Raw genomic sequence first — 56314 nt, forward strand, 5'->3', positions numbered from 1 at the left:
GCCGTCCCGGCCGGATCGGTCTCGGCCTCGTAGCGCTCGAAGGCGGGGAGCGTCCAGTGGTCGGACTCAGGGGTACGGCGACGCAGGGCGCCCGGGGAGAGGAGGACGTGCACGGTCAGGTCGAAGGGGAACCAGTGCCGCAGCAGGAGGGGGCCATGAAGCAGCAGACAGCCGCCGGCCGGTAGCGAGACGTAGGGACTGCGGGTGGCCCGGTCGGTGACGGGGTCCCAGAGGTCGGGCAGGACGCGGCCGCTGCCGCCGGGGTCGAGGGGCGTGAAGACCTCGCGCCACAGGGCGCTCGTGTCGAACCAGCCGCTGTAGTAGGACTCGATATCCCGTCGCCCGTACTCCAGCCGGACGGAGGCGGGGCGCAGGAAGCCTTCCGCGCCGACGACCAGAGAAGGCCGTCCGCGTACCCGCAGCGCTTCGGCCACGCGCTCGGCGAGGTCTCCGGGCCGGGCGGCTGGTACACCGTCGAAGCAGACACGCGGCCAGGCACCCCCGTCGGCCGGCTCCAGGTCCAGCAGCCGGTCGGCGAGCAGCTCGGCGAGCCGGTCCCAGGTGATCGCTTCGAGTCGCACAGGCCCATGATGCCGGGTGGGCCGGGGGGACGGCGCTGGGAGGAGGGGTGGGAGGGGAGGGAGGGGGAGGGGGAGGGGCCCCTCCCCCTTGTCGGTCGGCAGTCGGTGCGGGAGGAACGTCGCCGGGCGGGGAAAGTACCGCGTATGGCGCGTACCGCAACTGCGTTGCTTCCCGACGGACTTGTCGCTGTTCAGCCCCTGCGGCAGAAGCGCTGTGCCCGGTGCCGGCGTGGGCCGCTTTCGCTGGTGGTGCTGGAGGACGGGGCGCCGTACTGCTTGCACTGCGTGGATCTCGGGCATCTGGTGTTCCTGCCGCGCGGTGACACCGCGCTGACCCGCAGGGCGCGGGAGGAGAGCACCCTGTGGGCGGTGGTGGTGCGGTTCAACCGGCGCAGGAGCCGGTACGAGCGGCAGGGGCTGCTCGTGGAGGAGGCGGCGCTGGTCCGGGCCGAGGCGCGGTGTCTGGCGGACGCGGAGGCGCGGCGCCGGCGGCGGGCACGGGACGCGCGGCGCAGGGGGGTGGAGGACGAGCGGTTCGCGGCGGCGTTCGCGGCGGAGATCATGCGGCTGTTCCCCGGGTGCCCAGCGGAGCGGGCCCGGGCGATCGCGGCGCATGCGTCGGCGCGAGGCAGCGGGCGGGTGGGGCGCAGTCCGGCCGGGCGGGCGCTGTCGGAGCGGGCGGTGATCTCGGCGGTCGTGGCGGCGGTGCGGCACGTGGACACGCCGTACGACGAGCTGCTGATGCGTGGTGTGCCGAGGTTCGAGGCGCGGCGGTGGATCGCGGCGACGGTGGAGGGTGTGCTGCGGGGATGGGCGGGGGCTGCTGAAGCGGGCTGAGGTCGGGCGGCCGGAGCGGTCGGGGGTGGACGGACCTGATGCGCAGGGCCCGCCGGGCCCTACCTGCCGTAGAGCCCTGACGCCCCCTTCCCGTCGGCCGGCCCCCTCCCCCTATTGCCCCTCCCCTGTCCCCTCTCTCCCGCCCCCGTCCCGCGCCCCGGTCCCCCGCCTTCCCGTCTCGGTTCTCCGGTCCTCGTTCCGGCTGGCGTAGAGGGTCACGTATGTGTTCGCGGCGCTCGGCCATGGCTCGGGGGTGGTCGTGGGGCATTCACTGGAGGTGAGGCCGAGGCCGAGGGCCGGGGCGGGTGACGGCTGGGGGTGGCTGGGCGGCTCGTGGTGGGTGGGTGAGTGGTGAGTGGGGTGTCATGGTGATCGACGGACCGTTCTTCGTGCTGGTGGTGCTGGGTGCGCTGGGGGCCGGGCTGGTGGCCGGGGTGTTCTGTGGTTTCTCGACCTTTGTGATGCGGGGGCTGGCGGCCCTGCCGCCCGCGCAGGGGGTCGCCGCGATGAACGCGATCAACAGGGCGGCTCTGCGGCCGGCGTTCATGCTGTTGTTCTCCGGTTCGGCGGTGCTGTGTGTGATCGTCGCGGTGGTGACGTTCGTGGTGTGGCCGGTGGCGGGGAAGGTGGAGCTGCTGCTGGGCAGTGCTCTGTTCCTGTGCGGGGCCTTCGGGCCGACCGCGGTCGCGAACGTGCCTCGTAACGAGCGGCTGGCCGGGCTGGTGCCGGGCGGCTCGGAGGCGGCCGTGTACTGGCCGGTGTACGTGCGGGAGTGGACGTTCTGGAACCACGTCCGGACGGTGGCCTCCGCCGGGTCGGCGCTGCTGTACGTGCTGGCGCTGGCCTGAGTCCGGGCCGGTGAGGCAAGCAGGTCCGGGCCCGTGAGGCATGCGGGTCCGGGCCGGGGAGGCAAGCGCTGTCGGCCACTCTGCGCGGGCCACGGCTGGGACGTATCGTGGCCGGAAGGGTGCCGCCCGATGACGCACGGCCCGTCGTACACCGGGTGCCTCCCGGTACGCGTACGCGAGGAAGACGACCATGGCCGATCCCAAGGGGTTCATGAACACGCCGCGCCAGGAGTGGCCGCGGCGTCCCGTCGAGGAGCGGGTCCGGGACTGGGACGAGGTCTATGTTCCCGGGGCGCTGCTGCCGATCATCAGCAAGCAGGCGGATCGCTGCATGGACTGCGGTATCCCGTTCTGCCACCAGGCCTGTCCGCTGGGCAATCTGATCCCGGAGTGGAACGACCTGGTGTCCCGGGAGGACTGGCGGGCGGCGAGCGACCGGCTGCACGCGACGAACAACTTTCCGGAGTTCACCGGGCGGCTGTGTCCGGCGCCGTGTGAGGCGGGGTGTGTGCTGGCGATCAACCAGCCGGCCGTGACCATCAAGAACGTGGAGTGTGCGATCGCCGACCGGGCGTGGGAGGACGGTCTGACGCCGCCGCGGCCTCCGGACCGGCTGTCGGGGAAGACCGTGGCGGTGGTGGGGTCGGGGCCGACCGGGCTCGCGGCGGCGCAGCAGCTGACGCGGGCGGGGCACACCGTGGCGGTGTACGAGCGGGATGACCGGATCGGGGGGCTGATGCGGTACGGGATTCCGGGTTTCAAGATGGAGAAGCACCATCTGGAGCGGCGGATCGAGCAGATGCGGGCGGAGGGCACGAGGTTCCGTACGTCGACGGCGGTGGGGCGGGATGTGCCGGCGGACGAGTTGCGGGCGCGGTACGACGCGGTGGTGCTGGCGACGGGGGCCACGGCGTGGCGGGAGCTCGCGGTGCCGGGGCGGGAGCTGGCCGGGATCCATCAGGCGATGGAGTATCTGCCGCTGGCGAATCGGGTGTGCGAGGGGGATCTGGAGGTGTCGCCGCTGTCGGCGGCGGGGAAGCACGTGGTGATCGTGGGGGGTGGGGACACGGGGGCGGACTGTCTGGGGACGGCGGTGCGGGAGGGGGCCGCGTCGGTGACGCAGCTGGACATCTACGCGCAGCCGGGTGGTGAGCGTGACGAGGACAGCGAGCCGTGGCCGACGTATCCGAAGATCTACCGGTTGTCGGCGGCGCACGAGGAGGCGCGGGATCTGCGGACGGCTCCGGCGGCGGACGCGGACGCGCGGTTGTTCGCGGCGTCCACGCTCCGTTTCGTCGGTGACGAGGGCGGGCGGGTGCGGTCGCTGCATCTGGTGGAGGTGGACGGGTCGCGGCAGCCGGTGGCGGGGACCGACCGTACGTTGCCGGCCGATCTGGTGCTGCTCGCGCTCGGTTTCTCGGGGCCCGACCGGGAGGACGGGCTGGTCGACCAGTTGGGGCTGGAGATGGTGCCGCGCGGCACGATCGCCCGGGACGGCGAGTTCGCGACGAACGTGCGTGGTGTGTTCGCGGCCGGGGACGCGGCGCGCGGGCAGTCGCTGATCGTGTGGGCCATCGCGGAGGGGCGGGCGGTGGCGGCGGCGGTGGACCGCTATCTGACGGGCGGTTCGCAGCTGCCGTCGCCGATCTCGCCGCACGACCGTCCGATGGTCGTGTAGCGGCGGGACGACCACGGATCCTCGAACCGGTCCTCACCTCGGGCGTCCGGGGGCGGGGTCCCGAGGTGAGCGTCCGGGGCGGGGTCCGGGGGCCGTTGCGAAGGATCGGAGCGAGCGGCCCGGGCCCCGCCGGTGGTGCTACGGCTTGCGGGCCACCGCGGCGTAGCCGGGGATCACGCCGTCGTCCTGTCCGGGGACGGGTTCGCCGAGTTCGGGGTGCCAGGGGTGGACGATCTGGACGCCGGGGTCGGCCAGTTCCGGTCCGTCGAAGCCCTGGTGGGCGAGCCGGCGGGTGGCGCGGTGCGTGAAGGCGCGGTTGACCCGTGCCATGACGGGGACGCGGGGGTCGAGGGCCGGCATCTGCCGGCCCATCTCCTCGTCGTCGGGGTAGTTGTCCTTGCCGCCGAGGTACCAGTCGTACGTGCGGGCGGGGTGCGGTCTGCTGGTGTCGATCCCGACGGTTGCCGGGTCCCGCCCTGTCATGTGGCACTCCCTGGGCGTCTGACGCATCCGATGATCAAGTGTTCAGCAGGATGAGGAAGTTGTGCGCGTAGCAATCATCATGGGTGGTTCAGGAGAGGAGGAAGTCGGCCTCCCCCGCTTTGGCGCCCTCGATGAAGGCGGTCATCTCGTCGGTGGTGTAGATCAGCGCCGGTCCGTCCGGGTCGGTCGACTGGCGTACGGCGATGCGGCCGTCGGCGAGTTTCATCGCTTCCAGGCAGTTTCCGCCGTTGCCGCCGCTCCAGGGCTTGTGCCAGCCCTCGTTGCCCAACTCCCGCGCGGGCATGCCGTTGTAGACGTGACTGCGCGGCTTGATGCGGTCCATTCACAGCTCCTTGCGGAGATCCTGGAGGATCTCCTTCGTGCGTTGCGCCGTGGCGGCCTGCGCCGCCATGCGGTCCATGACCTCCAGGTGGGTCGCCACCTCGGAGCGCGCGTCCAGGTAGACGGCGCCGGTGAGGTACTCGCTGTAGACCATGTCCGGGAGTTCCGACATGGCGAATCGGAACAGTACGAAGGGCCCGTAGGTGCCGGGGTGCGGTCCGTTGGCGAACGGGGCGACCTGGAGTGTCACGTTGGGCAGGGTCGTGGCCTCGAGCAACTTGTCGATCTGCGCGCGCATCACGTCCGGTCCGCCGACCTGGCGGCGCAGGGCGGTCTCGTCCATGACGGCCCAGAAGCGGGGGGCGTCCGGGCGGGTGAGCAGGGCCTGCCGCTGCATGCGCAGGGCGACGTGCCGTTCGATCTCGTCGGGGCTGGTCTGGCCGATGGCGCCGGACGTGAGTACACCGCGGGCGTAGTCCTCGGTCTGGAGCAGGCCGGGGGCGAAGTGCGGTTCGTAGGAGCGGATGAGGGCGGCCGCGCCTTCCAGGCTGACGTACATGGAGAACCAGCCGGGCAGGATGTCGTGGAAGCGCTGCCACCAGCCGGGCCGGTTGGCCTCCTCGGCCAGTTGGACGAAGACCTCGGCCTCGCCGTCGGTGACTCCGTAGGCCTTGAGCAGGAGTTGGAGGTACGGGATCTTGAGGGCGACCTCGGCCGTCTCCATGCGGCGGATGGTGGCGGGGGCGACGCGGAGGACCTGGGCGGCTTCCTCGCGTTTGAGCCCGGCGCGTTCCCGCAGGTCCAGCAGGCGCCGGCCGAGGACGACCTGGCCCACGGTCGGCGCGGACCGCGGTTCGCTCACGTTCTCACCTCCGACACAGCAGTCCGCTCCGGCAAAAAGAATCCGCACAGCCCTGCGGCGCCGTTCGAAGACTCTTTCGACTGTCCGGTGGGATCGTCGGGGGTCTCAATTGGCGCCGCGCGAGGTGCTGTTGCGAGCAGTGTGCCACGGTCCCTGACCGAGTCACACCGCACTCTGCATTTTTCAGAGTGACACTTGCCAAGTGTTCACGCCGGGGAGATAGTGGCAAGCGTGATTCCGTCCGCGCCCTTAGGAACAGACGCTGCCGCAGGCCGTCCCGGTCTCGGTACCGCAACGGGAGCAGCCCCAGGTGGGGGCGCTGCCGAGCGCCGGTTCCGCTTCGAGCTGGCCGCACATCCGGGTTCCCCCGCGCAGGCGAGACGCCTGACGCGTGCCCGGCTGACCGGCTGGTCGGTATGTGCGGACACCTGTGACACCGCGGCGCTGGTCATATCGGAACTGGTCACCAACGCGATCGTGCACACCGCGAGCAGTCGGGTGGTGTGCGAGCTGCACGACCACGACGACACGGTGCGCATAGCCGTTCGTGACGAGGGCTGTGCGCCCGGTGAGCCCCACCCGTCCCCGCAGCGGCCCGACGAGGAGCACGGGAGGGGGTTGCTTCTCGTCGACGCGCTGTGCCGGGCCTGGGGGGCCCAGGAACACGGGCCGGGGCTGTTGGTCTGGGCCGAGCTGGCCCGCCGGAGCGACGCGACCCGTGACGCTGCGGAGCCACGTAACGACCTGGGCTGGGGCGCCCGCCCCAAGCCGGACGGCCCGCCGCCCGGCCCGGGCGAGGAGGAGCCGGCCGAGGCCCGGCACGTGGCACCGCAGCGGCGGCACCCCGCCTGGGGGCAGCCGTGAACGGCGTCGCCGATTCCGGCCGGCCGCTCGGCCTGGACACCTTGGTGCGCCTGGGCCGTCGGCAGCACGCGCCGGCCCCGGCGCGCCGCCTGCCGGTGCCCGAGGGCATGACCTCGCCGCTCGGCTGCGACGCCGTGGCGGTACCCGACCGTCTGGGGCCCCTGGTCGTGCCCCGGCTGCCGCGGGTCGGCTGTGTGTACACGGACGGCGCGCGCTGGTGGTGGATCGTTCCGTCGGACTCCGACTACGCCCTGCCCTGGCCCGCACCCGCCCAGTACGCCCCGGGGGCTACGCTGCCCGCCGCGGCGCGTCTGATCCACCGCCCCGAGGGCACCGTGCCCTACACGCCGCCGATCCCCCTGTACCTGGCGCTGTGCCGGGTGACCGGGACGACTCCGGACTGGTCCCGGGGCATCTCGGCCTGACGCCGGCGGGAGGGCTGGGCGAAGGCGGGCGGGGGCCGGCGGCCTCGGCGTCCGCACCCGAATCCGTCGCCGCTCACGCCGTCCGTCGTCGCCGGGGCCGCATGCGTCGCCGCCGCACGTGCCATCCATAGCCGCTCACGCCTATCGTCGCCGCCCGTGCCGTCCATCATCGCCGGGGCCGCACACGTCGCCGCCGCACGTGCCATGCGTCGCCGCTCACGCCTACCGTCGCCGCCCGTGCCGTCCGTCGCCCGTCGGGCCGTCCGTCGCTGTTCGGGCCGCCGCGACCTCGCGGCCGACCGGTGGCGCCCTGTCGCTGCGGCCCGGTCCGGCCGGGTCTCACTCGATGCCGTCGCCGCCGCGCACGATGACGAGGAACGTGTCCGTCGCGAGGTCCATGACGACCTCGGCCGCCATGCCTTCGAGACGTCGAGCGTGCGCGAACTCCTCCGCGGGCCACGAGCCGCGCGGGCCCCCTGCGGAAAAGCGCTCGAGCACTGTTCGCCCGTTCACCATCTCGCACCTCCAGAAGCGTTGTACTTGAAGGAGTTAACGCTCTGGAGAGGGGAAACGCCTCGCTCGGTGACCCTACTGAGACCTTGTTGACACCCTTTCAGCGCGGACGGTGAGAATCCGTTCACCTTGGGACACGAACGATACGTTCAGCGACTGTTTCGCGACCGTACGTCTCAGTCGTCCCACGCGTCTCACGGTCCACGCCGCCGCTACGGGCGTCTCAGTCGTCGTACTCGTCGTGGTACCGGACCGGCTCGCCACCGCGCGAGTCGCGGCCGAGCGCGGTGAGGTCGAGCAGCCCGGCGATGGCGCCGAGACCGTCGAGGCCGTCGTCGTGGACCGAGTAGGTGTGGAAGACCTGGTCGCGGTCGCGCAGGAAGCAGCTGAGACCCGGCCGATCGACCAGCTCCCCCGCGCGCTCCACCGTGGCCTCGAAGTCGCGGTTGAAGTCGCTGTGGCAGGAGGAGTACCAGGGCACCGCCCAGCCCATCCGCGCCTTGAACGGCAGGAGCCGGGTGAAGGGGGCACGGGAGACGGCCGCGAACGACGTGTCACGGGCGCGCAGATGGGCCAGGTGGCCGACCTGGTCGAGGAAGGCCGCGCAGCACGGGCAGCCCGTCTCCCACTCGGGGGCGAACATGAAGTGGTGGACGACGAGCTGGGTGCGGCCCTCGAAGAGGTCGAGGAGGGTGGCCTTGCCGTCGCCGCCCTCGAAGACGTACTCCGGGTCCACCTCGACCATGGGCAGCCGCCGCCGCTCGGCGCTCAGCACGTCGCGCGCCCGCCTGACCGTCTCCTCCTTGCGCAGCAACTCCTCGCGCGCCACGCGCCACTGCTCGCGCGTGACGATCTCCGGAAGTGACATGGGTCCTCCTGTCCGACGGCCGGTGCGCAGTGGTGACCGGCGGCGCGGACGGAACTCATCGGCGTGCGGGGCCTCTTCCGGATTTTTTCTCTCCGCCGCTGCCGGGACGGCACCCGTACCCACTCCCCCCAGGTCTCGTCCGGCGCCGCCGCCGAGCCCGCAGTCGCCGCCGAGCCCGCAGTCGCCGCCTCGGGAGGCCTACGCGGCAGCCGTGCGCCGGTTCCCGAGCGACCGGGCGGTGGCGGACAGGCCGACCCGCTCGCCGCGCCGCTCCCATTCGTCGAGCAGTTGTTCCAGTTGCCGGGCGTGGTGCGGGGTGAGAAGGCCGGTGTCGTCGAGGTGCACGGCGCAAGCGGTGGTGGTGTCGACGAGGCGTTCGAGGACGGCGGCGACGTCGTCCGTGCCCTCGGTGTGCCGGGCGAGGGCGGGCAGTTCCGCGGCGGCGAGCGCGATCGCGGTGCGGGCCTCGGAGAGGGTGCGGTAGGCCTCGCGGCGCAGCACCCAGCGTTCGGCGCGGTCGTCGGACCCGCCCAGGACGTGCGCCAGATAGGCGTGCGCGGCGTCCCCGGCAGCGCCCAGTCTGGCGCGTACCCCGCCGCCGCGCCTGCCCGGCATCGGCAGGTGTCCCACGATCAGGACGATCGCGCAGGCCAGCAGCGTCTCCCCGATCCGGCTGACGGAGGCCTGGGCCTCGCCGCCGACCATGACCAGGGCGAGCACCAGGACGGTGCACACGGTGGTGAGGGCGGCGAAGTTCCGGGTGGAGACCGGGACGAGCGCCCCGCACACCGCCACGAGCACGACGAGCCCCTCCGGCCGCGGCAGCAGCGCGGCGAAGACCGCGAACACCAGGGCGCCGAGGACGGTTCCGGCCGCCCGGGCCAGCACGCGGGAGGCGAGCGGCCCGAGGTCGGGCTTGACGAGGAAGACGGCGGTGGCGGGCAGCCAGTACCAGTGCTGGTGCTGGCCGTACCAGCGGCTGTGGTGCAGGGCCTGGGCGACGGCTGCGCCCGCCCCGAAGCACAGCGCGACGCGCAGCCCGTACTCCCGCCCGCCGGTGCCCAACGCGGCCCGGACGGCCGCCCCGGCGTCGCGCCGCCGGGCGAACAGCCGGTGCCCGTCGCCTTCGGCGTGCCGTGTGCCGCGTACGCCCTGGGCCCGGTCGAAGGCGTCCGCGGCACGCAGCAGGGCGTCGTCGAGGGCGCGCAGGGCGGGCGCGGCGGGGGTCCCCTCGCGCGAGCGATGCCGAGCGTGGGGGAGGCCGGGTGCGGGCAGCGGACCGGTGCCCGTGTTGCCCCGGACGGCCGCTGCCAGTCGCCGGGGGCCCTGCGCGGCGCGCGCGGAGAGGGGCTCGCCCGCCCAGGCGAGGGCGGTGGCGGCTTCGGCGAGCGGCAGCGCGGCGGCGTACTGGGCGTGCAGCCGGCGCTCGGCCGCCGAGCTCGCCTGCCGGCGCAGCCGTGGCCCGGCGAGTGCGTCCTGGGCGTGGTCGAGTGCGGCGGTGAGGTCGGCCCGGCGGGCGGTGGCAGCCTCGCCGCCCACGGCGTCGAGCAGGGCGGCGACGGCGTCGTAGACGTCGGCGACCGCCTCGCGCTCACCGTCGAACCGGAAATCCCCGGTGAGCGACCCGGGGGTGGGCAGCGCGAGCCGCAGCAGGAGCAGCCAGCCCGCTCCGGCGAGGAAGGCGAGGGCCCGCTGCCAGCCGCTCTCGGCCGCCGGCATCCCGGCGCCCACGGCTGCCGTCACCAGCAGCTGGGTGCCCGCGGCGGAGGCGACGGGCCCGACCGCGCTGACGGCGCCGGCGACGAGCCCGAGCGCGGTCAGCAGCAGGGTCAGCGGCACGGCGGGCAGCCACTGCCCGGCGTACGTCCCCACGAGCAGCCCGAGGGCCCCGGCCAGTGCGGGCACCCCGAGCCGCCTGACGGAGGCCCGCCGGCTGCCGGGCCGGTCGTTGATGCCGACGAGCATCGCGGCGATGGCGGCCAGGACACCCATCGCGGTACGGCCGTTGAGGACACCGGTGAGCAGGAGCGGCCCGGCGGCGAGCGCGCCCCGCGCCACCGCGCTCCACGGGACGGGACCGCGCTGGGTGCGCAGGGCGTGGGCGAGCCAGGGCGGCGGGGACAGTGCGGCGCGGCGCGACACGGGGCTCCTGTTCGTACGAGGGCGGGAGATGTGCCTTCGGACGACGGTGGCCGGGCTGTGGTGTGCGACTTCCACGGTAGATCACGTCCCACACGCGAACGGGGCGGGCGTGTTTCGGTGAGGTGAAAGGTGGCGGGGAGGGGCGGGTTCTTCGTGAACGCAACGGGGCGCGGCGTGGGGCGATGACGCTCCCTCGTCATGGCCGGGCGTCCGCTCCCTCGCCACATGGCCGGGCGTCCGCTCCCTCGTCACATGGCCGGGTGTTCGCTCCCTCGTCACATGGCCGGGCGTTCGTTCCCTCGTCGTGGCCGGGCGTTCGCTGCCACGGCAGGGCCGCTCGGCGCTGCGGCCACAAGGCTCGGTGGCACCTTCGGGGCCGATCGGTGTCACGGACGCCGGGTCGCCCGGTCGATGATCCGCTCCGCCGTCCCGATCGCGTCGGTCAGCGCCTCCGGGGCCGGTCGTAGTGCGGCCATCACCTCGTCGATCCGGCGCAGACCGGCCCGCTCCAGCAGCCGTTTCTCGTTCGTCACCCATTCTCCGCGCGCCGCCAGCACCGCGTGGCCGGCTTGTACGGCAGCGGTGGCCAGTGCGCCGGCCACCTCGGTGAGGCGGCCCTGCGGGGCGTGGCTGGCCCTGGCGTAGGCCAGGGTTGCCCGGGCGGTGCCCGCCCAGCGCTCAGGGGCGGTCCGGCGCAGCTCGGGCGGGTACGCCTCCGGGCGGGGCAGCTTGCCGCGCAGCACCTGGTTGAGGGCCAGCTCGGCGACGACCAGGTAGCTGGGAATCCCCGCGAGATGGAACAGCAGCGGCTCCACCCGGAACCGTCCCGCCCCCGCCTCCGCCAGTTCGTGCTCGACCACGTCCAGATCCCGGTAGTGCACGTCGACCCGGCGTCCGTCGATGGTCAGCCAGGCCCCGCCGTTGAACACACCGCCGCCCCAGCCGCCGATCTCCGACACCTCGCCCTCCCAGCCGACGGAGCGCAGGTCGGCGGGGTCGAAGGCGCGCCGGTAGTAGACGGCCAGGTCCCAGTCACTGTCCGGGGTGTGGGTTCCCTGGGCCCGGGAGCCGCCCAGGGCCACCGCCTCGACAGCGGGGAGCGTGGCCAGGCGGTCGGCGGTGGCGGAGAGGAAGTCGGCGTCGGAGTCACGGTCGACGTTGTGAGCGGAGTCGTCATCGAAGTCGTCGACGGAGTTCGGGAGGCTGGGCACGGGTGGACTCCGGGGTCGGGGGGGGGTCGTGCGGTGGGGGCCGGGGCGACGAGCGTGGGGTGGGTGGGACGCGGTGGGGCGGGCTGGTGGAGGCGCGACAGCTAAGCGCGTGCGTGCGTGCGTGCGCGTGCGTCCGAGGGCCGTGAGCCTAGGGCGGTCGACGGGTGCGGGGCGAGCCGATTGTCAGTGGGGCGCGTTATCAAGGAAGTCGTCACTCGATGTCACGACGGGGGAGGTCATGGTGACGGACAGGGAGGATGCGGCACGCCGAGCGGAGCTCGGACCGCACGACGGAGCCAGGGGGCGCCGCGCCCATGTGTCCTTGACGGGGTTGCGCGCCCGCGGCTGGAGCGCCGGACTGGTCCGGCGACTGCTGGGCGAGCCCGATCTGCTGCGCGTCAACCGGTACTCGGTGTCGGCCCCGCCGACCCGGCTCTACCGTCTGGAGCGGGTCGAAGCGGCCGAAGAGAGCCCCGGCTTCAGAGTCGTCGCGGCGGCCACGGTCCGGCGCTCCGGCACGGCGAGTGCCGGTCTACGGCGCGGACGGCGGGAGGTGTCGGCGAGGGCGGCCGCTGCGGCGCGCGGCGAGGCGGCACGGTCGGGAGCGGAGCGACAGGACCCCGACGAGGCGGGGCCGTAGAGGCCGCCGGTGCCCCTTCGGCAGCCTGGAAGGGTGCGACGTGGCAGGGCGGGAAATTCGGGTGCGAGCCGGGGGCGGGGCGCAGATGATCGGGAGGTTGTGCACCGGCCAGCCCAGGAGCCGCCATGATCCGTCGCGTGACCACTCCCGCCCTGTTCCCGCCGCCCACCTACTCCCACGCCTCCGTCGTCGAGGCCGGCACGAAGCTCGCCTTCCTCGCGGGAGCCGTGCCGCTCGACGAGAAGGGGGACATCGTCGGAGCCGGGGATCCGGTGCGGCAGGCCGAGCGGGTCATAGCCAACCTCCGTGAGCAACTGCGTTCGGTGGGGAGTGACTTGGAGCATGTGCTGACGACGGACGTGTACGTCGTCAGCAGCGAACCAGCGGTGCTGTCCTCGGTGTGGGAGGTCGTGGAGGCGTCGGGGCTGAGCCGGGGTCCCCACTCGTCCACCCTGCTCGGTGTCGCCTGCCTCGGGTACACCGGGCAACTGGTGGAGATCACGGCGACGGCCGTGGTGCCGGAGGAACGGCACGACCCGGCGTCGGCCGCGGTCGTCCTGCGCCGGGCGGTGCCGGCGGACGCCCGAGCCGCCGCCGACGTCTGGCTGCGCTCCTTCGCCGCCGCGCTGCCCACGGTCGTCCGGCCCCGCACCGACGACGACGTACGGGACTACTTCCGGGAGGTCGTGGTGCCGCTGCGGGAGACCTGGGTCGCGGAGGCGCCCGGGGAGGACGGCGGGATAGTCGGAGTGATGGTCCTGAACGGTGACGAGCTCTCCCAGCTCTACCTCGCCCCCGACTGGCGGGGGCACGGCATCGGCGACCGGTTCGTCACCCTCGCCAAGGAACGCAGCCCGCGGGGCCTCAGCCTGTGGACCTTCCAGGTCAACAAACCCGCCCACCGCTTCTACGAGCGGCACGGATTCGTCGCCGTCGAGCACACGGACGGCAGCGCCAACGAGGAGCGGGAGCCGGACGTGCGGTACGTGTGGCGGCCTTGAGAGGGAGGTCCTGAGGTGGCCCTTCGGTCAGGGCAGCCCGGCCGCGTCGGCCGCCGTACGCAGCACCTCGCGGAGCATGGCGGGAGTGAGCCGGCCCGTGAAGGTGTTGCGCTGACTCACGTGGAAGCAGCCGAAGACGTCCAGCCTGCCCGGGCCGTCCGGATCGTCTGGGCCGGGGCCGTCTGAGCCGCCTGGCTCTGCCGGGCCGCCAGGCATGGCCAGGCCGTCGGGGCCTGCCGGGCCTTCGGGAGCGTCAGCCCCTCCGGGGCCGTCAGAATCTTCGAGGCCGTCGGAGCCTGCGGAGGTGGCCGAGCCGTTCAACGTGACCCGGGCGCCGTGGGCGAAGGCGGGTCGGGGTCGGGGCACGGGCCAGCCCGCCTCGTTGAAGGCCGGCAGCGCCGCCTGCCAGCCGAAGGCGCCGAGCACCACCGCCGCCCTGACCGTGGGACGCAGCAGCTTCAGCTCCTGCACCAGCCAGGGGCGGCAGGTGTCCCGCTCGCCCGGGGTGGGCTTGTTGGCGGGCGGGGCGCAGTGGACGGGCGAGGTGATGCGGACGCCGTACAGTTCGAGCCCGTCGTCGATGCGCTCGGAAGTGGGCTGCGAGGCCAGGCCGACGTCGTACAGCGCCTGGTAGAGCACGTCTCCGGAACGGTCGCCGGTGAACATGCGGCCCGTGCGGTTGCCGCCGTGCGCCGCGGGTGCCAGTCCGACGATCACGAGGCGCGCGTCGGCCGGGCCGAACCCGGGGACCGGCCGCCCCCAGTACGTCCAGTCGGCGAACGCCGCCCGCTTGGTGCGCGCCACTTCTTCCCGCCACTCCACCAGCCGGGGACAGGCCCGGCATCCCGCGACGCGCCGGTCGAGCCGAGCGAGCCCGCTGCTGTCGTCCATATCGCCACCGTATGCCCGGCCCCGCCGAAGATCAGGCCAGGGTGGGACCCGGCCGGCTGTCGGGGCCGACCGGTCGTCAGGGCGGGGCGGTGAGGTCGTCCCTGAAGCGCAAGCCGCACCCGGGCCGCTCGACGGGCCCCGGCCCGGAAAATCGTCTCCGGGTCCCCCGGTCCGGCGGGTTAAGGTCGGGACATGGCTTCCGAGGATGCGGACGAGAACGTGCACGGTCACACCGGCGGCCCGGATGAAGCGGCCCCCGCCGATGCGGCCGAGCGCGCCGAGGGCGGGCCGCTCGACCCGAAGACCGCCGCCGCGGTGGCCGCCGCCGAGGCCGCGGGGCCCGGCACGGGCGAGACCGTACGGATCGACAGCTGGATCTGGGCCGTGCGCCTCATCAAGACCCGCTCCCTGGGGGCCACCGCCTGCCGTGGCGGCCACGTCCACGTCAACGGAGAGCGGGTGAAGCCCGCCTACTCCGTACGCGTCGGCGACGAGGTACGGCTCCGGCACGAGGGCCGCGAGCGGGTCGTGATCGTCAAGCGTCTGATCCGCAAGCGCGTCGGTGCCCCGGTGGCAGCCCAGTGCTACACCGACAACTCGCCTCCGCCCCCGCCGCGTGATGCCGTGGCCCCGGCCGGTATCCGCGACCGAGGCGCCGGCCGCCCCACCAAGCGAGACCGCCGCGAACTGGAACGACTCCGCGGACTGGGCGGACTCGGCGGACCGGCCACCGGCGGCCCCCAGGGACCCACCGGACTCGCCGGCCCCGGCAGGTCCGGAAGCACCGGCGGGACGGGGAGAGCCGGTGGGGCCGGCCGGTAGGGCCGACGGCTCCCCACCCCGCTCAAGCCGTTCGCCCCGCGCCGCGGAGCAGTCGGAGCAGGTCGGTGTTGTGGGACCGGCGGGTCCAGGCGATGAGTGCGAGCGGCACGATCAGAATGAGCGGGGTCGCCGCGTACTGACCGTCGAAGACGGTGAGCTGGACGATGAACGCGCCCACCATGAGCGCGCTCAGCGCCATGGCGGCCACCGACTGCAGGACGGGCACCAACAGCGCGATCGCGCCGGCGAGTTCGAGCGCGCCGATGGTGTACATCCCCGCGCTTCCCCAGCCCATCTTGTCGAACGACTCCACGGCCGACGGATGCGCTATCAGCTTGGGCAGTGCGCTCGCGATCCCGTAGAAGAGGGCGAGCAGCACCTGCACCGTGCGCAGGGCGATACGGGCCGCGCGGCTGCGGGTGGTGGCGGAAGTGCGCGGGGTGGCGGTCGCGGTGGGGGCGGTGGGCTGGGACATATGAGTCTCCTGAGTGAAGCGGTCCTGCCTGCTGTCGTCGAGGTAGACCGGTCCGGGGCCGGGAACTCATCGCTCATCGGCGCGCTCTCTCACCACTCGATGGGGTGTCCGGCCTCGTCTCCCGCTCCCAGGCCCTCCCGCCCCCCGTCCTCCCGTCCTCAGGTCCCCCCGTCCTCAGGTCCCCCCGTCCTCAGGTGCTCCCGTCCTACCGGCGCGTTCCGGTCGGGGAGGACGTCGGGCAGGACGGGGAGTACGTTGCAAGGAGGAGTGGTGATCGGATGCGTACGGGCAGTGAACCGGTGACCGCGCGCAGTGCTCTGCGGGCGCGGTTGTGGCTGAGTGTGTGGGGATTCGTCTGGGCGGTGTTCGGGACGGCGGTGTTCGCGCTGGTCGGGCGTCCGGGGTGGGCCGTGGCGTGCGGGGTGTTGTGGCTGGTGGTCACGGTGGACATGGCCATGATCCTGCGGCACCTGCGGCAGGGTCCGCACTACCAGCCGGGTCCGGACGTGCCGCCGTACCGTCCGCCGGAGGGTGGTCCGCCTCGGCCGGGCCCTCGCCGGCCTCGGCATCCGTGAGCGCGTCCCCGTGACGTCCGGGGGGTGGCGGCCGGTGACCGTCAGTCGTCGAAGCGGGCGGCCTTGAGGTAGTCCGGGTTCGGGTCGAGTGCGGCGGCGAGCCGGAAGTGGCGCTTGGCCTGGTCGGGGCGGCCCTGGCGTTCGTAGGTGCGGGCGAGCGCGAAGTGGGCGAAGGCGTTGTCCGGTTCCCGTTCGAGCACGATGGTGAACTCGAGTTCCGCAGGACGGAGTTGGGCGGCGGCGAAGAAGGCGCGTGCGCGCAGGAGGCGGGCCGCGGTGTTCTCCGGGTGGGCGGCGATGACTCCGTCGAGCAGTTTCACCGCGCCCCTGGGGTCCCGTGCGTTGAGCAGTTGCTCGGCGGCGCGGAAGTCGATGACGTGCGTCTCCGGGGTACGTCCGGTGGAACCGCTGGTCTCGGGCACGGCTGAGATCCTTCCCTCGCTGAAGCGGTTCAACGCCCCGGGAAGTACGGCTATTCCGCGCCTGGGCGGGGCCGGTTCAGCCGGTGGAGGGCCGGGGTTCCTGAGCGCGGCGCGTGAGCTCGTCCCAGACTTCGGCGACGCGCTTGCGCAGGGTGTCGAGGGGGACGTCGTTGTCGATCACGATGTCGGCGATCTCGCGGCGTTGTTCGCGGGTGGCCTGGGCGGCCATGCGTGCGCGGGCGTCGTGTTCGGTCATGCCGCGCTGTCGTACGAGGCGGTCGAGCTGGGTCTCGGGGCTGGTGTCGACGACGATCACGAGGTCGTACAGGGGGGCGAGGCCGTTCTCGGTGAGGAGGGGTACGTCGTGGATCACGACGGCGTCGTCGGCGGCGGCGTCCTCGAGTGCGCGTGAGCGGGTGCCGACCAGGGGGTGGACGATCGCGTTGAGGGTGGCGAGTTTCCCGGGGTCGGCGAAGACGATGGAGCCGAGTCCGGGCCGGTCGAGGCTTCCGTCCGGGGTGAGGACGTCGGGGCCGAAGGCTTCCACGACGGCCGTGAGCCCGGGGGTTCCGGGCGCCACGACTTCGCGTGCGATGCGGTCGGCGTCGATGAGTACGGCTCCGTGCTCGACGAGCAGCCGTGACACCTCGCTCTTGCCGGCGCCGATGCCGCCGGTCAGGCCCACTTTCAGCATGTGCGGAAGCTTAGGCCCTGCCGGTGACGGAGAGCCCGCGGGTAGCGCACCCTGCTAGTTGTCGCCCTCCCGTTCGGCCAGGAAGCGTTCGAATTCGCGGCCGATCTCGTCGGCGGAGGGGATGTCGACCGGTTCGGCGAGCATGTTGCCGCGGCTCTCGGCGCCCGCGGCCGCGTCGTACTGGTGCTCGAGGCCCTGGACGAGTGCGGTCAGTTCCTCGTCGCCCTCCTGGATCTGCCGGTCGATCTCGGTCTGGGTGCGGTGCGCGTCGGTGCGCAGGGCGTGGGCGACCCCGGGCAGGACCAGGCCGGTGGCGGCGGTGACGGCCTCGAGGACGGTCAGGGCCGCGTCGGGGTAGGCGGAGCGGGCGATGTAGTGCGGGACGTGGGCGGCGACGCCGAGGACGTCGTGTCCGGCTTCCAGGAGCCGGTACTCCAGCAGCGACGCGGCGCTGCCGGGCACCTGGGCCTCCTCGAAGGGGCTGCGGTGGCCGGGGACCAGGTCGGTGCGGTTGCCGTGCGGGGTGAGACCGACGGGCCGGGTGTGCGGGACGCCCATGGGGATGCCGTGGAAGTTCACGGAGAGGCGGACGCCGAGTCGCTCGACGATCTGCTGGACGGCGCCGGCGAACCGCTCCCACTCGACGTCCGGTTCGGGTCCGGAGAGCAGGAGGAAGGGGGCGCCGGTGGCGTCCTGGACGAGGCGGACCTCGATGGCCGGGACCTCGTACTCGGTCCAGCGGTCCCGCTTGAAGGTCAGCAGCGGGCGGCGGGCGCGGTAGTCGACGAGCCGGTCGTGGTCGAAGCGTGCGACGACCTGGTGGGGCAGTGAGTCGAGGAGGCGTTCGACGATCTGGTCGCCGGTCTCCCCCGCGTCGATGTATCCGTCGAAGTGGTAGAGCATGACCAGGCCGGCCGACTCCTGGGCGAGCGCCATGTCGACGACGGCCAGGCCCTTCGGCTCCCATGCGTACAAACCCTGCGGATCAAGCACTGTGACCGCTCCTCCTCGTGTCCTTCATCGACAACGCGCCCCGGGGCGGGGGCATTCCCGGTCCGGGGCGCTGATCAGGCATGTCGTGCCGGGTGCCTTGACGCTCCGTCAACTGGTCCGTACCTTCGCCAGGACCGGTGTTCACAATTGCACCCGTCGTTCATGTATGAGATAAGCGAGATCGGTACCGGTCGACAGGTCCGTACGACAGGAAGGCACCCCCATGCGCACGCGTCCGCTGCTCACCTCCCTGCTCGCCACGCTCGCCCTCACCGGCGGCCCGCTGCTCTGCGCGGGTCCGGCCGCCGCCGCCCAGACCGTGGAGGTGGGCACCGCCGCCCAGCTCCGGACCGCGCTCGCCGGCGCGCGGCCCGGCGACACGATCCGTCTGGCGGACGGCACGTACACCGGCAACTTCAAGGCGGTCACGCCGGCCACCGCCGCGGCCCGCATCACCCTCACGGGCTCCCCGGGGGCCGTGCTCCGGGCGGGTGGCGGCTACGGGCTGCACCTGGACGGCGCGTCCTACTGGACGGTCAGTGGGCTGACCGTGACCGGCGGCCAGAAGGGCATCATGATCGACTCGGCCACGGGTGTGGTGGTGGACGGCGTGACCGTGCACGGGCTCACGATGGAGGGCGTCCACTTCCGCGATTCCAGCACGGACGGCGTGATCAGGAACTCGACGATCTACGACACCGGGAACGACGGCCGCGGCATGGGCGAGGGCGTGTACGTGGGGACCGCGAACACGCTGTCCGACCGGAGCGACCGCATCCAGATCCTGGACAACACGATCGGGCCGGACGTGGGGGGCGAGAACGTCGACATCAAGGAGGGGACGACCGGCGCGCGGATCGTCGGGAACACGTTCGACGGCAGCGGGCTGACCGGCGCGAACTACGACGACTCCTGGGTGGACGTGAAGGGCGATGACGTCCTGGTGCAAAACAACACCGGCAGGAACACCACGAACGACGGCTACCAGACGCACACCCAGCAGTCCGGCTGGGGCTGCGGCACGGTCTTCAAAGGAAACAAGTCGACATTGACGGGTGCCGGCGGTTCCACCCGATGGGCGATCGACGTCACCAACGCCGGCGCGGGCTGCCGGACGACGGTCTACAGCAGCAACACGGTGACCGGCGGCAAGGGCCTCACCAACATCCCGGTCACTCCCTGACCGTCGGACCCTCGAACCCCCGGCCCCTCGAACCCCCGGCCCCCGGCCCCCGGCCCCCCGGAAGTGTGGCGGGGCCCGGGCCCGGAAAGCCCTGAGGGGCCGTGCCCCGGAAGGTACGGCCCCTCAGCAGCTACTACCTGCTAAGCCTCAGCGGCAGCGATCAGCTCTGGCCGCCGGCCAGCTTCTCGCGCAGCGCGGCCAGCGCCTCGTCCGAGGCGAGGGCACCGGAGGTGTCCGCACCCTCGGAGGAGTACGAGCCGCCACCCGAAGCGGCCGGAGCGGCAGCCTCGCCACCCTCGGCGGCAGCGGCAGCGTCGGCCTCGCGGGACTTGATGACCTGCTGCTGGTGCTGCTCGAAGCGGGTCTGCGCCTCGGCGTACTGGCGCTCCCACTCCTCGCGCTGCTTCTCGTAGCCCTCGAGCCAGTCGTTGGTCTCGGGGTCGAAGCCCTCGGGGTAGATGTAGTTGCCCTGGTCGTCGTAGGACGCGGCCATGCCGTACAGGGTCGGGTCGAACTCGACCGAGGCCGGGTCGGCACCGAAGGACTCGTTGGCCTGCTTCAGCGAGAGGCTGATGCGACGACGCTCGAGGTCGATGTCGATGACCTTGACGAAGATCTCGTCGTTGACCTGGACGACCTGCTCCGGGATCTCCACGTGGCGCTCGGCCAGCTCGGAGATGTGGACCAGACCCTCGATGCCCTCGTCCACGCGGACGAACGCACCGAACGGAACCAGCTTCGTGACCTTGCCGGGCACGACCTGGCCGATCTGGTGGGTGCGGGCGAACTGCTGCCACGGGTCTTCCTGGGTCGCCTTCAGCGACAGGGAGACACGCTCGCGGTCCATGTCGACGTCGAGGACCTCGACGGTGACTTCCTGGCCGACCTCGACAACCTCGGACGGGTGGTCGATGTGCTTCCAGGACAGCTCGGAGACGTGGACCAGACCGTCGACGCCACCCAGGTCCACGAAGGCACCGAAGTTGACGATCGAGGAGACCACACCGGAGCGGACCTGACCCTTCTGGAGGGTCGTGAGGAACGTCTGGCGGACCTCGGACTGGGTCTGCTCCAGCCAGGCACGGCGGGACAGGACCACGTTGTTGCGGTTCTTGTCCAGCTCGATGATCTTCGCCTCGAGCTCCTTGCCGACGTACGGCTGGAGGTCGCGGACGCGGCGCATCTCCACGAGGGAGGCGGGGAGGAAGCCCCGGAGGCCGATGTCGAGGATGAGACCACCCTTGACGACCTCGATGACGGTACCGGTGACGATGCCGTCCTCTTCCTTGATCTTCTCGATGGTGCCCCAGGCGCGCTCGTACTGGGCGCGCTTCTTCGAGAGGATCAGGCGGCCTTCCTTGTCCTCCTTCTGGAGGACCAGGGCCTCGATCTCGTCGCCGACCTTGACGACCTCGTTCGGGTCGACGTCGTGCTTGATCGAGAGTTCGCGGCTCGGGATGACACCTTCGGTCTTGTAACCGATGTCGAGCAGGACCTCGTCCCGGTCGACCTTCACGATGACGCCGTCGACGATGTCGCCGTCGTTGAAGTACTTGATCGTCTCGTCGATCGCGGCGAGGAAGGCTTCCTCGTTACCGATGTCGTTGACCGCAACCTGCGGGGTGGTGGCGGTGGTCTCGGTGCTGCTCGTCATGTGGGAAAGGGCTCCGGTACGGACATTGAAGTCGTAGGCACTGCTTACGCCGGGAGCCCGTTTCGCTCTGCAGAAGCCGGACAGCCAAGGAAGCGCCACCAATAAGGACACCGGGTGCCCGGTGGCGCCTCGACAACCGAGGGGACATACATACAGATGCGAGCGCAGCCTGCTACGTCTGAGGTGCGCAGGCCCGCAGCGCAACTTGTAGCATACGGGGGCAGCCGGACAGGGTCAATGCGCGAAGGCGCACACCCGGGGCGGATCGCCGCATTCCCGGCACAAGAATCGTCCCAGGAGGCCGTACAGGCCTGCGGGACCCCTTCCGTGACACGCCTTCGCCCGGCGGGTTGGACGGAAGAGTACGACGAGGGAGCCGATCATCCAAGAGCCGGAACCGCACGAGCCCGAGGGGTTCGAGCCGGAAGCGACACGCCGTGACGCCGGGATCGCGGAGAGCGCCCGTGCCAACCGTGGCTGGTGGGACAGGAACGCCGACGAGTACCAGGTCGAGCACGGGACGTTCCTCGGTGACGACCGTTTCGTGTGGGGCCCCGAGGGCCTGGACGAGGTGGAGGCCGAGCTGCTCGGCCCGCCGGAGGACCTGAAGGCCAGGGACGTCCTGGAGATCGGCGCGGGCGCGGCGCAGTGCGCGCGCTGGCTGGCCGCCCAGGGGGCGCGTCCGGTGGCGCTGGACCTCTCGCACCGCCAGCTCCAGCACGCGCTGCGCATCGGCGGATCGTTTCCGCTGGTCTGTGCCGACGCCGGGGCGCTGCCGTTCGCGGACGGTTCCTTCGACCTGGCGTGCTCCGCGTACGGGGCGCTGCCGTTCGTGGCCGATCCGCGGCTGGTGCTGCGGGAGGTGCGGCGGGTGCTGCGCCCGGGTGGCCGGTTCGTGTTCTCGGTGACGCATCCGATCCGCTGGGCGTTCCCGGACGAGCCGGGTCCCGAGGGTCTGTCCGTGTCGTCGTCCTATTTCGACCGCACGCCCTATGTGGAGCAGGACGACGAGGGCCGCGCGGTGTACGTGGAGCACCACAGGACGCTCGGGGACCGGGTGCGGGACGTCGTGGCGTCGGGTTTCCGGCTGGTGGACCTGGTGGAGCCGGAGTGGCCGGCCTGGAACACCGCGGAGTGGGGCGGCTGGTCGCCGCTGCGCGGTGGCCTGCTGCCGGGGACGGCGATCTTCGTCTGCGAGCGCGACTGAGCGCTCCCGGTCCGGGCCCTTGTCGTGAACGGTCCCGGGAACGGCCTTCCGAACGCCCCGCACGCGCGCGTGCGGGGCGTTCGTGTCGTCCGTACGACACTGGGGGCGTGATCCGTGACGACGCCCTGGACGCGCTGCCCGTCCGTTCCGCCCTGCCCGCGCTGAGCGACGCCCTGGAGGGGCACGGCACGGCCGTGCTCGTGGCGCCGCCGGGCACGGGCAAGACGACGCTGGTGCCGCTGGTGCTGGCCGGGCTGGTCGGCGGCGGTCCTGCGCGGCGGGTCGTGGTGGCCGAGCCGCGGCGGATCGCGGCGCGGGCCGCGGCGCGGCGGATGGCCTGGCTGCTGGGTGAGCGGCCCGGGGAGAGCGTGGGCTTCACGGTGCGCGGCGAGCGGGTGGTGGGGCGGCACACGCGCGTGGAGGTCGTGACGACCGGTGTGCTGCTGCAGCGGCTGCAGCGCGACCAGGAGCTGGCCGGTGTGGACGTGGTGGTCCTGGACGAGTGTCACGAGCGGCATCTGGACGCGGACACGGTGGCCGCGTTCCTGTGGGACGTGCGGCAGACGCTGCGGCCGGAGCTGCGGCTGGTGGCGGCGTCGGCGACGACGGACGCGGAGGGCTGGGCGCGGCTGCTCGGGGGTGCGCCGGTGGTGGCCGCCGAGGGTGTCTCGCATCCGGTGGAGGTGGTGTGGGCGCCGCCCGCGCGTCCGGTGCGGCCGCCGCACGGCATGTGGGTCGATCCGGCGCTGCTGGGGCACGTGGCGTCGCTGGTGCGGCGGGCGCTGGCCGAGCGGGAGGGTGACGTGCTGTGTTTCCTTCCCGGTGTCGGGGAGATCGGGCGGGTGGCGGCGCAGCTGGGTGATCTGGGGGCGGTGGAGGTGCTCCAGGTGCACGGGCGGGCGCCGGCCGCCGTGCAGGACGCGGTGCTGGCGGCCGGGGAGCGGCGGCGGGTGGTGCTGGCGACGTCGGTGGCGGAGTCGTCGCTGACGGTGCCGGGGGTGCGGGTGGTGGTCGACTCGGGTCTGGCGCGGGAGCCGCGGGTGGATCACGCGCGCGGGTTGAGCGGTCTGGCGACGGTGCGGGCGTCGCGGGCGGCGGGGCGGCAGCGGGCGGGGCGGGCCGGGCGGCTGGCGCCGGGGGTGGTGTACCGGTGCTGGGCGGAGGCGGAGGACGTGCGTCTGCCGGCGTTTCCGGCCCCGGAGATCAAGGTGGCCGACCTGACGGCGTTCGCGCTTCAGGCGGCCTGCTGGGGTGATCCGGATGCCTCGGGGCTGGCGTTGCTGGATCCGCCGCCGGGCGGGGCGATGGCGGCGGCGCGGTCGGTGCTGGCGGCGGTGGGTGCGGTGGACCGCGCCGGGCGGGCCACGGGGGTGGGGGCACGGCTGGCGCGGCTGGGTGTGCATCCGCGGCTGGGGCGGGCGCTGCTGGACACGGGGGGTGCGGGGGCGCCGGTCGTCGCGCTGCTGTCGGAGGAGGTGCCGCGGGAGTACGGGGACGATCTGGCCGGTGCGCTGCGGCGGGCCCGGCAGGGTGGTGACGGTTATGCGGGGCGGTGGGCGGCGGAGGTGCGGCGGCTGCGGGGTGTGTCGGCGCAGTCAGCGCCCGCGTCCGGCCGGGGTGACCGGCCGGGAGGGGCCGCGGGGGCGGAGGTGGCCGGTGCCGGGCTCGCCGGTCCGTCGGCGGGTGCCGTCGGTGCGGAGGGGCTGGTCGGGCTGGTGTCCGCGCTGGCGTTTCCCGAGCGGGTGGCGAGGCTGGACGGCGGGTCGTATCTGATGGTGTCCGGGACGCGGGCCGAGGTGTCCGAGGGGTCGGGGTTGCGCGGGGCGGAGTGGATCGTCGTCGCGGTGGCGGACCGGCCGGGCGGCAGGGGGCACGCGCGGGTGCGGCTCGGGGCCGCGGTGCCGGAGGGAGTGGCGCGGGCGGCCGCCGGGGGCGTTCCTCGAGGAGCGCGAGGAGGTGCGCTGGGCGGACGGGGACGTGGTGGCGCGGCGGGTGGAGCGGCTGGGGGCGATCGAGCTGTCCGCGCGGCCGCTGCGGGACGCCGGCGGGGCGCTGGTGCGTGCGGCTCTGGTCGAGGGGCTGCGGCTGGAGGGGCCGGGGCTGTTGCGGTGGTCGCCGGAGGCAAGGGCGCTGCGGCAGCGGCTGGCGTTCCTGCGGGCGCGTCTCGGGGAGCCGTGGCCGGACGTGTCGGACGCGGCGCTGCACGCGCGCGTGGACGAGTGGCTGGAGCCGGAGCTGGGCCGGGCCCGGCGGCGGGCGGATCTCGCCCGGATCGACGCCGGTCGGGCGCTGGAGCGGCTGCTGCCCTGGGCGGGTGGGGAGGCGGCGCGGCTGGACGAGCTGGCGCCGGAGCGGATCACCGTGCCGAGCGGGTCGCGGATCCGGGTGGACTACGGGGATCCGGAGCGGCCGGTGCTCGCGGTGAAGCTGCAGGAGATGTTCGGGCTGAGCCGGACGCCGGTGGTGGCGGGTGTGCCGTTGCTCGTGCATCTGCTGTCGCCCGCCGGCCGGCCCGCGGCGGTCACGGCCGATCTGGCGTCCTTCTGGGCGGACGGCTACAAGGGGGTGCGGGCGGAGTTGCGCGGGCGTTATCCGAAGCATCCGTGGCCGGAGGATCCGGCGGGCGCCGAGCCCACGCGGTTCACGAACGCGCGGCTCGGACGCTGACCGGTTCAGGCGCCGACCGGCTCGGGTGCGGGCGTCTCGGTGGCCTCCGGGTCCTGGGGACGGCGGGAGCGTGCCTCCAGGCTGAGGGAGAGGGCGAGGAGCAGCAGGCCGAGGGTGAGGGATCCCCAGGGCAGGTAGGAGGTGAGGGTGAGGACGAGGGTGCGGTTGTGCCGGACGAGGGCGACGGTGTGCTCGATGTAGTCCTCGCGCATCCTGACGTGGCCGGCGAAGGCGGTGACCTTGGCGCGGTCGCCGAGGAGGGTGCCGCCGCGCAGTTCCTCCCGGTGGAGTTCCTCGCCGTAGACGGGCGCTCCGGTGGCGGGTTCGACCCAGAACCTGCGGACGGTGGTGTACCAGCGGGTGGTGCCGGTTCTGGCGACGGACGCGGCGGTGATGCCTTTGACCGGCATGGTCTTGGGCAAGGGGACCTTGGTCCAGGGGATGGTCTGTTCGAAGGAGTAGACGTGCAGGCCGCGGAAGGTGCGGGTGCCCCGGTAGTGGATGGGGCTGGTGGTGCGGGTCTGTGCGTCGAAGTACTCGTAGTCCCTCTTCTGGGTGAGGAAGGGCCACTTGAACTCGATGCCGTGGCGGGTGACGGGGTCGCCGTCGACGCTTTCGCCGGTGGCGTGGACGGGGTCCTGGGTGTGGGCGTCGAAGATGTAGCGTTCGGGGATCCTGGAGACCATCTTGCCGTCGGGTCCCTGGACGTAGGAGAGGCTGTCCCAGACGACGACGGGCCGTCCGGCGGTCCGCTCTATGTTCGCGGCGGCTTCGACGTTGCCTTTGAGGGTCTGCACGATGGTGACCTTCGGGACCTTCTTGGCGCGCATGGTGCCGTAGTCGAGGAGGGTGGCGTTCCGGGCTTCGAGGACCATGTCCTGGTACTGGCCGGCCGGGATGCGGGCCAGGCGCGGGAAGGCGTACCAGCGCAGCAGGGGGGCGAGCGCCGCGCAGAACACGGCGCAGGCGAGCAGGACGAGGCTTGCCTTGCGGCGCATTGCGGCTCCCTCCTGGCGGGTCGCTGCTAGGGGTGTGCGGGCACGGTGGTCAGCAGTGGCTCGGGGGATGTGCGGGCCGTCGGTGTGCCGAGGGCGGTCAGGGCGAGGACGGCGGCGACGGCGAGGGCGAGGCCGGTCGCGGCGGCGAGCAGGGCGCGCATGCGGGACCTCCCGGCGGGCCGGTGCTGATGGGGCGTCAGGTCGGGCACGGTAGCAACGTGGGCGTGAGAAGAGAACACGTCGTCCGCGCGCGCGTGGACGACGGTGAAGAAGTCGAGGAAGACGCACACCGTCGCGCACCGGCAGGGCGCCCGGTCCGCGGGTGCGGAGCGGGCGCCCTGTAGGTGTGCGGGTGTGTGCGGGCCGCTGGTGCGGTGCGGTGGTGTCAGGAGGTGGCGGACGGGCTCGGCGAGGGGCCGGCCGGTGCGTCGGCCGCGGCGACCTCGAGTTCGACGGTGAGGGTGGCGCCGCCGGTGGTGGTGATGCGGAGCAGGAAGGTGCCGGTGGTGTCGTCCGCGTACAGCTTGGGCAGCGTGAGCAGGCCCTTGTCGTCGGTCTTGAGGCCGGTGAGGGTGCGCACCGGCTTGCCGTCGGCGTCCTTGAAGGAGGGGCCCTTGTCGTTCTCGGTGGGGTCGTCCTCCGACTTGACGAGGACGGCGGTGGCGGCGACCTGGTCGGCGACGGCGCCCTTGTAGGTGGCCTTCACCTGGACCTGGTCGGCGAACTCGCCGCCGGGGGTGCAGGTCAGCGGGGTGTCGCTGGTGCGGGCGAGGGTGTCGGCGGTGCGGGCGGTGACGGTGGCGGTGTAGTCGACGCCCTTGGCCCGGTGGCCGACGACGGCGGTGGTGACGGTGAAGTCGCCCGTCTTCTCGCCGGCCTGGAGGGCGGGTGCGTGTGCCACGCCCTTGGCGTCGGTGGCGACGGTGGCGACCTTCTCGCCGCCGGCGAAGGTGGTGTCGGTGTCGCCGGTGATGGTGAAGCGGATGCGGACCTTGCCGACGGCCGTCCCGGTCCTGGTCTCGGCGCGGGTGCTGATCCGCCGGGCGAAGTCGTCCCCGGCCCGTGCGGTGAGCTTGCCGGTGCCGGCGTCGCTCAGGTGGTCGACGGTGTCGGAGGGCGTGGGCGGCTTCGGCGGGACGGGCGGGGTGGGCGGCGTGGGGTCGGGGCTCGCCGGGCCGCCGGGCTTGTCGGGCTTGTGCGGCTTGTCGGGCTTGTGGTGCGGCTTGGTCCGCGGCGGCTCGGTGGGCGTCGGGGTGCCGGTGGGCCGCCCGGTGTGGTCGTCGCTGCGGTGCGAGGGCACGCCGCCGGTGCCGTCGGGGACGGAGTGGCTGCCCTTGCGGTAGTAGTCCATCCAGTTCAGGACCAGGTTCAGGTAGTCCTGGGAGTTGTTGTAGCTGAGGATGGCGCTGTGCAGGCCGCCCTCGGTGGACATGTCCCAGTCGTTGCGGCACAGGTAGTGGCCCGCGGCGAGCACGGCGTCGTAGACGTTGTTGGGGTCCGCCTTGCCGTCGCCGTTGCCGTCGCGGCCGGCCCAGGCCCAGGTGGACGGGATGAACTGCATCGGGCCGACGGCCTGGTCGTAGTGGCTGTTGCCGTCGTACGCGCCGTGGTCGGTGTCCTTGATGAGCGCGAAGCCGTTGCCGTCGAGCTGCGGGCCGAGGATCCGGCCGATGGTGGTGCCGTCGGCGTCGACGCGGCCGCCGCGGGCCTGGCCCGACTCCACCTTGCCGATGGCGGCGAGGAGTTGCCAGGGCAGGTTGCAGCCGGGCTTGGTGGCGCGCAGTTCGGCTTCGGCCTTGCGGTAGGCGTCGAGGACCGTGGCGGGGATGCCGGCTTCGGTCCCGCCCCGGGCCACGGGGGTGCCGATGGTGGGCGACGGGCTGGGGTCGGGGCTCTTGAGGGGCGGCAGGTCCGTGTAGTACGGCGAGTTGCCGGTGGCGTCGCCGTCGGTGCTCGGGTCGGGTGCGGGGGTGCTGGAGCCGGCGGCGGTGGGTCTGTCCTGGTTCGCGCCGGTGGCTCCCGGAGCCTGGGACGCGGACAGTGCCGCGACCGCTGCCGCCGCCACCGCGGTGGTCGCCGCTCCCTTGCGCAGCCGCCTGCCGAAATGCGCCGCCATAGAGTGAACCCTCCCGTGAACGCCTGCGCGTCCGTCTCCGTCCGACTGCCTCGCTCTGGTGTGACGGTTGACCCGGTGCTGTGGTTGCCCCTGAGCCGCCTTTCCATCCGTGCGATGTGTGTTCGACCCCGTGTCCGTGCAGGGCGACCCAGGTGACCCTACGACAACTTGCTTGGCACAGGCACCCGTTCGTGCCCGGTTTTCACCGGTTGGCCAACTCCCGTTGGCCTGGGGGGCGGCGGCGGGGGTTCACGCATACTGGACCGCAGACGATCACCGGTGCCGGCGCCGTACGCCGGCGGCCGTCCCAGGGGGTCCCGTTGCCGTTCACGCTCAGCCACGCGGCCGCCGTGCTGCCCGCCGTCCGCCGGGACGGCGGTGGCCGGGGCCGGCTGGTGCCCTCGGTGCTCGTCGCGGGGTCCTTCGCGCCCGACATGCCCTTCTACGCCGCGAGTGCCGTGCCGGGCGCCATGGAGTTCGGGACGGTCACCCATTCCTTCGCCGGCGTGGCCGGTGTGGACGTGGTCATCGCCTGGACGCTGGTCGCGCCGTGGCTGTTCGTGCGGGAGCCGCTGGTGGCCCTGCTGCCCCGGCACCGGCAGGGGCCGCCGGCCGCCCTGCTGCGCTGCGGTGCGCCCCGCGCGCGGGTGCGGCTCGACGTCCTGCCGCGGTGGTACGTCTCCGCGGTGCTCGGCGCACTGACCCATGTCGTGTGGGACGCGTTCACGCACCACGACCGGTGGGGCTCGCGGCTGGTGCCGGGCCTCGCGCGGAGCATGGCGGGGATGCCGCTGTTCACCTGGCTGCAGTACGGCACGTCCGCGCTGGCCGCCGTGGTGATCGCCGTGTTCCTGGTACGGGCGCTGCGGCGGGCTCCGGCCGGTGGGCCGCCGGCGCTGCCCATGCTGTCCGGGCGGGACCGCTGGTGGGCCGCGGCCGTCATCGGGGGTGGCGCGCTCGTGGGGGCGGTGCAGCGGGCGGCGCGCTGGTGGGCCTACTGGGGCTCGTCCGCGAACGTCCGGGACCTGGTGCCCACCCTGTGCTTCGGCGCGGGCACCGGGCTGCTGCTCGGGGTGCTCGGGTACGCCGCCGGGGTCAGGTGGTGGCGTCCGGTCCGGCGCCCGGACGGTCCCGGTGTGCCGGCCTGCGGCCGCCGGGACCGGTCGGCGGCTCGTTGAGGGTGGCGACGAAGACGGTGAGGGTGCGCCGCGGGCGGGGTCTGGGGACCAGGGTGAGCAGCAGCGCGAAGTAGGCGCGGGCCAGGTCGGCCCGCGCGTGCCAGGCGCGCGTCAGGCGGGTGCCGGCCGCCGGTCGGCGCCGGAGGTCCGCCACGGCTCTGCGCAGGGTCGCGGCCGGGTCGGCGGGGATGCGGGCGGTGCTTGCGCCGGCCGCGAGGGCCGGGACCGGCGAGACGGGCGCGGCCGGGGCCGAGGTGCTGTGCACCCGGGCCGGGGGGCCTTCGGCCGTCAGACGGTGAAGCGTGCGTATACCCATGCCCGCAGTGTTGCGGCTGAGAGCCGGGGGATGCGTTCTGACGGGGGCCACGTGAGTGAAACGCCCCTTCGGGGGGTTCGGCGGGGGCGGGCCCTGCGGGAGTCGTCCGCCGGGGCACGGTCCGGGCGGGAGGGGGCGTAAGGGTGCGGCGACCGTGGGGGCTGGTCAGCCGTGGCACGGTGCCGGGAAGGCTTCGGTGGAGCGCTGCGTCCCAGGGCTGGGCACGGGCCGGGCCTCGGGGTGCGGCGGGGCCCGGAGGGGCGGCCTCGGCGGGGCGCGGTGGGGTGCGGTGGGCCGAGTGGGCGGGGGTGAGCCCCGGGGCGTGCCGGTGCGGGGAGGCCGTTTCCTGCGGCTCCGCCCCGGCGGAGCGGGAGCTCACCGGTGTCTCCGGCGGCGCGCCCCCCCGCCCGCCGCGAGCGCAAAGGGGTGCCACCCGGCGTCCGCCGGGTGGCACCCCTTTGCGCTGGACCGCCGGAGGTTAGTGCGCGGCCGATTCCCAGTCGCGGCCGACGCCCACCGAGACGTCGAGCGGGGCCCTGAGGGAGACCGCGTTCGCCATTTCGCGGCGGACGATCTCCTCCGTGGCCTCGCGCTCGCCGGGGGCGATCTCCAGGACGATTTCGTCGTGCACCTGCAGGAGCATGCGGGACTTGAGGTCCGCCTCGCGCAGGGCCCGGTCGACGTGGAGCATGGCGATCTTGACGATGTCGGCCGCGGTGCCCTGGATCGGCGCGTTGAGGGCCATCCGCTCGGCCGCCTCACGGCGCTGCCGGTTGTCGCTGTTGAGGTCGGGGAGGTAGCGGCGGCGGCCGAACAGCGTCGCCGTGTAGCCGGTCGCCCGTGCCTCGTCGACCGCCCGGCGCAGGTAGTCCCGCACGCCGCCGAAGCGCTCGAAGTAGGTGTCCATCAGGGCGCGCGCCTCGCCCGCCTCGATGTTCAGCTGCTGGGAGAGGCCGAAGGCGGACAGGCCGTACGCCAGGCCGTAGGACATCGCCTTGATCTTGCGGCGCATCTCCGCGTCGACGGCGTCCCGCTCGACGGAGAAGACCTGGGAGGCGACCGTGGTGTGCAGGTCCTCGCCGGAGGTGAACGCCTCGATCAGGCCCTCGTCCTCGGAGAGGTGGGCCATCACGCGCAGTTCGATCTGGCTGTAGTCGGCGGTCATCAGGGACTCGAAGCCCTCACCGACCACGAAGCCGCGGCGGATGGCCCGGCCCTCGTCGGTGCGGACGGGGATGTTCTGCAGGTTCGGGTCCGTGGACGACAGCCGGCCGGTCGCGGCCACCGTCTGGTTGAACGTGGTGTGGATACGGCCGTCGCCGGCGATCGTCTTGATCAGGCCCTCGACCGTGACCCGCAGCTTCGCCTGCTCACGGTGGCGGAGCATGATCACCGGCAGTTCGTTGTCGGTCTGTCCGGCGAGCCAGGCCAGGGCGTCGGCGTCGGTGGTGTAGCCGGTCTTGGTCTTCTTGGTGCGCGGCAGGGCGAGCTCGCCGAAGAGGACCTCCTGGAGCTGCTTGGGCGAGCCCAGGTTGAACTCGTGCCCCGCGGCCGCGTGGGCCTCCTTCACGGCCTGCTGCACGGCGCCCGCGAACGTCTGCTCCATGGCCTCCAGATGGGTGCGGTCGGCCGCGATGCCGTGGCGCTCCATGCGGGCGAGCAGCGCCGAGGTGGGCAGTTCCATGTCGCGCATGAGGTCCGCGGCGCCGACCTCACCGAGGCGGGTCTCGAAGGCCTCGCCGAGGTCGAGGACGGCACGGGCCTGGATCATCAGCGCCTCGGCCTCGGCGCCGTCGTCCGCGCCGAAGGCGAGCTGGCCGTCGGCCGCCGCGGCGGGCGCCAGTTCGCGGTGCAGGTACTCCAGGGACAGCGCGTCGAGGTCGAAGGAGCGGCGGCCGGGCTTGACCAGGTAGGCGGCGAGCGCGGTGTCCATGCGCACGCCCTCGATGTCCCAGCCGTGCTCGGCGAAGACGCGGACGGCGCCCTTGAGGTTGTGGAACACCTTGGTGCGCTTCGCGTCGGCCAGCCAGGCGGCGAACGCGTTCTCGTCGGCCTCGTCCAGTTCGGTGGGGTCGAACCAGGCGGCCGCTCCCCCGGCGGCGGCGAGCGCGACCTCGGTGACCGAGCCGGCGCCCAGCGCCCAGGTGTCGACCGTGGCGACACCGAGCGTGCCGGTGCCGTGCTCGGCCAGCCAGGGGGCCAGCTCGCCGGTGCCGAGGATCGCGCCGTCGAGTTCCACACCGTCCGCGGCGACCGGGGTGACCTCGGCCTCCTCGGCGCCCGGGTCGACGGCGAAGAGACGCTCGCGCAGCGACGGGTTGCGGATCTCCAGGGTGTCCAGGACCAGGGCCACGGCCTTGCGGTCGTACGGGGCGCGCTCCAGGTCGGGGACCGTCCGATCCAGCTCGACCTGGCGCTCCAGCTCGGTCAGGACGCGGTTGAGCTTGACGGACTCCAGGTGGTCGCGGAGGTTCTGCCCGGCCTTGCCCTTGACCTCGTCGGCGCGCTCGACGAGGTCGGCGAACGAGCCGAACTGGTTGATCCACTTCGCGGCGGTCTTCTCGCCGACGCCGGGGATGCCGGGGAGGTTGTCGGACGGGTCGCCGCGCAGGGCGGCGAAGTCCGGGTACTGGGCGGGCGTCAATCCGTACTTCTCGAGAACCTTCTCCGGGGTGAAGCGGGTCAGCTCCGAGACGCCCTTCGTCGGGTAGAGCACGGTGGTGTGCTCGGTGATGAGCTGGAAGGAGTCGCGGTCGCCGGTGACGATCAGGACGTCGAAGCCCTCGGCCTCGGCCTGGGTGGCGAGGGTGGCGATGACGTCGTCCGCCTCGAAGCCCTCGACGGCGAACCGGGGGGCGTGCATCGCGTCGAGGAGCTCGCCGATCAGCTCGACCTGGCCCCTGAACTCGTCGGGGGTCTTGGAGCGGTTGGCCTTGTACTCGGTGAACCGCTCGGAGCGCCAGGTCTTGCGGGAGACGTCGAAGGCGACCGCGAAGTGCGTGGGCGCCTCGTCACGCAGGGTGTTGGCCAGCATCGAGGCGAAGCCGTAGATGGCGTTCGTCGGCTGGCCCGTCGCGGTCGTGAAGTTCTCCGCGGGCAGCGCGAAGAACGCGCGGTAGGCCAGCGAGTGCCCGTCCATGAGCATCAGCCGGGGACGGGCGCCGCCGGAGGTCTTGTCGGTCTTCTTCGGTGCTGTGTCTGCCACGCCCCCGATCCTGCCACGGCGCACTGACAGCCGGATCCGGGGCGGTCCGGACCGGGCCGCCCGCGGGCCGGGAGCCGTGGCGGGAGCCGGGCCGGGACGCTCCCCCGGTTCGCACCCGCATCCGCACGCATCCGCACCGCACCGGCGCCCGGGCGCTCGGCCGCCAAGCCGATCCCCGCACAGCCCCCGGACCGGTCCCGCACAGCCCCCCGGACCGGCCCGGACCGGGGCGCACGGCTGTCGGTGGCCCGTGGGAGGATCGCCGGGTACTTCCACACGCAGTCGAAGGGGACCGTGCGATGGCGACGAAGCCGCCCAAGGGTGATCCGGTTCAGGACGCGCCGCAGGTCGCGGAGCCGCAGCACGCGGCGGCCGGGCTCCCCGCCGTCGGGCACACCCTGCGCATGGCGCGGCAGCAGATGGGGGTGCGGCGCACGGCGCTGACGCTGCTGCGCGTGAACCAGAAGGACGGTTTCGACTGCCCCGGCTGCGCCTGGCCGGAGCCGGAGCACCGGCACAAGGCGGAGTTCTGCGAGAACGGCGCCAAGGCGGTGGCCGAGGAGGCCACCCTGCGCCGGGTCACCCCGGAGTTCTTCGCCGAATACTCCGTGGCCGACCTGGCCACCAGGAGCGGCTACTGGCTGGGCCAGCAGGGCCGGCTCACCCACCCCATGCACCTGCCCGAGGGCGGGGACCACTACGAGCCGGTCAGCTGGGAGCGCGCCTTCGACATCATCGCCGAGGAGATCGCCGCCCTCGGCTCGCCCGACGAGGCCGTGTTCTACACCTCGGGGCGTACCAGCAACGAGGCCGCGTTCCTGTACCAGCTGTTCGCGCGCGAGCTGGGCACGAACAACCTGCCCGACTGCTCGAACATGTGCCACGAGTCGTCCGGGTCCGCGCTGTCCGAGACGATCGGCGTCGGCAAGGGCAGTGTCCTGCTGGAGGACCTGCACCGGGCGGACCTGATCATCGTCGCCGGGCAGAACCCCGGGACGAACCATCCGCGCATGCTGTCGGCGCTGGAGGAGGCCAAGGCCAACGGCGCGAAGATCATCAGCGTCAACCCGCTGCCCGAGGCCGGCCTGGAGCGGTTCAAGAACCCGCAGACGGCGAAGGGCATGCTGAAGGGCGCCGCGCTCACCGACCTGTTCCTGCAGATCCGCATCGGCGGTGACCAGGCCCTGTTCCGGCTGCTGAACAAGCTGGTGCTGGAGACGGACGGCGCGGTCGACGAGGAGTTCGTGCGCGAGCACACCCACGGCTTCGAGGAGTTCGCCGAGGCCGCGCGCGCCGCCGACTGGGACGAGACGCTCGCGGCCACGGGTCTCACGCGCGCGGAGATCGAGCGGGCCCTCGGCATGGTGCTCGCCTCGGAGCGGACCATCGTCTGCTGGGCGATGGGCCTCACCCAGCACAAGCACGCCGTCCCGACCATCCGGGAAGTGGTCAACTTCCTGCTGCTGCGCGGGAACATCGGCCGCCCGGGCGCGGGCGTGTGCCCGGTGCGCGGCCATTCGAACGTGCAGGGCGACCGCACGATGGGCATCTTCGAGCGGCCCGCGCCGGCCTTCCTGGACGCGCTGGAGAAGGAGTTCGGGTTCGCGCCGCCGCGTGAGCACGGCTTCGACGTCGTACGGGCGATCCGTGCGCTGCGGGACGGCGAGGCGAAGGTCTTCTTCGCCATGGGCGGCAACTTCGTCTCCGCCTCCCCCGACACGGACGTCACCGAGGCGGCCATGCGGCGCGCGCGGCTGACCGTGCACGTGTCGACGAAGCTGAACCGCTCGCACGTGGTGACGGGCGCGCGTGCCCTGATCCTGCCGACGCTGGGCCGGACCGAGCGCGACGTGCAGGCCGGCGGCGAGCAGTTCGTGACCGTCGAGGACTCCATGGGCATGGTGCACGCCTCGCGCGGCCGGCTCGCCCCGGCGGGTCCGCGGCTGCTGTCGGAGCCGGCGATCGTGTCCCGGTTGGCGCGCCGGGTGCTCGGCGCGGACAGCAAGGTGCCGTGGGCGGAGTTCGAGATGGACTACGCGAAGATCCGCGACCGCATCGCGCGCGTGGTCCCCGGTTTCGAGGACTTCAACGCGCGTGTGGCGCGGCCCGGAGGTTTCGCGCTGCCGCACGCGCCGCGCGACGAGCGCCGCTTCCCGACGGCGACCGGCAAGGCGAACTTCACGGCGGCGCCGGTGGAGTGCCCGGAGCTGCCCGAGGGCCGGCTGCTGCTGCAGACACTGCGCTCGCACGACCAGTACAACACCACGATCTACGGCCTGGACGACCGGTACCGGGGCATCACCGGCGGTCGCCGGGTCGTGCTGGTGCACCCCGAGGACGCGCGGGCGCTCGGGGTCGCCGACGGGTCGTACGTGGATCTGGTGAGTGAGTGGAAGGACGGCGTGGAGCGGCGGGCGCCCGGTTTCCGGGTGGTGCACTACCCGACGGCCCGGGGCTGCGCGGCGGCGTACTACCCGGAGACCAACGTGCTGGTGCCGCTGGACGCCACCGCCGACACCAGCAACACTCCGGCGAGCAAGTCCGTCGTGGTCCGCCTGGAGCGGCCGGCGGCGCAGGCCGCGGAGCGGGCCGTCGGGGAGGCGGCGGGGGTGCCGGGGCGGCCGGGGCAGCACCTGGCGGGCCCCGCCGAGGCCCGTCTGGAACAATCGGCGACCGACTGAGCGTTTGCTCAGCCAGCAGACAGGCGCAAGACGAACGGAGCCGGGCCCATGGGTGAGCAGCAGCAGGTGACATTCCCGCAGGAGGTCCTCGACGAGTACGCCGCGCTCGGCGTGGACCTGCCCGCGCTCTTCTCGGCGGGTCACCTCGGCACGCGGATGGGCGTCCAGATCGTGGAGGCCTCGGCGGAGCGGGTCGTGGGCACCATGCCGGTCGAGGGCAACACCCAGCCGTACGGGCTGCTGCACGGGGGTGCCTCCGCGGTGCTGGCGGAGACCCTGGGCTCGGTCGGCGCGATGCTGCACGGCGGCAGCACGAAGATCGCGGTCGGCGTGGACCTGAACTGCACCCACCACCGCGGGGTCCGCTCGGGCCTGGTCACCGGCGTGGCCACGCCCGTGCACCGGGGACGGTCGACGGCGACGTACGAGATCGTGATCAGTGACGAGGAGGGCCGCCGGGTGTGCAGCGCCCGGCTGACCTGCCTGCTGCGCGACGCCCGGCCCGGCGACGAGGCCCCCGTCCGCCCGGCCGGCGACTGAGCGTCCCGGAGGTCCGAGGTCTTCGCGGACCCCGGGCGGCCCGAGGCGGCCGCCGGCACCGGCCGGGCCGCCCGGGACGGAAGCCCCGTGGCGAAAACGGGGCGCCGCCCGGCCGTTGCCCCGGGGCCGTGCCGCCGCTTAGCTTCGGCACATGGGACGGCTCGGAAGCCGGCGGACGGGATGCCCGCGGATCGGAGGCCGCCGGTTGTCAGGCTCCCGGCGGGGGGCGTGGCTCCTGGCGCTCGGACTGGCACTGTCCGCGCCGCTGGGGACGGCCGGCTGCGGCCGCACGGCCGGCGCGGACGCCTCCACGGGCGGACCCGGTGCTCCCGCCGGGTCCGGACACGCTGCGCACGACTCCGCCGCGGCCACACCCTCGCCGTCGTCGGACGCCGAGCTGTGCGCCGCGATCGTCGCCCACTGGTCACGCAAGGTGCTCGACAGCGGCACCTACGGGGACTACCAGTCCATGGGGCTGTCCAACGGCCAGTACGACATCCTGCGGGCCGTCGTGGACGCGGCGCGGGCGGCCGAGCGGCGTCAAGGGGCCTCGGCGGCGGACGAGTTGATCGGCCGTCAGGCCCGTACGGCGTGCGCCGACCGGTACCGGCACGGCGTTCCGGGCGGAGGACCCTGGCGATGAGCGGCACGGGGCCCCTGGAGCCCGGCGAGGGCACGCGCGCGTGGGAGGCCGGGGAGTGGGAGGCCGCCCAACGGCGGCGCGCACCGCTCGCGGCCCTGTACGCCCGCCACCGCCGCGCCGCCCTCGCCGCCGCCGCGGCGGTGATCGCCGTCGCGGGCGGCGGCTACCTCTGGGCGACCCGCCCGCCGCAACCGCCACCGCCCCAAGTGCCCTATCCCGCGCAGGCGATGACGATCTCTTACCTGCGGGACGCAGCCGGCGGGGCCGGGTCGCCGGGCCGCGGATTCCGTTTCGACGTGCTGCTGAGCGTGGACGCGGGACCGCCCGTCACGGTCAGCCGGGTGGGCCAGCCCTACGCCGGGCTCCGGCTGACGACCGAGCCGCGCACCCCGTTCCGGACAAAGGCGGGCTCTCCCCGCAAGATCACCATAACCATGCATGTGACGGAATGCGGAAAGGTGCCGAAGGACGCCGGTCTGCCTTTCCTTGAAGTAACTCTGCGTAATACGCGCGCAATGCAGAATCAGAGTTTCATCCTCGGCCGGCGGTACGCCCAGCACCTCTCCAAGGGCCTGAAAGTCGCCTGCAGCAACAGCCTCGGGTAATCACCAAAACCCTTGAGACGCCTGAACGCATCCCGGACCGTCCTGCGGGTTCTCAGCATGCGGACAGGGCGAATCGGCTTGAATTCCGGCGTTCTCCCCACGGCGTACCGCTCTGCATTACCTCGTGTCATAACAAGAGCGTCACAGCATCGGTCAGACCCTCCTTACGTTCCCCACACGCGCCTAGAGTCACGGCCAGTCACCGCGCCGCTGGATTCCCTCTTCGGCCTGGCGCAGCGGCTCGACCGCCTCCACGGGGAAGCGGCCGTTCTGGGGAAAGGACTGATCGTGCGTCAACGTTCGCTCATCGCCATCACCGCCGCCCTGGCGGCGGGAGCGCTCACCCTCACCGCCTGCGGCTCGCGCGACAGCGGCGACAAGGGCTCGGACTCCGGCAACGGTGGTGGCACCACCGTCGTCATCGGCGTCGACGCCCCGCTGACCGGCGACCTGTCCGCGCTCGGCCTGGGTATCAGGAACTCCGTGGACCTGGCGGCCAAGCAGGCCAACAAGAAGAACTACGTCAAGGGCGTCACCTTCAAGATCGAGGCGAAGGACGACCAGGCGCAGCCCTCCTCCGGCCAGACGAACGCCACCGGCTTCGTCGGCGAGAAGGACGTCCTCGGTGTCGTCGGCCCGCTGAACTCCTCCGTGGCCCAGTCGATGCAGAAGGTCTTCGACGACGCCAAGCTGGTCGAGGTCTCCCCGGCGAACACCAGCCCGGACCTGACCCAGGGCCCGGACTGGCGCAAGTCGAAGACGCGCCAGTACAAGTCGTACTTCCGTACCGCGACCACGGACGCCATCCAGGGCCCGTTCGCCGCCCAGTACGTCTTCAACAAGGCCAAGAAGACCAAGGCCTTCGTCATCGACGACAAGAAGACCTACGGCGCCGGCCTGGCCGGGACGTTCACCGACGAGTTCAAGAAGCTCGGCGGCAAGATCGTCGGCACCGAGCACATCAACCCCGACACCAAGGACTTCTCCGCGGTCGCCACCAAGGTGAAGAACTCGGGTGCGCAGGTCGTCTACTACGGTGGCGAGTACCCGCAGGCCGGTCCGCTGAGCAAGCAGATCAAGGCCGCCGGCGCCAAGATCCCGCTGGTCGGCGGCGACGGCATCTACGCCGACGACTTCATCAAGCTGGCCGGCGCCTCCGGCACCGGTGACCTGGCGACCTCGGTCGGCGCGCCGGTGGAGACGCTCGACTCCGCCAAGGAGTTCGTCGACAACTACAAGGCGGCGGGCTACAAGGAGGCGTACGCGGCGTACGGCGGCTACTCCTACGACTCGGCGTGGTCGATCATCGAGGCCGTGAAGAAGGTCGTCGACGACAACGGCGGCAAGCTGCCGTCCGACGCCCGCGCGAAGGTGACCGCCGCGATGCAGAGCGTCTCCTTCGACGGTGTGACCGGCAAGGTCTCCTTCGACGAGTACGGTGACGCGACCAACAAGCAGCTGACCGTGTACTCCGTCACGGGCGGTGCGTGGAAGGCCGTGGAGTCCGGCACCTACAACGGCAGCTGACCCACACACCCGCATCACCTGAGCCGCGCGGGGCGCTGTTCCACTGGCGCCCCGCGCGGACTCGCATCCGGCTTCATCCGTCGAACTTTCCGAACGTCTCGGAGGACATGCGGTGAACGAACTGCCGCAGCAGCTGGTCAACGGCCTGCTACTAGGATCCATGTACGGGCTGGTCGCCATCGGCTACACGATGGTCTATGGCATTGTCCAGCTCATCAACTTCGCCCACGGCGAGATATTCATGACCGGCGCGTTCGGCGCGCTCACGGTCTACGCGTACATCCTTCCCGACGGCACCTCGATGTGGGTGGCCCTGCCGCTGATGCTCGTCGGGGCCGTCCTCGTCGCCGTCACGGTCGCCGTCGGGGCGGAACGGTTCGCCTACCGCCCGCTGCGCACCGCCCCGCGCCTCGCGCCGCTCATCACCGCCATCGGCCTCTCGCTGGCCCTGCAGCAGGCGGTGTGGGCCTGGTACCCGGGCGCCAAGTCCGCCCGTACCTTCCCGAGCATCCCGGGCGGCCCCTTCGAGATCGGCAACGTCACCATCCAGACCGGCGACGTCTTCCTGGTCGCCGCGGCACCGATCAGCATGGCGATCCTCGCCTACTTCGTGATGCGCACCCGCACCGGCCGCGGCATGCAGGCCACCGCGCAGGACCCGGACACCGCGAAGCTGATGGGTGTCAACACCGACCGCATCATCGTGATCGCGTTCGCCCTGGGCGCCGCCTTCGCCGCCGTCGGTTCGGTCGCCTACGGCCTGAAGTACGGTCAGATCGACTTCCGCATGGGCTTCATCCTCGGTCTGAAGGCGTTCACCGCGGCCGTCCTCGGTGGTATCGGCAACATCTACGGCGCCATGCTCGGCGGCCTCGTCCTCGGTGTCGCCGAGGCTCTGTCCACCGCCTACATCGCGGACATCCCCGGCATGGACAAGTTCGGCAGCCAGTCCTGGGCAGACGTCTGGGCGTTCGTACTCCTCATCCTCGTGCTGCTGTTCAGGCCACAGGGCCTGCTCGGCGAGCGCGTCGCGGACAGGGCGTGACACCGATGACCACACAGACCACCGCATCCGAGACCCCGGAGACCCCGGAGACCGCGAGCGCTCCCGAGGCCGCGCGGACCGGCCTCATCGGCCTGCCCACCGCCTTCGGCCGGGCCCTCGCCACCGGCGGCGGCGCGCTGACGATCGTCTCCACCTTCCTCGCCTGGACCTGGACCGCCGCGTTCCCCGGCGACCTCACCGTCTACGGCTACCCGGGCGGCCTGCAGGTCCTCGTCCTGATCGGCGGCGTCCTCACCACCCTGTTCGGCCTCGCCTCCTACGGCGTCAAGGGCCTGGGCCGGCTCGCCCCCGGCAGCGCCGACAGCGCCGTGAAGACGGCCGCGCTCGGCACCTTCGCCACCGCCTGGTACACCGTCATCGCCATCAGCGCCAAGCTCGGCGGTGTGGTCAACCTGGAGCCCGGCGGCTACCTCGTCGCCGTCGCCACGCTGGCCGCCCTGGTCGGCGCCCTGGCCCTGCCGTTCGAGCGGCCGGCCCCGGACCCCATCGACCCCGACGACTCCTCCTGGGAGAAGTTCCGGCACGCCCGCCGCCAGGACTGGAGCACCTTCAAGGCGGCCTTCGCGGCCGAGGCCCCGGCCCCGGGCCGGAAGCTGCCCGCGTACGCCGAGATCCTCGTCATCGTCGCGGCCATGGCGCTCGGCCTGCTGGTCTTCACCTACGGCATCGGCACCGAGTACGACGAGCTGTTCATCGGCTTCCTGATCACCGCCGGTTTCGGCTTCGGCGCGCTCGCCAAGGCCGGGCTCGTGGCCCGGGTCTCGGCGATCACCGCGCGGCACCGCAACATCACCATGACCGGCGCCTTCCTCGCCGCGGCCGCCTTCCCCTTCACCCAGTCCGACGACCAGTACGCGACGATCGGCGTCTACATCCTGATCTTCGCCACCGTCGCGCTCGGCCTGAACATCGTCGTCGGCCTCGCCGGCCTGCTCGACCTCGGTTACGTCGCCTTCCTCGGTGTCGGCGCCTACACCGCGGCCCTGGTCTCCGGTTCGACGTCCTCGCCGCTGCACGTCAACATGCCGTTCTGGGCCTCGGCGCTGTGCGGCGCGGCCGTCGCCATGGTGTTCGGCGTCCTGATCGGCGCCCCGACCCTGCGGCTGCGCGGCGACTACCTCGCCATCGTGACGCTCGGCTTCGGTGAGATCTTCCGCATCACCGTCCTCAACATGGACGGCACCTCGGGCCCGGACGTCACCAACGGCTCCAACGGCATCTCCTCGATCCCGAACCTGAACATCCTCGGCTTCGACTTCGGCCAGGAGCACCAGCTGTTCGGCGCCACCGTCGGCCGGTTCGCGAACTACTTCCTGCTGATGCTGCTCATCACGCTCATCGTCGTGGTGGTGTTCCGGCGCAGCAGCGACTCCCGCATCGGCCGCGCCTGGATCGCCATCCGCGAGGACGAGACGGCGGCGCTCGCCATGGGCATCAACGGCTTCCGGGTCAAGCTCATCGCCTTCGCCCTGGGCGCCTGCATGGCCGGCCTCGCCGGTTCCGTCCAGGCCCACGTCACCTACACGGTGACCCCGGAGCAGTACCAGTTCGCCCACGTGGTGCCGCCCAACTCGGCGTTCCTGCTGGCCGCGGTGGTGCTCGGCGGCATGGGCACCATCTCCGGCCCGCTGGTCGGCGCCTCGCTGCTGTACCTGATCCCGGCCAAGCTCCAGTTCCTGGGCGACTACCAGCTGTTCGCCTTCGGTGTCGCGCTCGTCCTGCTGATGCGCTTCCGCCCCGAGGGCCTCATCCCCAACCGGCGCCGCCAGCTCGAATTCCACGAAGAGACCGAAGCGCCCGCCGTCCTCAGCAAGGCAGGGGCCTGAACACCATGACCACCGACACCACCACCCAGGACGCCGCACCCGGCGCGTCCGCCCCCGGCGAGGTCGTGCTCGACGCCCGCGGCGTCACGATGCGCTTCGGCGGCCTGACCGCCGTGCGGGGCGTCGACCTGACCGTCAACAGCGGCGAGATCGTCGGTCTGATCGGCCCCAACGGCGCCGGCAAGACCACCTTCTTCAACTGCCTGACGGGCCTGTACGTGCCCACCGAGGGCGAGGTCCGCTACAAGGGCAACGTCCTGCCGCCGAAGTCCTTCAAGGTCACCGCGGCCGGTATCGCCCGCACCTTCCAGAACATCCGGCTGTTCGCCAACATGACGGTCCTGGAGAACGTGCTCGTCGGCCGGCACACCCGCACCAAGGAGGGCCTGTGGTCCGCGCTGCTGCGCGGTCCGGGCTTCCACCGCGCGGAGAAGGCCTCCCGCGAGCGGGCCATGGAACTGCTGGCGTTCGTGGGTCTGGAGAGGAAGGCCGAGCACCTGGCCCGCAACCTCCCCTACGGCGAGCAGCGCAAGCTGGAGATCGCCCGGGCGCTGGCCAGCGAGCCCGGTCTGCTGCTCCTCGACGAGCCGACGGCCGGCATGAACCCGCAGGAGACCCGGGCCACCGAGGAACTGGTCTTCGCCATCCGGGACATGGGCATCGCCGTCCTCGTCATCGAGCACGACATGCGCTTCATCATGAACCTGTGCGACCGGGTGGCCGTGCTCGTGCAGGGCGAGAAGCTGATCGAGGGCGACAGCGCGACCGTCCAGGGCGACGAGCGGGTCGTCGCCGCCTACCTCGGCGAGCCGTTCGAGGAGGCTCCCGGCGACGAGGAGGCCGCCGAGGTCGAGGCGGCCGAGGCGCAGGCCGGGGCCGCGGCGGACACCGCAACCACGACGGACGCCGACACCACGACGGACGCCGCGCCCGGCAAGGAGAACGACCGATGACCGCACTGCTCGAAGTAGAGGACCTGCGGGTCGCCTACGGCAAGATCGAGGCCGTCAAGGGCATCTCCTTCAAGGTCGAGGCCGGCCAGGTGGTCACCCTCATCGGCACCAACGGCGCCGGCAAGACGACCACCCTGCGCACGCTCTCCGGTCTGCTCAAGCCGGTCGGCGGGCAGATCCGGTTCAACGGCAAGTCGCTGAAGAAGATCCCCGCGCACCAGGTGGTGTCGCTGGGGCTCGCCCACTCCCCCGAGGGGCGGCACATCTTCCCGCGCATGACCATCGAGGACAACCTGCGCCTCGGCGCGTTCCTGCGCAGCGACAAGCCGGGCATCGAGAAGGACATCCAGCGCGCCTACGACCTCTTCCCCATCCTCGGGGAGCGCAGGAAGCAGGCCGCCGGCACCCTCTCCGGCGGTGAGCAGCAGATGCTGGCGATGGGCCGGGCGCTGATGTCCCAGCCCAAGCTGCTGATGCTGGACGAGCCCTCGATGGGCCTGTCGCCGATCATGATGCAGAAGATCATGGCGACCATCGCCGAGCTGAAGTCGCAGGGCACGACGATCCTGCTGGTCGAGCAGAACGCCCAGGCGGCGCTCTCGCTCGCCGACCAGGGCCATGTCATGGAGGTCGGCAACATCGTCCTCTCCGGCACCGGCCGTGACCTGCTGCACGACGAGTCCGTGCGCAAGGCCTACCTCGGCGAGGACTGACCTCCGCCCGACCGGCCACCGGCACGACGAGGCCCGCGCCCCCTTCTCCGGGGCGCGGGCCTCGTCGTGCCGGTGGCCGGCGGCCGGTGGCGCCGGCCGGGGGCGGTCAGCCCTTGGCGGCCTTCTTCTCCTCGCTGTCCGCGATGACCGCCTCGGCGACCTGCTGCATCGACATGCGGCGGTCCATGGAGGTCTTCTGGATCCAGCGGAAGGCGGCCGGTTCGGTCAGGCCGTACTCGGTCTGGAGCACCGACTTCGCGCGGTCGACCAGCTTGCGGGTCTCCAGCCGCTGGCTGAGGTCGGCGACCTCCTGCTCCAGCTGCTTCAGCTCGGTGAAGCGGGAGACGGCCATCTCGATGGCCGGCACGACGTCGCTCTTGCTGAACGGCTTCACCAGGTAGGCCATGGCGCCGGCGTCCCGGGCGCGCTCGACGAGGTCGCGCTGCGAGAAGGCGGTGAGCATCAGGACCGGGGCGATGGACTCCTCGGCGATCTTCTCCGCCGCGGAGATGCCGTCGAGCTTGGGCATCTTCACGTCGAGGATCACCAGGTCGGGGCGGTGCTCACGGGCCAGCTCCACGGCCTGCTCGCCGTCACCGGCCTCGCCGACGACGGTGTAGCCCTCCTCCTCGAGCATCTCTTTGAGGTCGAGCCGGATCAGGGCCTCGTCCTCGGCGATGACGACTCGGGTCGTCAGCGGAGGCACGTGCGACTTGTCGTCGTCGGGCGCGTCTACGGGCTGGGGCGACTCGGCGGTCACGGGGGCTCCTCGTTCAGGGCAGGTGCACTGCTGACAAGAGCCTACCTAGCTACGGTATGGTGGACGCGCGGAGGGTCGGGGGAAACCTTTGATTCTGCGAGCCCCGGTAGCCCAATTGGCAGCAGGCAACGGATTCAAAACCCGTACAGTGTCGGTTCGAGTCCGACCCGGGGCACTTTTCCTTCGCTTCCAAGGTCAGCATATCGGCGGGCCCCTCTCGGATGAGGGGCCCTTCGCGTGTTCACCGGGGGCTGTCGTCCTCGCCGATGTGGTGCACCCGGACCATGTTGGTCGCGCCGGAGACACCGGGCGGGGAGCCCGCCGTGATGACCACGACGTCACCCTTCCGGCAGCGGCCGTACTTCAGCAGCAGTTCGTCCACCTGGTCGACCATGGCGTCCGTGGAGCCGACCGGCGGACCGAGGAAGGTCTCGGCGCCCCAGGTCAGGCTGAGCTGGGAGCGGGTGGCCTGCTCGGGGGTGAAGGCCAGCAGCGGGATCGGCGAGCGGTAGCGGGACAGCCGGCGGGCGGTGTCTCCCGACTGGGTGAAGGCGACCAGGAACCGGGCGCCGAGGAAGTCGCCCATCTCGGCGGCGGCCCGGGCGACCGCGCCGCCCTGGGTGCGCGGCTTGTTCCGCTCGGTCAGCGGCGCCAGGCCCTTGGCGAGGATGTCCTCCTCGGCGGCCTCGATGATCTTCGCCATGGTCCGCACGGTCTCGATCGGGTGCTTGCCGACGCTGGTCTCGCCGGAGAGCATCACCGCGTCCGTGCCGTCGATGACCGCGTTGGCGACGTCCGAGGCCTCGGCGCGGGTCGGGCGGGCGTTGTCGATCATCGAGTCGAGCATCTGGGTGGCCACGATGACCGGCTTGGCGTTGCGCCGGGCCAGCTTGACGGCGCGTTTCTGCACGATCGGGACCTGCTCCAGCGGCATCTCCACGCCGAGGTCGCCGCGGGCGACCATGATCCCGTCGAAGGCGGCCACGATGTCGTCGATGTTCTCGACGGCCTGCGGCTTCTCCACCTTGGCGATGACCGGGAGGCGGCGGCCCTCCTCCGCCATGATGCGGTGCACGTCGTCGGCGTCCCTGCCGCTGCGCACGAAGGAGAGGGCGACGACGTCGAAGCCGGTGCGCAGCGCCCAGCGCAGGTCGTCCTCGTCCTTCTTGGAGAGGGCGGGGACGGAGACGGCCACGCCGGGGAGGTTGAGGCCCTTGTGATCGGAGATCACCCCGCCCTCGACCACCCGGGTGCGGACGCGCGGCCCGTCGACCGCGGTGACCTCCAGGCAGACCTTGCCGTCGTCCACGAGGACCCGCTCACCGGGGGTGACGTCACCGGCGAGGCCCGCGTAGGTGGTGCCGCAGCGGTGACGGTCGCCCTCGACGCCCTCCTCCACGGTGATGGTGAAGGGGTCGCCGCGTTCAAGGAATACGGGGCCCTCGGCGAAGCGGCCCAGCCGGATCTTCGGACCTTGAAGGTCGGCGAGGATTCCGACGCTGCGGCCGGTTTCGTCGGCCGCCTTCCGCACCCGCCGGTAACGCTCCTCGTGCTCGGCGTGCGTGCCGTGGCTGAGGTTGAACCGGGCGACGTCCATTCCGGCCTCGACCAGTGCCTTGATCTGGTCGTACGTGTCGGTGGCGGGGCCCAGAGTACAAACGATCTTTGCTCGGCGCATGCTTCGAGCCTAGGGCTTACCGGCCGGTAGAGAATCCGGGCTACATGGCCACTCAACAACCGTTGGGTAAAGGGTTATTGACAAGTGTTGAATTGTGCGATGGCCCGCTCCTATGAGCGAATTCGCCGGGCGCATTCGGCGTGCCACATGCGGTGGTCACCTGCGGTGGACCCATTTCCGGTGACACATTCGGCGCATGACGGTTTCCGGCCGGATCAGAGCCGCGGGGGCCGCATCGTGAAGCGTGCGGTGATCCGGGCGGCGACGCGCAGCCGCTGCGGTTCGAGGTCCAGCGGTCCGGCGGGCTCGTCCGCGGCCGCCCGGGAGAACCGGCGGGTCCCGCGTTCGAAGGTGGCGCGGGCCGGGTGGCCGCCCTCGGCGCCGCCGTCGTCCAGCTCGATCAGCGCGTCGACGGAGGTGTCCAGGGCCTCGGCGTACTCGCGGGCCCGCCGCAGCGCCTCGGCGACCGCCCGCCGCCGGGCCTCGGCGTGCACCGGCGAGCCGGCGCGCAGGGACCACCAGGGGCCGTCCACCCGGGTCAGCTCCAAGTCGGCCAGCCGGGTGGTGAGTTCCGCCAGCGCGGTGAAGTCGGTCAGCTCGGCGCCCAGGTGCACCTGGCCGTGGTAGCCGCGCACCCGCTCGCCCCGGCCGTGCTCGGAGAGTTCGGGGGCGAGGGTGAAGGCGCCGGTGGACACGTGCTCCACCGCCTGCCCGTAGGACTTGACCAGGTCGAGGGCGGCGGCGTTGCGGCGGGTGAGGTCGTCGAGGGTGGCGCGGCGGTCGCGGCCCCGCGCGCCGACGGTGACGCCGATCCGGGCGACCTCGGGCTCGACCTCGAACTCCGCCTCGCCGCGGACCACGAGCAGCGGGGCGTCGGGGGTGCCGTACGGGCCGGCCGTCGCTGAGGTCATACGTCCCACTCTGTCACGCGCTTGCCGTTCGGCAGACCTGAGTTCAGGCAATCGGTCACCAGATCGAAACCTTCCGGACCTGTTGCGGTCCGTCATGACCGGGTCAGAATCTACGCGCGTCATTGACCATTCCCGGAGGAGACCGAAAGATGCCGTTGAACCGCCGGAAGTTCCTGAAGAAGTCCGCCGCCACCGGGGCGGGAGTGGCGATCGCCGGTGCGGCGGCGGCCCCGGCGGCCGAGGCGGCGGAGGCGAAGGGTGCCGCCCGGCACGTGAAGCGTCACTCGCTCACCGTCATGGGCACCACCGACCTGCACGGCCACGTCTTCAACTGGGACTACTTCAAGGACGCGGAGTACTCCGACAAGGCCGGCAACGCCATGGGCCTGGCCCGGATCTCGACCCTGGTCGAGCAGGTCCGCGAGGAGAAGGGCCGCTGCAACACCCTGCTGCTGGACGCCGGCGACACCATCCAGGGCACCCCGCTGACGTACTACTACGCCAAGGTCGACCCGATCACCGCCAAGGGCGGCCCGGTGCACCCGATGGCGCAGGCGATGAACGCCATCGGGTACGACGCCGCGGCGCTCGGCAACCACGAGTTCAACTACGGCATCGAGACCCTGCGCAAGTTCGAGGACCAGCTCGACTTCCCGCTGCTCGGCGCCAACGCGGTGGACGCCAAGACGCTGAGGCCGGCCTTCCCGCCCTACTACGTCAAGAAGGTCCACGTGCCCGGCGCCCCGCCGGTCAAGGTCGCCGTCCTCGGGCTGACCAACCCCGGCATCGCGATCTGGGACAAGGCCTACGTCCAGGGCAAGCTGAAGTTCGAGGGGCTGGAGGAGCAGGCCGCGAAGTGGGTGCCGAGGCTGAAGGCCCTCGGCGCGGACGTGGTCGTGGTCTCCGCCCACTCGGGCACCTCGGGCACCTCGTCGTACGGCGACCAGGTGCCGTACGTGGAGAACGCGGCCGTCAACGTGGCCAGGCAGGTGCCCGGCATCGACGCGATCCTGGTCGGCCACGCCCACCTGGAGATCCCGGAGCTGAAGGTCACCAACGACCGCACCGGGAAGACGGTCGTGCTGTCGGAGCCGCTGTGCTACGCCGAACGGCTGACGCTCTTCGACATCGAGCTGGTGTTCAGCAAGGGCCGCTGGACGGTGGAGTCGGTCTCCGCCTCGCTGCGCGACTCGAAGACCGTCGCCGACGACCCGAAGATCACCAAGTTGCTCGAGGACGAGCACGCGAAGGTCGTCGCGTACGTCAACCAGGTGGTGGGCCGGGCCACCGACACCCTGACCACGGTCGACGCCCGCTACAAGGACGCCCCGATCATCGACCTGATCACCAAGGTCCAGGAGGACGTGGTGAAGGCGGCCCTGGCGGGCACCGAGTACGCCGCGCTGCCGGTGGTCGCGCAGGCCTCGCCGTTCTCCCGCACCTCTCAGATCCCGGCCGGCGACGTGACCATCCGCGACCTGTCCAGCCTGTACGTGTACGACAACACGCTGGTCGCCAAGCTGATGACGGGCGCCCAGCTGCGGGCGTACCTGGAGTACTCGGCGGAGTACTACGTCCAGACGGCCGCCGGCACCGCCGTCGACGTCGAGAAGCTGACGAACGCCGGCGGCCGCCCGGACTACAACTACGACTACGTCTCGGGCTTCGCGTACGACATCGACGTCGCCCAGGCGGCCGGTTCGCGGATCAAGAACCTCACCTACAACGGGGCCGCCCTCGACGACACCCAGCAGTTCGTCCTCGCGGTGAACAACTACCGCGCGAACGGCGGCGGCGCGTTCCCGTACGTCGCCACGGCCAAGGAGCTGTGGTCGGAGTCGACGGAGATCCGCACCCGGATCGCGGAATGGGTCACCGCCAAGGGCGTCCTGAACCCGAAGGACTTCGCCTCCGTGGACTGGAAGCTGACGCGCGAGGGCACGCCGGTGTTCTAGGAGTACGCGCACGACTGACCGACGGCACCGGTGGGGTCTTCCCGCCGGCGCCGTCGGCGTGTCCGCCGCGGCTGCCGGAGCTCAGTCGGCGAGCGGGGTCAGCCGCTTGCCCTCGCGGGCCGTCGGCACCCGGGAGCCGGGCTCGTCGAGCCCGAACGTGGTGAACGCCGTCCTGGCCGGCAGCGGGTAGGGCTCCTTGCCGGTGAGGGAGTTGAGGATGGAGGCGCTGCGCCAGGCGGCGAGGCCGAGGTCGGGGGCGCCGACGCCGTGGGTGTGCAGTTCGGCGTTCTGCGCGTAGAGCGCTCCGGTCACCGACGGGTCGAGAACGAACCGGAACTGCTCGTCGATGCGCGGGCGTTCGGCGCTGTCGCGGCGCAGGTAGGGGTCGAGCCCGGCGAGGATGTGGTCGAGCGGGCGTTCGCGGTAGCCGGTGGCGAGGACGACGGCGTCGGTGGCGAGCCGGGAGCGGCTGCCCTGCTGGACGTGTTCCAGGTGCAGTTCGACCCGGGTGGCGGCGATGCGGCCGGCGGTGCGGACGCGGACGCCGGGGGTGAGGACGGCGTCCGGCCAGCCGCCGTCCAGGGTGCGGCGGTACAGCTCGTCGTGGATGGCGGCGAGGGTGGCTGCGTCCACACCCTTGTGCAGCTGCCACTGGGCGGCGACCAGCCGGTCGCGCACAGGCTCGGCGAGGGCGTGGAAGTAGCGGGTGTGGTCGGGGGTGAAGTGTTCCAGGCCGAGCTTGGAGTACTCCATCGGCGCGAACGCCTCGGTCCGGCCGATCCAGTGCAGCTTCTCGCGGCCGGCGGGGCGGTGGCGCAGCAGGTCGAGGAAGATCTCGGCGCCCGACTGTCCGGAGCCGACGACGGTGACGTGCCCGGCGGCGAGGAGGGCCGCGCGGTGGTCGAGGTAGTCGGCGGCGTGGACGACCGGGACGCCCGGCGCCTCGACCAGGGGCCTGAGCGGCTCGGGCACGTAGGGGACGGTGCCGACGCCGAGGACGATGTTGCGGGTGTAGGTGCGGCCCAGCGCCTCGGCCTCGCCGTCGGCGTCGAGCTGGGTGAAGTCGACCTCGAAGACGTCGCGTTCGGGGTTCCAGCGGACGGCGTCGACCTGGTGGCCGAAGCGCAGTCCGGGCAGGTGCTGCGAGACCCAGCGGCAGTAGCCGTCGTACTCGGCGCGCTGCATGTGGAACCGCTCGCCGAAGTAGAAGGGGAACAGCCGCTCGCGGGTTCTGAGGTAGTTGAGGAAGCTCCAGGGGCTGGTGGGGTCGGCGAGGGTGACCAGGTCGGCGAGGAAGGGCACCTGGACGGTGGCGCCCTCGATGAGGAGGCCGGGGTGCCATGCGAAGCCGGGGCGCTGTTCGTAGAAGACGGCGTCGAGTTCGGCGAGCGGGTGGGCGAGCGCGGCGAGGGAGAGGTTGCAGGGGCCGATGCCGATGCCGACCAGGTCGCGGGGGGACTCGGGCTCGTGGCGTGGGGGCGTGGTCATGCGGGGGTTGTTCCTTCCACGAGTTTCAGGAGCTGGGCCAGTTCGTCCGGCCGGGTGTGGGGGTTGAGGAGGGTGGCCTTGAGCCAGAGACGGCCGTCGAGGCGGGCCCGGCCGAGGACGGCCCGGCCCTCGTGCAGCAGCCTGCGGCGCACGGCGGCCACGGCGTCGTCGTCCGCGGCCGCGGGCCGGAAGAGGACGGTGCTGATGACGGGCCGGTCGTACAGTTCGAAGCCGGGGTGGGCGCGGACGAGTGCCGCGAACTCCTCGGCGTGCGCGCAGACCTGGTCGACGAGGGCGCCCAGGCCGCGTCGGCCCAGGGTCTTCAGGGTGACGGCGGTCTTGAGGACGTCCGGGCGGCGGGTGGTGCGCATGGAGCGGCCGAGCAGGTCGGGGAGGCCGGCCTCGGTGTCGTCGTCGGCGTTGAGGTAGTCGGCGCGCTGGTGGAGGACGGCCAGTTCGTCCGGCCGGGCCACGGCGAGGAGGCCGGCGGCGGCCGGCTGCCAGCCGAGTTTGTGCAGGTCGAGGGTGACGGTGTGGGCGGTGTCGAGTCCGGCGAGCTTGTCCCGGTGGCGGTCGCTGAAGGCGAGGCCCGCGCCGTAGGCGGCGTCGACGTGCAGGCGGGCGCCGTGGGCGGCGCACAGGCGGGCGATCTCGGGCAGCGGGTCGATGAGCCCGGCGTCGGTGGTGCCGGCGGTGGCGGCGACCAGCAGGGGGCCGGGGAGGGTGGTCAGGGCCGCGTCGAGGGCGGCCGGGTCGAGGGTGCCGCCCGGGGCGGGGACGACGACCGGGTCGGGCAGGCCGAGCAGCCAGGCGGCACGGGGCAGGGAGTGGTGGGCGTTGGCCCCGCAGACCAGCCGGACGCTGCCGCCGTGGGCCTCGCGGGCGAGCAGCAGGGCGAGCTGGTTGGACTCGGTGCCGCCGGTGGTGACTAGGGCGTCGGCGAGGCCGACGTGGTGGGCGAGGGCGCGGGTGACCCGGGCCTCCAGCGCGGAGGCGGCCGGTGCCTGGTCCCAGGAGTCCAGGGAGGGGTTGAGGGCGCTGGCGGCGAGGTCGGCGGCGGTGGCGACGGCGAGCGGCGGGCAGTGCAGGTGGGCCGCGCACAGCGGGTCCCCGGGGTCGACGGCGCCCTCGGCGAGGGCGTGCACGAGGGCGCGCAGGGCGTCGGGGTCGCCGTCGTCCGGCAGGACCTCCCCGAGGGCGTCGGCGACCCGCGCGGCGACGGCGTCGGGGCCGCCGGCCGGGAGCGGCCCGCCGCGGGCCCGGGCGCCGGCGGCGAGGGCGTCGAGGACGGTGTCCAGGAGGGGGCGCAGGGCCTCGGGGCCGTCGGGTCCTGAGGCGAGGGGCGGCATGCTCATGGGCTCTCCTCGGGGGCGCGGTGGCGGGGCCGGGGTCCCGGTGCGCGGGTGGCGGGGGTTCCTCCGCGGGATGCGTGGGGGCTGGGTACGGCGGTGCGGTGCGGGGAGTTCCAGCTTGTACCGGAAGGTGGCCGGGCGTCCGGAAAGTTCAACGATCGGCCCCCGGAAGTGGGTACTGCCGTACGGGGAAAACGCGTTGGAACGGGGGAACGGGTGCGGGGCTGCGGCTACCGTCGGTCGGATGACTGACGGGTGGATGATCGACGTGCCCGGCGAGCGGGTGAGGGTGCGGGAACCGGGTCCGGCGGACGAGGGACCGCTGCTGACCCTGTTCGGGGAGTGCGAGGACTGGTTCCTCGCGGCCACGGGGCTGCCGTCGGGGCCGGGTGACGTGCAGAGCCTGTTCTACGCGCTGCCGGAGGGCGCTCGCCCCGAGGACAAGGTGCTGCTGGTGCTGGAGCGGGACGGTGCGGTCGCGGGCCTGGTGGACGCCGTGCGGAATCATCCGGAGCCGGGCGCGGTGGCGGTGGGCCTGTTCCTGCTGGCGCCCTGGGCGCGGGGCCGCGGCCTGGGCCGTGCGCTGGCCGAGTCCCTGCTGGCCCGTGCCGGTGAGGTGCCCCTGGTCACGGCGACGGTCCCGGCCGGCTGGCGCTGCGGCGAGCGGTTCCTGGAACACCTCGGCTTCACCCTGCACGCCCCCTCCCCCACCCCGCCCGAGCCCGGCAACCGCCGCCCGGGCCCCGGGGAAGGGGGCGTACGGCGAGCGGAGTTGCGCGTGCGGCGGGGTTGAGCGGGGCCCCGGGGGTTCCGGGGGGACGGGACGCCCCCGTCCCCGAAACCCCCGGGCGGTTCAAGGCCGGGCGTCCCGCCCACGGCCCGGCCCGGGCGACCCGGCGAAGGCCCGGCTCCGGGATGGTCGGGCGACCCGCCTGAAGCCCGGCTCGGGCGAAACGCCGGGTGACTCGCCTGAGGGGCGGCAGGGCGGCGCCGGACGGCCCGGCCCGGCCCGGGGCTGTTCGTCTGCGGGCCGGTTAGGGGCGGTTACTCCCCGCGGACGCGGAGCGCGCGGGACAGGTCGTCCAGTTCGTCGACGAGCTTGCGGCGCAGGGCGACGTTCGGGTCGGCCTCGCGCAGGCATGCCTCGCCGAGGGCGAGGTTCTCGGCGTCGACGGCGTGGTGCGGGAAGGCCCAGCGGCCGGCGGCCGCCGCGATGGCGGGGCCGCGCCGTGCGGCGACCGCGACCGCGTCCTCGTAGTAGCGCGGGATGTACTCCCGGACCAGGTCGGCCTGCTCGGGCTGCCAGAAGCCGCGTGCGGTGGCGGTGAACAGGTAGTTGGAGAGGCCGTCGGTGGCGAACATGGCCTCCCAGGCGGCGCGCTTGGCCTCGGGGTCGGGCAGGGCGGCGCGGCAGGTGGCGGCGCCCTCCTGGCCGGCGGCGGACGGGTCGCGGTCCAGCTCGGCGGCGATGGCGGCCTCGTCGACGGCGCCGAGTACGGCGAGCCGGCCGAGGACGCGCCAGCGCAGCTCGGGGTCGAGCTCGGGTCCGCCGGGCACGGTGCCGTCGGCGAGCCAGGCGGCGATGGTGTCGGGGTGCGCGGAGACGTCGATGAAGTGCCGTACGGCGAGCAGGCGCAGGCCGGGGTTGTCGCCGTCCTCGGTGCGGCGCAGCAGGTCGCGGCAGAGGGAGCCGAGGGTGGCGAGGGCCGCGGGGCGGTCCCCGGCCTTCAGGTAGCGGTCGGCGACGTGGGCGGAGGCGAAGGCGAGGACGCCCTGCACGAGGGCCAGATCGGTCTCCAGCGGGAGGTGGGCGCGGGCCGTCTCCAGGTAGGCGGTGGGTGCGAGTTCGCCGTCGCGGACGGCGTCCCTCAGGGCGTTCCAGACCACCGCGCGGGTGAGCGGGTCCGGCAGCCCGGACAGGCTCGTGCGGAGCGTCTCGAACGACTCGGCGTCGAAGCGGATCTTGGCGTAGGTCAGGTCGCCGTCGTTGAGGACGAGCAGCGCGGGGCGCTTGCCGATGGGCTGCGGGGCGGTCTGCGGGACGTCGAGGCCGATGCGCTCGCGCAGGATGAGGCCGCCCTCGTCGGTGAGGTCGCGGTCGTACAGGCCGGCGGTTACGCGGTGCGGGCGGCTGCCGACGCGGTCGACGGTCAGGGCGCAGGTGCCGTCGGCGGCCTCGATCACCGGGGTGAGGGTGTCGACGCCGGTGGTGCGCAGCCAGGCCTCGGCCCAGGCGTGCACGTCGCGCTCGGTGGCGGCGGCGAGGGAGTCGATGAAGTCGGCGAGGGTGGCGTTGGCGAAGCGGTGCCGCTTGAAGTGGATGTTGATGCCGGCGAGGAAGTCCTTCTCGCCGAGCCAGGCCACGAGCTGGCGCAGCGCGGAGGCGCCCTTGGCGTAGGAGATGCCGTCGAAGTTGAGCAGGGCGGAGGCGGAGTCGTCGACCTGGTCCGGGGCGACCGGGTGGGTGGACGGGCGCTGGTCGGCGTCGTAGCCCCAGGACTTGCGGGCGACCCCGAAGTCGATCCAGGTGTCGGTGAAGCGGGTGGCCTCGGCGGTGGTCTGGTAGCCCATGTACTCGGCGAAGGACTCGTTCAGCCAGATGTCGTCCCACCACCTGAGGGTGACGAGGTCGCCGAACCACATGTGGGCCATCTCGTGCGCGATGACCATGGCGCGGGTCTGCCGCTCGGTGTCGGTGACGGCGGAGCGGAAGACGAACTCGTCGCGGAAGGTCACCAGGCCGGGGTTCTCCATGGCGCCGGCGTTGAACTCGGGGACGAACGCCTGGTCGTAGGAGTCGAACGGGTAGGGCTCCTCGAACTTCTCGTGGTAGCGGTCGAAGCACGCGCGCGTGACCTCGAAGAGTTCGTCGGTGTCGGCGTCGAGGTGGGCCGCGAGGGAGCGGCGGCAGTGCAGGCCGAAGGGCAGGCCGCGGTGCTCGGTGCGCACGGAGTGCCAGGGGCCGGCGGCGACGGCGACGAGGTAGGTGGAGATCGGCGGGGTCGGGGCGGCCCGCCAGCGGCCCTCGCCGAGGTGCTCGGTGATGCCGTTGGCGAGGACGGTCCAGCCCTCGGGCGCGGTGACGGTGAGTTCGAAGACGGCCTTCAGGTCGGGCTGGTCGAAGGCCGGGAAGACGCGCTGGACGTCGTCCAGGAACATCTGGGTGTAGACGTACGTCTCGCCGTCGGTGGGGTCGGTGAAGCGGTGCATGCCCTCACCGGTGTGGGAGTAGGGCATGGCGGTGTCGATGCGCAGTTCGTGTTCGCCGGCGGTGAGGCCGCGCAGGGGCAGCCGTTCCTCGTGCAGCGACTCGGGGTCCAGGGGCTGCCCGTCCAGCGTGACGCTGCGCAGCTCGGCCGGCTTCAGCTCGACGAACGTGTCCCCGGCGGTCCGCGCGGTGAACCTGATCACGGTGCGGGAGTCGAAGGTCTCGTCCCCGGTGGTCAGGTCGAGCTCGACCGTGTAGCGGTGGACGTCGAGGAACTGTGCTCGGAGCTGCGCTTCGTCGCGCGTGATGACGGACATGCAGCCATGCTGCCTGATGGAACTGACAGCGCACAGGGCTGGATCGGTACACGCCTTTTGTCCTGATCCCGCCCTGCCGGGTCAGCCGGTGGTGTCGGGCTGCCCGTTGGCGGTGTCCTCGGCGATGGACTCGTGGTGCCGGATCACCTCGGCGATGATGAAGTTGAGGAACTTCTCGGCGAACGCCGGATCGAGCTTGGCGCTCTCGGCGAGGCGGCGCAGCCGCTCGATCTGGCGCGACTCGCGGGCCGGGTCGGCGGGGGGCAGCTGGTGCACCGCCTTGAGCCGGCCGACCTGCTGGGTGCACTTGAAGCGCTCGGCGAGCATGTGGACGACGGCCGCGTCGATGTTGTCGATGCTGTCGCGCAGTCGTTCGAGTTCCAGGCGGACCGCGGGGTCGACGTCACCGGTTCCGGTGTTGCTGATGGTCATGGGCGCCCACCCTAAGGGGCCGGGCGGCTCACGATCACCGGCGGTCAGCATGCGGTCAGCGCGCGCTCGGCGGGCGCGTCGCGCCCCGGCGAGAACCCGCTGCCGCCCGCTTAGAGTGGAAGGGCATTCCGGGCGTCTTGGGGGTCGGACGTGGCGAACGGTGGACCGGTCGAGCACGGCTACCCGCACCTGGAGACGGTGCGGGCCGCCATCACCGCGTTGTACCGGCGGTTGTCGTACGACACCGTCCAGGCGTTCGCGGCCAGCGTGGCCCCCGCCGACGTGGCGTTCTGCGACACGGACGACCTGCATCTGGGGGCGCAGCGCGTGGCCCGCGAGATCGTCCGGCACTTCCGGCTGCCGGACGCCCGGCTGATCGTCGGATTCCGGGAGATGACCCACGCGGCCCATGTGGAACTGGCGGCGGGGCCCGAGTACTTCGTCGAGCTGAACGACCGCTTCCGCACCCACCGCAGGGACATCGGCGCGGCGCTGGCCCACGAGGTCACGCACGTCTATCTGCACCGCCTCGACCTCGCGTTCCCCACCACGGCGGAGAACGAGATCCTGACGGACACGGTGGCGACCTACCTGGGAGCGGGCTGGCTGCTGCTGGACGCGTACCGCGAGGACGGGGTGTCGTCCCAGAAGCTCGGTTACCTCACGCCGGAGGAGTTCGGCTACGTGCTGGCGAAGCGGTCCCTGTTCTTCGGCGAGGACCCGTCCGTGTGGTTCACCAGCGCGCAGGCCTACACGGCCTACGCCCGGGGTCTGGACCGGGCCCGGCAGGACGGACGGCAGCCGCCGCTGACCGCGGCCGGCTGGGCGGGCCGCCGGCGCTACGCCCACGACCGCCGCCATGTCTCCGGGGTGCCGCCGACGGCGCCCTACTCCTTCTCGCCCGACCCGGCCGGCCGGCTTCGCGTCTCCTTCCCCTGCCCGACCTGCCACCAGCGGATCAGGGTGCC

50 protein-coding genes, 1 tRNA gene and 2 pseudogenes (2 of these 53 only partly in view) are annotated in these 56314 nt (G+C 72.5%); 27 read left to right on the top strand and 26 right to left on the bottom strand.

The window, feature by feature from the left end; genetic code table 11:
• Positions 1–581 carry the 5' portion of a hypothetical protein gene (locus B446_RS10245; protein WP_020939355.1) on the bottom strand. 52 nt of this gene lie to the left of the window's left edge, so only the first 581 of its 633 coding nucleotides appear in the window; its start codon is at positions 579–581; the stop codon falls past the left edge of the window.
• A 144-nt stretch (positions 582–725) separates the two neighbouring features.
• Here B446_RS10245 and B446_RS10250 point away from each other — a divergent pair, with 144 nt between their 5' ends.
• The 3 genes from B446_RS10250 to B446_RS10260 all read left to right on the top strand — a co-directional run bounded on the left by B446_RS10250 (position 726) and on the right by B446_RS10260 (position 3944).
• Positions 726–1418 carry a DUF2293 domain-containing protein gene (locus tag B446_RS10250; RefSeq protein WP_078614673.1) on the top strand — a complete coding sequence of 231 codons (693 nt, stop codon included), beginning with the start codon at positions 726–728 and terminating at the stop codon, positions 1416–1418.
• A gap of 368 nt (positions 1419–1786) precedes the next feature.
• On the top strand, positions 1787–2266 hold the full coding sequence (locus tag B446_RS10255) for a DUF1772 domain-containing protein (RefSeq protein WP_043477963.1): 480 nt from the start codon (positions 1787–1789) through the stop codon (positions 2264–2266).
• Positions 2267–2456: 190 nt separating this feature from the next.
• A complete protein-coding gene (locus B446_RS10260) occupies positions 2457–3944 on the top strand; it encodes a glutamate synthase subunit beta (RefSeq protein WP_020939358.1) in 1488 nt (495 codons plus the stop codon).
• Between the two features lie 138 nt (positions 3945–4082).
• Here B446_RS10260 and B446_RS10265 read toward each other — a convergent pair whose 3' ends face one another.
• The 3 genes from B446_RS10265 to B446_RS10275 form a co-directional block, all read right to left on the bottom strand.
• The gene (locus tag B446_RS10265; RefSeq protein WP_020939359.1) at positions 4083–4427 is read right to left on the bottom strand and encodes an SAM-dependent methyltransferase; all 345 of its coding nucleotides are present in this window, start codon (positions 4425–4427) and stop codon (positions 4083–4085) included.
• 88 nt (positions 4428–4515) lie between these two features.
• Positions 4516–4770, bottom strand: coding sequence for a DUF397 domain-containing protein (locus B446_RS10270; protein ID WP_020939360.1), 255 nt, complete (start codon positions 4768–4770; stop codon positions 4516–4518).
• Positions 4771–5631, bottom strand: coding sequence for a helix-turn-helix domain-containing protein (locus tag B446_RS10275; protein ID WP_020939361.1), 861 nt, complete (start codon positions 5629–5631; stop codon positions 4771–4773). It abuts the gene before it with no gap.
• 222 nt (positions 5632–5853) lie between these two features.
• Between B446_RS10275 and B446_RS10280 the strand changes: the two genes are divergently transcribed.
• Together B446_RS10280 and B446_RS10285 are read left to right on the top strand one after the other, a co-directional pair.
• Positions 5854–6495 (top strand): ATP-binding protein, encoded by a 642-nt coding sequence (locus B446_RS10280; protein WP_078614674.1) that lies wholly within the window; start codon positions 5854–5856, stop codon positions 6493–6495.
• Positions 6492–6920: a hypothetical protein gene (locus B446_RS10285; RefSeq protein ID WP_020939363.1), complete on the top strand. Its 429-nt coding sequence runs from the start codon at positions 6492–6494 to the stop codon at positions 6918–6920. Before B446_RS10280 ends, B446_RS10285 begins: the two co-directional genes overlap by 4 nt.
• Positions 6921–7259: 339 nt before the next feature.
• On the opposite strand, the gene B446_RS39485 is transcribed toward B446_RS10285, so the two are convergent.
• The 4 genes from B446_RS39485 to B446_RS10300 all read right to left on the bottom strand — a co-directional run bounded on the left by B446_RS39485 (position 7260) and on the right by B446_RS10300 (position 11552).
• The gene (locus tag B446_RS39485; protein ID WP_162473330.1) at positions 7260–7433 is read right to left on the bottom strand and encodes a hypothetical protein; all 174 of its coding nucleotides are present in this window, start codon (positions 7431–7433) and stop codon (positions 7260–7262) included.
• 223 nt (positions 7434–7656) lie between these two features.
• Positions 7657–8301, bottom strand: coding sequence for a DUF899 domain-containing protein (locus B446_RS10290; protein WP_020939364.1), 645 nt, complete (start codon positions 8299–8301; stop codon positions 7657–7659).
• 198 nt (positions 8302–8499) lie between these two features.
• A complete protein-coding gene (locus tag B446_RS10295) occupies positions 8500–10443 on the bottom strand; it encodes an FUSC family protein (protein WP_020939365.1) in 1944 nt (647 codons plus the stop codon).
• A gap of 386 nt (positions 10444–10829) precedes the next feature.
• A complete protein-coding gene (locus B446_RS10300; protein WP_052352264.1) occupies positions 10830–11552 on the bottom strand; it encodes a nucleotidyltransferase domain-containing protein in 723 nt (240 codons plus the stop codon).
• Between the two features lie 424 nt (positions 11553–11976).
• Here B446_RS10300 and B446_RS36050 point away from each other — a divergent pair, with 424 nt between their 5' ends.
• From B446_RS36050 to B446_RS40175, 3 genes and pseudogenes are all read left to right on the top strand, one after another.
• Complete coding sequence (locus B446_RS36050; protein WP_148305729.1) at positions 11977–12294, top strand: hypothetical protein; 318 nt, start codon at positions 11977–11979, stop codon at positions 12292–12294.
• A 125-nt stretch (positions 12295–12419) separates the two neighbouring features.
• Positions 12420–12752: pseudogene (locus tag B446_RS40170) on the top strand (RidA family protein); the annotation flags it as partial.
• Between the two features lie 57 nt (positions 12753–12809).
• On the top strand, positions 12810–13295 hold the full coding sequence (locus B446_RS40175) for a GNAT family N-acetyltransferase (RefSeq protein WP_234967623.1): 486 nt from the start codon (positions 12810–12812) through the stop codon (positions 13293–13295).
• 27 nt (positions 13296–13322) lie between these two features.
• Here the strand turns inward: B446_RS40175 and B446_RS39860 are convergent, their stop codons facing one another.
• Positions 13323–14186: a uracil-DNA glycosylase gene (locus B446_RS39860; protein WP_043475237.1), complete on the bottom strand. Its 864-nt coding sequence runs from the start codon at positions 14184–14186 to the stop codon at positions 13323–13325.
• A 192-nt stretch (positions 14187–14378) separates the two neighbouring features.
• Between B446_RS39860 and B446_RS10320 the strand changes: the two genes are divergently transcribed.
• A complete protein-coding gene (locus tag B446_RS10320; RefSeq protein ID WP_020939370.1) occupies positions 14379–15008 on the top strand; it encodes an RNA-binding S4 domain-containing protein in 630 nt (209 codons plus the stop codon).
• Positions 15009–15030: 22 nt separating this feature from the next.
• Here the strand turns inward: B446_RS10320 and B446_RS10325 are convergent, their stop codons facing one another.
• The gene (locus B446_RS10325; protein WP_020939371.1) at positions 15031–15483 is read right to left on the bottom strand and encodes a DoxX family protein; all 453 of its coding nucleotides are present in this window, start codon (positions 15481–15483) and stop codon (positions 15031–15033) included.
• A gap of 278 nt (positions 15484–15761) precedes the next feature.
• Between B446_RS10325 and B446_RS40180 the strand changes: the two genes are divergently transcribed.
• Positions 15762–16058, top strand: a complete 297-nt coding sequence (locus B446_RS40180) for a DUF6343 family protein (RefSeq protein WP_020939372.1) — start codon at positions 15762–15764, stop codon at positions 16056–16058.
• A gap of 41 nt (positions 16059–16099) precedes the next feature.
• Here the strand turns inward: B446_RS40180 and B446_RS40740 are convergent, their stop codons facing one another.
• The 3 genes from B446_RS40740 to B446_RS10345 form a co-directional block, all read right to left on the bottom strand.
• A complete protein-coding gene (locus tag B446_RS40740) occupies positions 16100–16480 on the bottom strand; it encodes a tetratricopeptide repeat protein (protein ID WP_020939373.1) in 381 nt (126 codons plus the stop codon).
• Between the two features lie 76 nt (positions 16481–16556).
• Positions 16557–17174: a dephospho-CoA kinase gene (gene coaE, locus B446_RS10340; protein WP_043475241.1), complete on the bottom strand. Its 618-nt coding sequence runs from the start codon at positions 17172–17174 to the stop codon at positions 16557–16559.
• A gap of 54 nt (positions 17175–17228) precedes the next feature.
• Entirely contained in the window at positions 17229–18167 is a 939-nt protein-coding gene (locus tag B446_RS10345) for a PAC2 family protein (protein WP_020939375.1), read from the bottom strand.
• A gap of 223 nt (positions 18168–18390) precedes the next feature.
• On the opposite strand from B446_RS10345, the gene B446_RS10350 reads away from it, so the two are divergent.
• Entirely contained in the window at positions 18391–19350 is a 960-nt protein-coding gene (locus B446_RS10350; protein WP_020939376.1) for a right-handed parallel beta-helix repeat-containing protein, read from the top strand.
• A gap of 160 nt (positions 19351–19510) precedes the next feature.
• On the opposite strand, the gene rpsA is transcribed toward B446_RS10350, so the two are convergent.
• Entirely contained in the window at positions 19511–21004 is a 1494-nt protein-coding gene (gene rpsA, locus B446_RS10355; protein ID WP_020939377.1) for a 30S ribosomal protein S1, read from the bottom strand.
• A gap of 379 nt (positions 21005–21383) precedes the next feature.
• Here rpsA and B446_RS10360 point away from each other — a divergent pair, with 379 nt between their 5' ends.
• Complete coding sequence (locus B446_RS10360) at positions 21384–22211, top strand: class I SAM-dependent methyltransferase (RefSeq protein ID WP_078614675.1); 828 nt, start codon at positions 21384–21386, stop codon at positions 22209–22211.
• Between the two features lie 107 nt (positions 22212–22318).
• Positions 22319–24878 (top strand): annotated as a pseudogene (hrpB, locus tag B446_RS10365) (ATP-dependent helicase HrpB).
• 5 nt (positions 24879–24883) lie between these two features.
• On the opposite strand, the gene B446_RS10370 reads toward hrpB, so the two are convergent.
• The 3 genes from B446_RS10370 to B446_RS10380 all read right to left on the bottom strand — a co-directional run bounded on the left by B446_RS10370 (position 24884) and on the right by B446_RS10380 (position 27992).
• Positions 24884–25876 carry a DUF3068 domain-containing protein gene (locus tag B446_RS10370; protein ID WP_043475249.1) on the bottom strand — a complete coding sequence of 331 codons (993 nt, stop codon included), beginning with the start codon at positions 25874–25876 and terminating at the stop codon, positions 24884–24886.
• A gap of 26 nt (positions 25877–25902) precedes the next feature.
• On the bottom strand, positions 25903–26085 hold the full coding sequence (locus tag B446_RS38135) for an SPW_0924 family protein (protein ID WP_234967474.1): 183 nt from the start codon (positions 26083–26085) through the stop codon (positions 25903–25905).
• A 176-nt stretch (positions 26086–26261) separates the two neighbouring features.
• Positions 26262–27992 (bottom strand): lytic transglycosylase domain-containing protein, encoded by a 1731-nt coding sequence (locus B446_RS10380; RefSeq protein ID WP_020939382.1) that lies wholly within the window; start codon positions 27990–27992, stop codon positions 26262–26264.
• Positions 27993–28312: 320 nt separating this feature from the next.
• Between B446_RS10380 and B446_RS10385 the strand changes: the two genes are divergently transcribed.
• A complete protein-coding gene (locus B446_RS10385) occupies positions 28313–29170 on the top strand; it encodes a DUF4184 family protein (protein ID WP_020939383.1) in 858 nt (285 codons plus the stop codon).
• Here the strand turns inward: B446_RS10385 and B446_RS10390 are convergent.
• On the bottom strand, positions 29088–29486 hold the full coding sequence (locus B446_RS10390; RefSeq protein ID WP_234967476.1) for a hypothetical protein: 399 nt from the start codon (positions 29484–29486) through the stop codon (positions 29088–29090). The genes B446_RS10385 and B446_RS10390 overlap by 83 nt on opposite strands.
• Positions 29487–29964: 478 nt before the next feature.
• A complete protein-coding gene (gene polA, locus B446_RS10395; protein ID WP_020939385.1) occupies positions 29965–32691 on the bottom strand; it encodes a DNA polymerase I in 2727 nt (908 codons plus the stop codon).
• A gap of 299 nt (positions 32692–32990) precedes the next feature.
• Here polA and B446_RS10400 point away from each other — a divergent pair, with 299 nt between their 5' ends.
• The 9 genes from B446_RS10400 (at position 32991) to B446_RS10440 (ending at position 43245) form a co-directional block, all read left to right on the top strand.
• Complete coding sequence (locus tag B446_RS10400; protein WP_020939386.1) at positions 32991–35372, top strand: FdhF/YdeP family oxidoreductase; 2382 nt, start codon at positions 32991–32993, stop codon at positions 35370–35372.
• A gap of 48 nt (positions 35373–35420) precedes the next feature.
• The gene (locus B446_RS10405; protein ID WP_020939387.1) at positions 35421–35912 is read left to right on the top strand and encodes a PaaI family thioesterase; all 492 of its coding nucleotides are present in this window, start codon (positions 35421–35423) and stop codon (positions 35910–35912) included.
• Positions 35913–36117: 205 nt separating this feature from the next.
• Positions 36118–36555 carry a hypothetical protein gene (locus tag B446_RS10410; RefSeq protein WP_020939388.1) on the top strand — a complete coding sequence of 146 codons (438 nt, stop codon included), beginning with the start codon at positions 36118–36120 and terminating at the stop codon, positions 36553–36555.
• On the top strand, positions 36552–37160 hold the full coding sequence (locus tag B446_RS10415) for a hypothetical protein (RefSeq protein WP_020939389.1): 609 nt from the start codon (positions 36552–36554) through the stop codon (positions 37158–37160). The genes B446_RS10410 and B446_RS10415 overlap by 4 nt, the downstream gene beginning before the upstream one ends.
• 288 nt (positions 37161–37448) lie before the next feature.
• Positions 37449–38687 carry a branched-chain amino acid ABC transporter substrate-binding protein gene (locus B446_RS10420; RefSeq protein WP_020939390.1) on the top strand — a complete coding sequence of 413 codons (1239 nt, stop codon included), beginning with the start codon at positions 37449–37451 and terminating at the stop codon, positions 38685–38687.
• Between the two features lie 112 nt (positions 38688–38799).
• Positions 38800–39732, top strand: coding sequence for a branched-chain amino acid ABC transporter permease (locus B446_RS10425; protein ID WP_020939391.1), 933 nt, complete (start codon positions 38800–38802; stop codon positions 39730–39732).
• 5 nt (positions 39733–39737) lie between these two features.
• Positions 39738–41579 (top strand): branched-chain amino acid ABC transporter permease, encoded by a 1842-nt coding sequence (locus B446_RS10430; protein WP_020939392.1) that lies wholly within the window; start codon positions 39738–39740, stop codon positions 41577–41579.
• Between the two features lie 5 nt (positions 41580–41584).
• Positions 41585–42532, top strand: coding sequence for an ABC transporter ATP-binding protein (locus B446_RS10435; protein WP_020939393.1), 948 nt, complete (start codon positions 41585–41587; stop codon positions 42530–42532).
• Positions 42529–43245 (top strand): ABC transporter ATP-binding protein, encoded by a 717-nt coding sequence (locus B446_RS10440; RefSeq protein WP_020939394.1) that lies wholly within the window; start codon positions 42529–42531, stop codon positions 43243–43245. Before B446_RS10435 ends, B446_RS10440 begins: the two co-directional genes overlap by 4 nt.
• Positions 43246–43351: 106 nt before the next feature.
• Here B446_RS10440 and B446_RS10445 read toward each other — a convergent pair whose 3' ends face one another.
• Positions 43352–44005: an ANTAR domain-containing response regulator gene (locus tag B446_RS10445; RefSeq protein ID WP_020939395.1), complete on the bottom strand. Its 654-nt coding sequence runs from the start codon at positions 44003–44005 to the stop codon at positions 43352–43354.
• Positions 44006–44105: 100 nt separating this feature from the next.
• On the opposite strand from B446_RS10445, the gene B446_RS10450 reads away from it, so the two are divergent.
• Positions 44106–44180, top strand: a tRNA-Leu gene (locus tag B446_RS10450).
• Positions 44181–44246: 66 nt separating this feature from the next.
• On the opposite strand, the gene pyk is transcribed toward B446_RS10450, so the two are convergent.
• Positions 44247–45683 carry a pyruvate kinase gene (gene pyk / locus B446_RS10455; protein ID WP_020939396.1) on the bottom strand — a complete coding sequence of 479 codons (1437 nt, stop codon included), beginning with the start codon at positions 45681–45683 and terminating at the stop codon, positions 44247–44249.
• A gap of 215 nt (positions 45684–45898) precedes the next feature.
• A complete protein-coding gene (locus B446_RS10460) occupies positions 45899–46594 on the bottom strand; it encodes an SIMPL domain-containing protein (RefSeq protein ID WP_020939397.1) in 696 nt (231 codons plus the stop codon).
• A gap of 149 nt (positions 46595–46743) precedes the next feature.
• Here B446_RS10460 and B446_RS10465 point away from each other — a divergent pair, with 149 nt between their 5' ends.
• A complete protein-coding gene (locus tag B446_RS10465) occupies positions 46744–48549 on the top strand; it encodes a bifunctional metallophosphatase/5'-nucleotidase (RefSeq protein ID WP_020939398.1) in 1806 nt (601 codons plus the stop codon).
• A gap of 81 nt (positions 48550–48630) precedes the next feature.
• Here the strand turns inward: B446_RS10465 and B446_RS10470 are convergent, their stop codons facing one another.
• Together B446_RS10470 and B446_RS10475 are read right to left on the bottom strand one after the other, a co-directional pair.
• A complete protein-coding gene (locus tag B446_RS10470; RefSeq protein ID WP_020939399.1) occupies positions 48631–50037 on the bottom strand; it encodes a lysine N(6)-hydroxylase/L-ornithine N(5)-oxygenase family protein in 1407 nt (468 codons plus the stop codon).
• Positions 50034–51392 carry a pyridoxal phosphate-dependent decarboxylase family protein gene (locus tag B446_RS10475; protein WP_020939400.1) on the bottom strand — a complete coding sequence of 453 codons (1359 nt, stop codon included), beginning with the start codon at positions 51390–51392 and terminating at the stop codon, positions 50034–50036. Before B446_RS10475 ends, B446_RS10470 begins: the two co-directional genes overlap by 4 nt.
• 241 nt (positions 51393–51633) lie before the next feature.
• On the opposite strand from B446_RS10475, the gene B446_RS10480 reads away from it, so the two are divergent.
• Entirely contained in the window at positions 51634–52182 is a 549-nt protein-coding gene (locus tag B446_RS10480; protein WP_202807759.1) for a GNAT family N-acetyltransferase, read from the top strand.
• A gap of 251 nt (positions 52183–52433) precedes the next feature.
• Here B446_RS10480 and pepN read toward each other — a convergent pair whose 3' ends face one another.
• The gene (pepN, locus tag B446_RS10485) at positions 52434–54914 is read right to left on the bottom strand and encodes an aminopeptidase N (protein WP_020939402.1); all 2481 of its coding nucleotides are present in this window, start codon (positions 54912–54914) and stop codon (positions 52434–52436) included.
• 81 nt (positions 54915–54995) lie between these two features.
• Positions 54996–55346 (bottom strand): chorismate mutase, encoded by a 351-nt coding sequence (locus B446_RS10490; protein ID WP_020939403.1) that lies wholly within the window; start codon positions 55344–55346, stop codon positions 54996–54998.
• A gap of 150 nt (positions 55347–55496) precedes the next feature.
• Here B446_RS10490 and B446_RS10495 point away from each other — a divergent pair, with 150 nt between their 5' ends.
• Positions 55497–56314 carry the 5' portion of a hypothetical protein gene (locus B446_RS10495; RefSeq protein WP_020939404.1) on the top strand. The gene runs 64 nt beyond the window's last position, so only the first 818 of its 882 coding nucleotides appear in the window; its start codon is at positions 55497–55499; its stop codon lies beyond the right edge, outside the window.

Source organism: Streptomyces collinus Tu 365, assembly GCF_000444875.1.
GTDB classification, from domain to species: domain Bacteria; phylum Actinomycetota; class Actinomycetes; order Streptomycetales; family Streptomycetaceae; genus Streptomyces; species Streptomyces collinus_A.

Excerpts from the sequence above, each read along its gene's own strand:
- B446_RS10250 (WP_078614673.1), top strand. The coding sequence starts at position 726 with ATGGCGCGTACCGCAACTGCGTTGCTTCCCGACGGACTTGTCGCTGTT.
- B446_RS10260 (WP_020939358.1), top strand. The coding sequence starts at position 2,457 with ATGGCCGATCCCAAGGGGTTCATGAACACGCCGCGCCAGGAGTGGCCG.
- B446_RS10265 (WP_020939359.1), bottom strand. The coding sequence starts at position 4,427 with ATGACAGGGCGGGACCCGGCAACCGTCGGGATCGACACCAGCAGACCG.
- B446_RS10270 (WP_020939360.1), bottom strand. The coding sequence starts at position 4,770 with ATGGACCGCATCAAGCCGCGCAGTCACGTCTACAACGGCATGCCCGCG.
- B446_RS10290 (WP_020939364.1), bottom strand. The coding sequence starts at position 8,301 with ATGTCACTTCCGGAGATCGTCACGCGCGAGCAGTGGCGCGTGGCGCGC.
- B446_RS39860 (WP_043475237.1), bottom strand. The coding sequence starts at position 14,186 with ATGGACGACAGCAGCGGGCTCGCTCGGCTCGACCGGCGCGTCGCGGGA.
- B446_RS10320 (WP_020939370.1), top strand. The coding sequence starts at position 14,379 with ATGGCTTCCGAGGATGCGGACGAGAACGTGCACGGTCACACCGGCGGC.
- B446_RS10325 (WP_020939371.1), bottom strand. The coding sequence starts at position 15,483 with ATGTCCCAGCCCACCGCCCCCACCGCGACCGCCACCCCGCGCACTTCC.
- B446_RS40180 (WP_020939372.1), top strand. The coding sequence starts at position 15,762 with ATGCGTACGGGCAGTGAACCGGTGACCGCGCGCAGTGCTCTGCGGGCG.
- coaE (WP_043475241.1), bottom strand. The coding sequence starts at position 17,174 with ATGCTGAAAGTGGGCCTGACCGGCGGCATCGGCGCCGGCAAGAGCGAG.
- B446_RS10350 (WP_020939376.1), top strand. The coding sequence starts at position 18,391 with ATGCGCACGCGTCCGCTGCTCACCTCCCTGCTCGCCACGCTCGCCCTC.
- rpsA (WP_020939377.1), bottom strand. The coding sequence starts at position 21,004 with ATGACGAGCAGCACCGAGACCACCGCCACCACCCCGCAGGTTGCGGTC.
- B446_RS10370 (WP_043475249.1), bottom strand. The coding sequence starts at position 25,876 with ATGCGCCGCAAGGCAAGCCTCGTCCTGCTCGCCTGCGCCGTGTTCTGC.
- B446_RS10380 (WP_020939382.1), bottom strand. The coding sequence starts at position 27,992 with ATGGCGGCGCATTTCGGCAGGCGGCTGCGCAAGGGAGCGGCGACCACC.
- B446_RS10390 (WP_234967476.1), bottom strand. The coding sequence starts at position 29,486 with ATGGGTATACGCACGCTTCACCGTCTGACGGCCGAAGGCCCCCCGGCC.
- B446_RS10400 (WP_020939386.1), top strand. The coding sequence starts at position 32,991 with ATGGCGACGAAGCCGCCCAAGGGTGATCCGGTTCAGGACGCGCCGCAG.
- B446_RS10405 (WP_020939387.1), top strand. The coding sequence starts at position 35,421 with ATGGGTGAGCAGCAGCAGGTGACATTCCCGCAGGAGGTCCTCGACGAG.
- B446_RS10415 (WP_020939389.1), top strand. The coding sequence starts at position 36,552 with ATGAGCGGCACGGGGCCCCTGGAGCCCGGCGAGGGCACGCGCGCGTGG.
- B446_RS10430 (WP_020939392.1), top strand. The coding sequence starts at position 39,738 with ATGACCACACAGACCACCGCATCCGAGACCCCGGAGACCCCGGAGACC.
- B446_RS10435 (WP_020939393.1), top strand. The coding sequence starts at position 41,585 with ATGACCACCGACACCACCACCCAGGACGCCGCACCCGGCGCGTCCGCC.
- B446_RS10440 (WP_020939394.1), top strand. The coding sequence starts at position 42,529 with ATGACCGCACTGCTCGAAGTAGAGGACCTGCGGGTCGCCTACGGCAAG.
- pyk (WP_020939396.1), bottom strand. The coding sequence starts at position 45,683 with ATGCGCCGAGCAAAGATCGTTTGTACTCTGGGCCCCGCCACCGACACG.
- B446_RS10460 (WP_020939397.1), bottom strand. The coding sequence starts at position 46,594 with ATGACCTCAGCGACGGCCGGCCCGTACGGCACCCCCGACGCCCCGCTG.
- B446_RS10465 (WP_020939398.1), top strand. The coding sequence starts at position 46,744 with ATGCCGTTGAACCGCCGGAAGTTCCTGAAGAAGTCCGCCGCCACCGGG.
- B446_RS10470 (WP_020939399.1), bottom strand. The coding sequence starts at position 50,037 with ATGACCACGCCCCCACGCCACGAGCCCGAGTCCCCCCGCGACCTGGTC.
- B446_RS10475 (WP_020939400.1), bottom strand. The coding sequence starts at position 51,392 with ATGAGCATGCCGCCCCTCGCCTCAGGACCCGACGGCCCCGAGGCCCTG.
- B446_RS10480 (WP_202807759.1), top strand. The coding sequence starts at position 51,634 with ATGACTGACGGGTGGATGATCGACGTGCCCGGCGAGCGGGTGAGGGTG.
- pepN (WP_020939402.1), bottom strand. The coding sequence starts at position 54,914 with ATGTCCGTCATCACGCGCGACGAAGCGCAGCTCCGAGCACAGTTCCTC.
- B446_RS10490 (WP_020939403.1), bottom strand. The coding sequence starts at position 55,346 with ATGACCATCAGCAACACCGGAACCGGTGACGTCGACCCCGCGGTCCGC.